Below are 43,507 nucleotides of genomic sequence, written 5' to 3' on the forward strand. Positions count from 1 at the left end.
AAATTTGGGGTGCGCTATTGAACGGTGGACAGCTGGTGCTGGTGAGTCAGGATGTCATTTTGGACGCGCCGAAGCTCAAGGAAGCTGTTCGCAGCCATGGCATTACGACGATGTGGCTGACCGCGCCGCTCTTTAACCAGCTGTCCCAGCAGGACCTGGAGCTGTTCGGGGGAATCCGTGAGCTGCTGGTTGGCGGTGATGTGCTGTCCGTCCCGCATATTAACCGGGTGCTGGAGGCCCATCCGACTCTTCGGATCATCAATGGCTACGGCCCGACGGAAAACACAACCTTTTCCACAACACATGCGATTACTGGCGTGCAAGCCGAATCGGTGCCGATTGGCAGCCCGATCCATAACTCAACGGCGTATGTCGTGGATCGTTCGATGCAGCTCCAGCCTGTCGGAGCATGGGGAGAGCTGATCGTCGGCGGTGACGGGGTGGCACGTGGATACCGCAACCGCCCGGACCTGACGGCAGAAAAGTTCATCGACAGTCCGTTCCGCAGCGGAGAACGGTGCTATCGCACAGGCGACCTGGTGCGCTGGAATGCGGACGGGACGCTGGAATACAAGGGACGGATCGACGCCCAGGTGAAAATCCGTGGGTATCGGATCGAGCTGGGCGAGGTGGAAGCACAGCTGTTGAAGCTGGAGGCGGTGCGAGAAGCGGTCGTAATTGCACGAGAGGATGAGCAGGGGCAAAAGCAGCTCTGCGCTTATGTGGTGACCCATGAGGATGTAACGGCAAGCGAGTTGCGCAGCGCTTTGAGCCAGGAGTTGCCGGGCTACATGGTGCCGTCGTATTTTGTACAGCTGGAGCAATTGCCACTGACGCCCAACGGCAAGGTGGATCGGCGGGCGTTGCCACAGCCGGAGGGAAGTATAAGCTCAGGCACAGAATATGTACCTCCTCAAAATCAATTACAAGTACAACTGGCGAGTATCTGGAAAGATGTGCTGGAGCTTGAGCGCATCGGGATTAAGGATAACTTTTTTGAAGCTGGAGGGCACTCCCTGCGGGCGACACATGTCATATCGCTGATTCATAAGGAATTGCATAAAAATGTGCAGCTAAAGGACCTGTTCCAGCACCCGACGATTGAACAGCTTGCGCAGGTGATTGAAGCGCTGGAGCAAACCGCCTTTGAATCCATACCTGTTACGGAGAATAAGCCATTTTATGCGGTATCCTCGGCACAAAAACGAATGTATATCCTCAATCAGCTTGATGGAGCGGGAATTAGCTATAACATCCCTGGTGCTCTGACACTGACAGGTTCACTTGATCATAAGGCACTGGACAATGCGTTCCGCCAGCTTATTGACCGCCATGAAACATTGCGTACCAGCTTTGAGACCATGAACGGTGAACCTGTCCAGCGAGTACATGACGAGGTTCCTTTTCGCATGGAGTTGATTCATGCCCACGGCGCTGACCCTAAGGAGACGGATGAACTGGTACGCGGCTTTGTCCAGCCGTTCGATCTTGGACAGGCTCCGCTATTCCGAGCCGGTTTGATTGAAACAGAACCAGAGCATTATATTTTACTGCTGGATATGCATCACATCATTTCGGACGGTACGTCTATAAATGTGCTGATTCAGGACTTCATCCGTTTATATACAGGTGACACGCTGCCACCGTTGCGCATTCAGTATAAGGACTATGCCGCCTGGCAACAGGAGCAGCAGCAAAGTGAACGCTACCGGGAGCAGGAAAGCTACTGGCTGAATACCTTCGCGGGAGAGCTGCCCGTGCTGGATATACCGACCGATTATCCACGTCCGGCGGTGAGAAGCTTTGAAGGAGATGTGCTGGAATTTACGCTCGATCAACAGCAGAGCGAAGGTTTAAAAAGCATTGCGGTACAGACGGAATCGACATTATATATGGTGCTATTGGCTGCGTATACGTCTTTGCTTAGCCACTACAGCGGGCAGGAGGATATTATTGTCGGTTCGCCGATTGCGGGGCGGCCCCATGCGGATCTTGGTAGCCTGATCGGGATGTTTGTGAATACACTGGCAATCCGCAATGTTCCGGAAGGTAGTAAGACCTTCCGCGATTATGTATTGGAGGTCAAGGAAAACGCGCTGAAGGCATTTGAACATCAGGATTATCCGTTTGAAGAGCTGGTGGACAAGCTGGGCGTGGATCGAGATTTAAGCCGTAATCCGTTATTTGATACCATGTTTGCTCTGCAAAATTTGGAGCAAAAGGAGCAGCAACTGGAAGGCTTGCAATTGACACCCTATCCGAGTGAACAAAATACCGCAAAATTTGATTTGAGTCTGTTCGCGATGGAGGATGGGAAGCAAATTGCCTGCGGTCTTCAATACGGAACCCGGCTGTACAAACGGGAAACCATCGAACGACTGGCTGTACATTTGCAACAGCTTATCCATGCGGTGATAGAACAGCCGGATATCGCTCTTTCGGCTATTGAAATGGTTTCGTCCCAAGAAAAAGAGCAGATTCTAATGCAATTCAACGATACAGTAGCAGACTATCCGTATCCACGTGATCAAGTCCTGCATGGGCTGTTCGAGGAACAGGCAGCACAATCACCGGATCGGCTGGCCGTCACCTTCGCGGACACACAACTCACCTACCGCGAACTGAAGGAGCGCTCCGACCGTCTGGCACGTATACTCGCTTCCCATGGGATACGGCGCGGTTCCGAGCCAGAGATACAGCGAGTAGGGATTATGGCGGAGCGCTCCATTGAAATGATCGTCGGCATGCTGGCCATTTTAAAAGCCGGGGGAGCTTACGTTCCCATTGATCCCGAATATCCTGAGGAGCGTATCCGTTATTTACTGGAGGATTCCAGTGCTAGGCTGTTACTGTCACAGCGACGTGAGCAGGTTCCTTTTGAACCAGGCATTCCGATCATAGATTTGAGTGATGAACAACGATGGAGTAGTGAATCTGAATGTTACGCTCATGTGGATGAATCTGCTGCTATTCCAATGGAGGGATTATCCTCGGATCTTGCATATGTGATCTATACCTCTGGTACGACAGGCATGCCGAAGGGCGTGATGATCGATCACAGCAATGTCGTGCGTTTGGTGAAAAACAAAAGCTATGCCTCGCTTGACGAGCATACGCGTATGCTGCAAATGGGTGCAGTTGTGTTCGATGCCTCCACGTTTGAAATCTGGGGTACGCTGCTGAATGGGGGTCAACTGTATGTGGTAAGCCATGACACTATCTTGGACGCCGCCAAGCTCAAACAGGCGATTGATAAGTATCGTATTAGTACCATGTTCATGACCACAGCTTTATTCAATCAGCATTCACAGGAAGCTATTGGAGTGTTTGCCTCCCTTAAAGAATTGCTTGTGGGTGGTGATGTGTTGTCCATACCACACGTCAATCGTGTGCTGAAGGAGCACCCGCAGCTTCGTTTGGCCAATATTTATGGGCCGACGGAGAACACTACCTTTTCCACCATATATGACATTACAGAACCGCAAACCCAAGCTATTCCCATTGGGCGTCCGATTGATCATTCAACCACATATGTGGTCAATCGTTCATTGAAGCTGCAGCCAATCGGAGCCTGGGGGGAGTTGATCGTCGGTGGTGACGGTGTGGGACGTGGATATCTGAATCGCCCGGAGCTCACGGCAGAAAAGTTTATAGAAAGTCCGTTCCGGCCCGGGGAGCACTGCTATCGTACAGGCGATTTAGTACGTTGGCGCGCAGATGGCGTGTTGGAGTACAAGGGAAGAATGGATGAGCAGGTCAAAATTCGGGGCTACCGCATTGAGCTGGGTGAAATAGAAACCCGTTTGTCCACGATTGCAGGGGTGAAGGAATCAATTGTTACCGTACGGCAGGACGATAACGGGCAAAAACAGCTGTGTGCGTATTTTGTAACAGACAGCGAATTGAGCGCCAGCGACTTACGTAACATTTTGTCGCAGGATCTGCCTGGCTATATGGTGCCTTCCTACTTTGTGCAGCTTTCCAAACTGCCTTTGACGCTGAATGGTAAAGTAGACCGCAGGGCCCTGCCTGCACCGGAGCAAAACGTCGATACAGGCATGGATTATGTGGCACCCGAGACGGATGTTCAGCAAGCACTGGCTACCGCCTGGGGGGCAATTCTTGGGATTAAGCGAGTGGGCATACAGGATAACTTTTTCCATCTGGGTGGCGACTCCATCAAGGCCATTCAAGTATCGTCCCGATTGTTTCAGGCTGGATACAAGCTGGAAATGAAGGACTTGTTCAAATACCCGACGATTGCGGGACTAAGCAAATTTATTCAGCCTGTTAACCGAATAGCAGAGCAGGGAGAGGTTACAGGTTCTGTTTTGCTTACACCGATTCAGCGCTGGTTTTTTGAACAGTCAACGGCAGAGCCGCACTATTTTAACCAATCTGTCATGCTTTATCGACAAGAAGGCTACGATGAACAGGCACTTCGGCAGGCACTCAACCAGATTACATCGCACCATGATGCATTGCGTATGGTTTTTCGTTCGTCGGAGAACGGGTATACGGCATGGAATCGTGGTATAGAGGAAGGCGAACCATACCATCTGGAAATCTTTGATTATAGGGACAGCAAAGTAAACGAGGGCGATTTGGCGAAGATGGTTGAAGCCAATTGCAATGAAATTCAATCCAGCATTTCCCTAAGCGAAGGGCCGCTCATGAGGCTGGGGCTGTTCCGTTGCCCGGATGGAGATCATCTGCTGGTCGCGATTCACCATTTGGTGGTGGACGGGGTATCCTGGCGCATTTTATTCGAGGATTTGGCAACTGCTTATGATCAGGCCTCCAAGGGGGAACCGGTGATTCAGTTGCCTCATAAAACGGATTCGTTCCAAACGTGGGCCCAGCAGCTGTACGCTTATGCCAATAGCCCAGCCATGGAACGTGAGCGCTCGTACTGGGAGGAGCTTGCACAAGCCGAGCTGGCTCCCTTGCCGCAGGATTACGGGCATCATGAGCACAAAAATCCGTTGATTGGTGACAGTGAGTCGGTTACCGCTGTATGGACTAGTGCGGAGACAGAGCAACTGCTCAAGCAGGCCAATCGTGCCTACCACACGGAGGTTAACGATCTGTTGCTGACAGCGGTAGGGATGGCATTGCAAGCTTGGAGCGGAAATGAGCGTTTCCTGATAAATCTGGAAGGGCATGGACGCGAAGCTATTTTACCTGAGGTAGACATTACCCGAACAATTGGGTGGTTTACAAGCCAATATCCTGTTTTGCTTAATATGCCGCAAGAAATTACTCTTTCGCAACGGATTAAGCATGTGAAGGAAGGACTGCGCGGCATCCCGAAAAAAGGGATTGGCTACGGTGTACTGAAATATGTAGCTGATCACCAGGAGCAGGTAACATCTCCAGCCTTATTTGAGGCAGATCCAGAAATAAGCTTTAACTATTTGGGACAATTCGATCAGGATATGAAAGGAAATGATCTGGAGTCATCCCCTTACAGTGGGGGCATGCCACTAAGCCCGACCATGGCTCGGACGTATACGCTGGATTTTGGCGGCATCATTTCGGGTGGTCAGCTGGGTCTGACGATTAGCTATAGCCGTACCAGCTATCGACCAGAGACGATAGAGCGGTTGGCGAAATTGCTGGAATCGAGCCTGCGTGAAATTTTGACGCATTGCATTCATAAAGAACAGCCGGAGCTGACCCCAAGTGATATTTCCTATAAAGGAATGAGTGTGGAGGGCTTGGACAGCCTGTTATCTGAAATGGGTGCTGCGGGTGAGGTTGACAATGTATATGCACTGACCCCGATGCAAAAAGGGATGCTGTTTCACAGCCAGCTGGATAGTCAAGCAGCCGCGAATGACGCGTATTTTGAGCAGGTTTCTTATGATATGCGAGGTCGGATGGACATTCAGGCTTTTGCAGAAAGTCTGAATATTCTGGTTCGGAGACATGAGGCGCTGCGTACACATTTTTATTTTGGCCGGGATACGGAGCCGTTGCAGGTAGTGTATCGAAGTCGGGATTGCGGCTTTCAATATGAGGATTTACACAAGCTGGATGTGGATACAAGGGATACCTGGGTGAAAAACTTCGAGTTGGAGGATAGAGCACGGGGCTTTGATCTGCGTCGGGATGTCCTGCTGCGTGTAGCGATTTTACGTACCGGAGAAGACAGCTATCATTTTGTATGGAGCTTCCATCATATCGTCATGGACGGCTGGTGTCTGTCCCTTATAAATAAAGAAGTGTTTGAAAGCTATGCAGCACTTCAGGAGGGCAGAGTGCCAGAGCTGGCACCGGCAGTGCCGTACAGCAGCTTTATTGAATGGCTGGAAGCACAGGATGGCAAGGCGGCAGCCGACTACTGGAGCAGCTATTTATCCGGGTATGAGCAGCAAACAGCACTACCAGCTATAAAATCCGGTCGCAAGAGTGAAGGCTACACGGCCAGCGATTGGGCGACGGATTTGGAGCGTGAGCTGACCCTCCGGGTGGAGGAAACGGCTAAGCGATACCAGGTAACCATGAATACGTTATTACAAACCGTATGGGGGATTGTGCTGCAAAAATATAACAACCACAATGATGTTGTATTTGGCAGTGTTGTCTCAGGTCGTCCATCGGATATTATCGGGGTTGAGGATATTATCGGTTTGTTCATTAATACCATTCCCGTTCGCATCCGCTGCGAGGCAGGGGAATCTTTTGCAGAAGTGATGAAGAAAATGCAGGAGCAGGCGCTGGCTTCGCATGCGTATGATACGTATCCATTGTTTGAAATTCAGGCATTGACCGACCAGAAGCAGGATCTGATTAACCATATTATGGTGTTTGAAAATTACCCGGTGGAGGAGCAGGTCGAGGAGCTGGGAAGTGACGGGCGGGATGCATTCCCGATTTCCAACGTGGTGGCTGCAGAGCAGACCAACTACGATCTGAACCTCGTCGTTATGCCGGGAGAATGCATAAAGATTCGTTTTATGTATAACGCGTTAAGCTTTGATCAGACAGACATTGAGCGTCTGCATGGACATTTTGTGAATCTGCTGGAGCAAATTTTGCTGAACCCGAGTGTTTGCGTAGAAGAGCTGGAACTGGTTACAGCGGCGGAAAAACAACAGATTACAGGAGAGTTTAATGACACTGCCTCTGCATATCCACGGAATCAGACGATCCAAAAATTGTTTGAGGAGCAGGCTGAGCGCACGCCGGATCATATTGCCGTAGCTTTGGGTCATCAATCATTGACCTATCGGGAGCTCAATGAAACAGCCAACCGATTAGCGCATACGCTGCGGGATGCAGGGGTGAAGCCCGACGAACCTGTTGGCATTTTGACGGAGCGCTCGCTGGATATGATCACTGGAACACTCGCTATTTTGAAGGCTGGAGGCGCGTATGTGCCGGTAGACCCTCAATATCCGGAGGACCGTATCCGTTATATGCTGGAGGACTCGGGAGCCAAGCTGCTGCTGGCACAGCAGGATTTACTGGATCGTTGCTATTTTGACGGACAGATTGTCAATCTGAATGATGATACGTCCTACAGTACGGATCATTCCAATCTGGGGATGGATGAAGCGGGCCATCATGCCGCTTATGTCATTTATACCTCAGGCTCCACAGGCAAGCCTAAAGGCGTCGTTGTTGAGCATCAAAGTGTCGTGCGCTTGGTCCGCAATACGGATTATGTACCATTTGATGAATCGATCCGCATGCTGCAGACTTGCGCGTTTGTATTCGATGTGTCTACGTTTGAAATTTGGGGCGCGCTGCTGAACGGCGGTCAGCTTGTACTCGTGCATAAGGATGATCTTCTGGACGCGTCCAAGCTCAAGGAGACGATACGGGATCATCGCATCACGATGATGTGGCTGACTACACCGTTATTTAATCAGCTTTCGCAGCAGGACAGTAAGCTTTTCGGCGATGTGAAGTATTTGCTGGTTGGTGGTGATGTTTTGTCTGCGCCCCATATTAACCGGGTCCTGCGTGATAATCCGGACATGAACATCATTAACGGCTATGGGCCAACGGAAAATACAACCTTTTCGACGACGTATCACATTACGGAAGAACAGCTGGATTCTGTGCCGATCGGACGTCCCATCCGCAATTCGACGGCGTATGTTGTGGATAAGTCATTTAACCTGCAGCCGGTCGGAGCCTGGGGTGAGCTGGTTGTCGGCGGAGACGGAGTTGCACGCGGTTATCTGAACCGTCCTGAGCTGACGGCTGAGAGATTTCTTGCTAACCCGTGGGTGGACGGAGATCGCCTGTACTGTACCGGAGACCTTGTTCGCTGGCGTGAAGACGGCATGCTGGAATACGCCGGACGGATTGATCAACAGGTTAAAATTCGCGGTTACCGGATTGAGCTTGGCGAGGTGGAGGCGCGGCTGGCAAATGTACCGTCCGTGCGGGATAGCGTTGTCATCGCTTTACGGGATGGAACAGGCCAGCAGCAATTATGTGCTTACTTCACTGCCGATGAACAGCTGACCATCCGTGAGATTCGAGCTGTGATGTCGGCCAGTCTGCCGAACTATATGATTCCATCCGCATTCGTACAGCTGGATCGGTTACCGCTGACGACAAACGGCAAAATCGACCGCAAAGCTTTACCTGTGCCGGACAAAGCGCTGCACACGGGCATAGAATATGTCGCACCGCGAACCGATGTGGAGCAGTTGCTGGCAGCCATTTGGCAGGAAGTGCTCGAAATCCCGCAAGTGGGTATCCACGATGACTTTTTCACGTTGGGGGGACATTCCTTGAAAGTGCTGGAGCTTGTACGCAAAGTCCACCTTGCCACAGACATCGAGCTTCCAATCCGCAGTGTTCTGGAGTTCCCGACCATAGAAGAGCAGGCGCTCGCATTATTGAAATCGGATTTGCAATCCAAGGCAGATAGTCCAATCATTCGGTTGAATGAACACGGTCCTTTCTCCATCTTCTGCTTTCCGCCTATGCTTGGATACGGGCTGTCGTTCGCGGAGCTTGCGAAACAACTGGATCAGGACGCAGTCGTGTATGGATTGGAGTTCGTAGATGATGCTGCGGATGAGCAGGAAATGTTGGCACGATATGTTGATTTGATCGTCAGCACACAAGCGCAAGGTCCGTATGTGCTGCTTGGTTATTCCATAGGCGGTAATCTGGCGCATAAGGTTGCCGACACACTGGAGCGTCAAGGTCATGCTGTATCCGACATTTTGATGCTCGATTCGGTCAAAAGGACGGAAGCCCTGTCCTTCACAGTCGAAGAAACAGAGCATGAAATTCATGCCATGCTGGAACAGGTTCCCGAATCCTACCGTGAGCTGTTGAATGAAACGTACCAGCGTAAAATGATCGCTTACGCGGTGTATGGTAACCATCTCCTGAATACAGAGACGGTTCGGGCGAATATTCACGGCTTTGTTGCTGTCGGATCGGAAACAGTTAGGGGAACTGGAGACAATCGACTTTTATGGAAAGACGCTACACAAGGAAGCTATGAAGAGCATAGCTTGATTGGCAATCATTATGAACTGCTGGAACCCGGATTTATCGAGGAAAATGTAAAAAGTATCCGTTCCGCAATACAAAACATAACCCGGAACATGGACAAAGACATGGCACATCATAATTCTTGAAAATCTACGGTCGATGGTTTGACTGGAGTTCACTAATTTTTAATCTGTAACCCATGAATCCTGATCGAACATGTAAGAAGCCTGCTGCTTACGTGATTCGCTCAGGATTCGCTCTATCATGTGCACTCCCGCGATGGGAAGTGCGATGATTCCATAGCGCCATGCTGATGGCATATATATGGAGTATAAATATCTGCTCGCTATGCAATCACCGCACGGTTCAAATCATTAAATCAACTTCATACGTAAGGATGGTACTTTAATATGAAGAATAAAGGCATTTGCTACCTATCCACATTTTTAGCAGCGCTGTTTCTCTGGAACCTGCTCATTGCTTCGGCATGGGCAAAAGACAGCCTAACACCTGATTCATTGGAAAAAACAGTGGACGATATCATGAGTACAGAATTGGAAAAATTGCATATTCCGGGGGCTGCGGTCGTCGTGACCCAAGGAAACCAAATCCTTTTTAGTAAGGGCTATGGATATGCAGATCTGGAGCGGAAAGTGGCATTCAATCCAGCGAAGACCATTGTTCGTGTCGGCTCTCTAACCAAATCATTTAGTGCAAGTGCCACGATGCAGTTGGTTGAGCAAAACAAGCTTGATTTGCATGAAGACGTGAACCGCTACCTCCACAGCTATAAAACAACGCAATACCAAAATCAGCCTTTCAATTTGCATCAGCTTTTGACACATACCTCGGGATTGGATGAAGCGCTGTACGACATTAACAGCTCGACTCGGGCAGGCGTTTTACCCACAGAGCAGTATCTCAGCACGTATTTTCAAAATCAGCCTCCCATCCGCAAACCTGGAATTCAGTATGATTACAGCAATGTCGCCTACGGTCTGATCGGTAATATCGTGGAGCAAGTAAGCGGTCAGGGACTGAATGATTACTTCCGTACACATCTGTTCCAGCCGATGAATATGCCCAGCGCGACACTGGAATTGCCGTTAAATCATCCTGCACTGGCCCAATCGTATCAGTGGAAGGATGGAGCGTATTTGAAACAGCCTTTGTCGTATATCAATCTGCCGGGAGCAGGAGCGTTGAACGTCACACCCAACGAGTTTTCACATTATCTGATCACTCATTTAAACCAAGGCAAGTATGAGGGCAAAGTGGTGCTCCAGCCACATACAGTAAAAATGATGCATGCGCAGCAATTTGCAGTCGATGCACGCCTGGATGGCGTGGGCTACGGATTTTTCCGTGGTCATTTGGAGACAGGAGTACCTACGCTGTGGGCTACCGGGGAAATTGATGATTTTATTTCTGAAATGGTATTGATTCCGTCCCAAAAGATCGGTATTTTTGTGATCATTAATTCAGCTGACACGGACACCCTGCTTCATGGAAAAGTCATCAATGCGATAGCCCAAATGCTGCCCTCAGAGCCGCAGGCCGTTTCGCAGTCACTAGCTCACTCTTCCACCCAAGTGAAGCTTTCGCCAGAGATCGAGGGTGTATATCAGGTTGATTCTAACCCTGTTCATGGTTGGGGAAAATGGATTCGGATACTGGGAAGCATTACATACACTGTGCGAATTCAAGATGATCGAACGTTAATTGTTAACGGAAAATACCCAAATGGGAATGAAGCAACAGACAAAGTTTTCCAAGCAGCAGGTGATGGATTGTTTGTGGAAAAGGGGGGCCAGCTTAAAATTTTGCTGTACCAGGAAAACGGTACCTGGAAGATGATTGCTCCAGATAGTAAGACCATGAAGCAGACGGCATTTTTACACCGTACCTGGACTCTGCTTATTAGCTACGCTGCCGCCTCCTTATTTTTCATCACGACCTTGCTGATTTGGATCGTAAGATATGTGATGAGAACTATCCGTAAAACGAATAATCACATTTCGTCCAACCTTGCATTCATTGCGGTACTAAATTCGATTTTTCTCGGGGTGCAGGTCATCTATGGTAACAATCAGATTGTGTATGGCTATTCCGCCTGGTATATCTGGGGAATTTGCACGTTACCGCTCATTTCAGCTCTCATTGCCGTATGGGTATTGATCGTGAATGGTGCAAAGCTGGTTACAGGGGAAAGGAGACTCCGGGCTGCTGGAAAAATCCTATTTGCGGTACTCACATTGTTGCATACTGTATATCTTTTTTACTGGAATTTCCTCCCTTTTGATTATTCATAAACATTCAAAGTATTTTGCATGAATCCAAGATTCATTTTCCAAATAGAGATGGAAACTAATTTACAAAACTTTGCATGTCCGAACATAAATGAATGCTAAAATTTATACTTGGTTCCCCATTAACTGGGGACGCAAACTAATAAACAGGAGGAATAGGAATTGGGAATCATTCGACTTTTTGCATCCCGCAGCTTTAAATACGCAACTGCAATGGTGTTCACTTTGTCGTTGTACGCTGGTGCTGTGAGCAGCCTAAACCCTGCATCGGCGGAAGGTCCGGCTGATTCGGCCCCTTTTATCGCCGCCAAGGTGGTCAATGAGAATGCTGGCAAAAAAGTATTGTTCGATAATACACACGGACAGACAGCTGGCGCTGCAGACTGGGTCATTGACGGAGGTTTTTCAGACTTTGGACAGGCCCTCTCGAATCGTGGCTATGATGTACATGAGCTTCGCAAATCTACGCCGATTACTTACAATGATCTGAAGGATTATGATGTATTTGTGACAGCAGAGCCGAATATTCCTTTCAAACAAAGCGAACAGGCTGCGATGGAGCAGTATGTCAAAGCAGGCAACAGCATTTTCTTCATTGGAGATCACTATAATGCGGACCGCAACAAGAACCGTTGGGACGGATCGGAGAGTATTAACGGCTACCGTCGTGGAGCATGGGAAGATCCAGCCAAGGGAATGAGTGCGGAAGAAAGAAGCTCGGCAGCGATGCAGGGCGTAGTCAGCTCGGATTGGCTGGGTAGCCAGTTTGGCGTGCGTTTTCGCTACAATGCATTAGGCGATATTACCGCTAATCAAGTTGTAGAGCCTGCGCAGGCGTTCGGCATTACAGCTGGGGTGAGCAATGTCGCCATGCATGCAGGATCAACACTGGCGATTATCGACCCGGCGAAAGCCAAGGGGATCGTATATCTCCCTAAAACCAATCAGGCTTGGGGCAACGCGGTAGATCAGGGCGTCTATAACGGAGGCGGCATACCGGAAGGACCCTATGCAGCCGTATCCAAAGTAGGACTCGGTAAAGCTGCCTTTCTGGGGGACTCATCTCCTGTTGAAGATGCGACGCCAAAATATCTGCGCGAAGAGACAGGAACCAAGAAGACGACGTATGACGGCTTTAAGGAGCAAGATGATGCCGTGTTGCTGGTTAATATCGTCGATTGGTTATCCAAGAAGGAGAACTACACCAGTCTGACGGATGTGAAAAGCTTGCAGCTTGATCAGCCGACAGCACTGCTGCCTTTTGAGGAGCCGCAGGCTTCGACGGAGCCACAAGCCGAGCCTTGGTCCGCTCCCGCAGCAGGCTACAAGTGGTGGGATCAGCAGACCTACAAGCCCGGAGCCTATGGCAGCTCTACGGCCAGTACGCAGCCTGTTTACAGCATCGTTCGTCAGGATCAGCTGCCGAATGCAGAGCCTTTTCAAATTCGAATTACTGCGGACCAACTGGCTCCGAATACCACGGTTAGTGGATTCAGCACAGGTATTTATGTAGCGGGCGGCAATCAGGTAGCCCAGATTCAAAACCAGGATGGCACCTGGCCGACCTCGTACGGCTATAGCGGAGCATTCAGCCTAGAGTCCGACAGCAAGGGACATGCCTACAAAGACCTCACCGTACGGATCAAACCTGGAACCAGCGGTTCAGCCAGTCTTAGACTGAGACAAAACGGCAGCAACCTGTTGACCCAATCGGTCGTGCTGGCAGATGTTCCGGCCCAGCCGTTGCCAGATGAAGGGAATACTGTTCCGGCTCGTATCCGTGTTGCAGAAGCACGTAGCCTCCCGGCTGGCAAAGTGGTTACACTGGCAGGTACGGTGACGACCGAGCCGGGTGCATATGGCGGGCAAGCCTTTTATATGCAGGATGAAAGCGGCGGTATTTATGTATATCAAAACCAAAGCGGTTTTCACCAAGGTGATCAGGTGAAAATTACGGCATCCTTGGCGCTGTATAACAGCGAGCTGGAGCTGACCGATCCGGTTGCTATTGAAAAAACAGGTGAAGGACAGCTTCCAGAAGCTGTACAGATCACCGAGCTAAGCGATGCTAACCAAGGGCAGTTGGTTGAGCTTCCACATGCCATTATTCGTAATGTAGTAGACGCGACTCCCGTCGGTTCGTTTGAATTTGATGCGGTGTCCGGTGAGATAAGCCACCATGTGCGTGTGGATGCACGTACAGGTGTAACACGGACCTCTTTTCCATATCAAGAAGGACAGCAAGTGAAGATTAAGGGGATTTCAGCGATTTTCAAAGGGAATTACCAGTTAAAGCCTCGTGGTCTCGATGATTTTACTGCTCAGGCAGGGGCGACATTGCAAGAGGTGAAGCTTTCACTGGATCAAACAGCTCTCAATGTTGGAGATACAGCAGTAGCACATCTCAGTGGTACGCTCACGGATGGCAGCCAAGCCGATTTAAGTTATGCGTCCGTTCAGTATGCCAGCAGTCAGGAGTCTGTTACCCTCGATACGTATGGACAAATTAAGGCAGAAAAAGAGGGGAGCGCCGAAATTACGGCCAGCGTAACCCTTGAAGGTAAAACCATCGTATCCAATCCAGTATCCGTTACAGTCCGGAAAGCCGTTGCAGGCGAAGTGCCGGGCAAACCTGTACTGTCCCATGATAACGGGCAGAATACCGGATTGAAGGACGGCGATTATAATATCACTATGAATCTATGGTGGGGTACGAACGGTGACGAACTCAAGCTGTATGAAAACGGCGAGTTGATCGGGACTCAACCGTTGAAATCCGCCTCCCCCGGGGCACAGAACGCAGTCATCCCGGTAAAGGGCAAGGCAAATGGCACTTATACGTACACCGCTGAGCTGATCAACGCTTCCGGTAAAACGGTGAGCGACCCGTTAACCGTCGAAGTGACCGATGCTTCGCCCGGCATTCCGGTACTGTCTCACAACAACTGGGATGGTGACGGCAATTACACCGTTGCTATGAACATGTGGTGGGGCACGAATGCGACCCAATACCATTTATATGAAAATGGTGAGCTGATCGACACGCAAGAGCTGCCTAACCAAACGCCGCAGGCCCAAAGTGCAGTCACAGAAATCCAAGGCCACAAATCGGGCACTTATGAGTATCGGGCCGAGCTCGTCAATGAATCAGGAGAAACTTCTAGCAAAACGATAATCGTCCAAGTGAAGGACCGTTAAATTGTAAGAGCATCTATTGACTTCTCAAGTGTCGATAGATGCTCTTTCGTATTATTAGGTCAGCCAGAAACTTTGGGTTGACCCATTTAAGATTGGGTTGGTTGAGTCGAGAGATTCTCTATATTGGTAGAGCCAAAGAAGAATAAAACAATCAGAATTGTAATAATAACAAACTCTGCAAAATGCTCTCCATCAAACTCACTTGGCGCAAGCTCACTCACCACAAATAACCCCTTTCGTAATCGGCATATTACTTTTGCATTTTCTTTTGAAAGGCTTGCATCACTTGATCCAGCGTCATATTCCCGTTATCATTTAAAAATTTCACCATATTATCGACATTGGAAGGGTCTGCTGCTAATGTTTTGTATTTTCCCGTTAATCCCACAAGCAGCGTTGCTTGTCTGTATAAAGTAACGGAATCGACATGTAGCTTTCCTGTTAATAACAGGGCTGCTACGATGACCTCCACATTTTTTCCATGCAGTGCGGAGAAGATAGCCGAGTTACTGTTTAACCCATTTTTCTTTTGTCCGTTGGGGTTAGGGGATGATTTGGATTTTTGATTGCGATTTTGGTTTCCATTCTTTCCTAAGGAAGTCATTGAATCTTCCTCCCGCCATATGTTGTCCTTGCCATTGCGGGACAAGGACAACGGAACTGCACGTACTCATTCAAAATGCCGTTATATTCATATGATATGCGAACCAGAAAGCGTTGGTTACTGTAAGAATAACCCTGTCTGGGTGAACCCGACTCCTATCACCCTGTAATTTCTTTTCGCATGTTGGCTCAATATAGAGTAAACTACAATAAAGAAAGCTAAATGCGTTGGTAATCGAATGATGCAAAATGCTGAAATAGGAGTTGTAGATAAAATATGTCGAATGAAGAAGTTTTGTTGACTAAAGAGGGATTGACCAAGCTGGAGGATGAGCTTAAGGAACTGAAGACCGTAAAACGCAAGGAACTCGCCGAACGGCTTAAGCTGGCGATCAGCTACGGCGATTTGAAAGAAAATAGTGAGTATCACTCAGCCAAGGATGACCAAGCGTTTATGGAAACCCGGATTCTCATATTGGAGAAGATGCTGACCAAAGCTCGGGTCGTAGATGAGAGTAGTTTGGATCTTAGAACCGTTAGTATCGGATCGACAGTCATTCTGAATGACATCGAATTTTCAGAGAAGATGGAGTACAAAATTGTAAGTCCTGCTGAGGCGGACGTGCTGGATAATAAAATCTCCTACGAAAGCCCTCTAGGCAAGGAGCTTTTGGGTAAAGAAGTGGGCAGTATCGTTCATGTGAATGCACCCATGGCTGTAATCAAATACGAACTGCTCGAAATTAAGCTGACGTAATCCGTTCCCGATTCCCTTGTATGAGGGGGCCGGGATTTTTACTTTTTAATGAGCACATTTTTAAGCCAATAGCCGTCCCGCCGGAGCGCAGGGTGCGCTCCACATGTGAGACAGGGGTTACATAGTATCTGCTATAACACTGCAAGCTAGTCCGTCATTAGAAAACCAGCGTTCTCCAATGCGGCACAGGCTTCATTAATTTTAGCTTCATCAGGGGCATGCAAGGTATGAAGGTGAATACCTCCGGTCAGCTGGGACAGATAAGTCGCTTGGGTGGAGCTGATTTTGCGGATAAAATCGTCCACTTCCTTGCGGGTTCCTACTCGAATCGGAGCAGTCAGATCACCGTATACGGGATGCTCCACAATAACATCCTGTACACTTACGCCATAGTCGACGATCAGCTTTAGTTCTTCTTCTGTCTGTTCAGGTCGGTGCTTGCACACGATAATACGTGAGGCCGGGGGAGCGGCCTGACCCGCAGGCTCCATATAAATATATCCTTGGCTCGTTGCAAGAATAGGCTCTTGGCCAGCTTTTAACAGGGAAATATCCTGTACGATTACTTGTCTGGAGACGGAAGCCCTGCGTGCCAGCTCGCTCCCGGTCAGCGGGGACTCACTCTTAAGCCACTGCAGTAGCTGTTCGCGGCGTTCCGTGCCCATCCGTTTTAAAGGTTCAGTCAACGGGATAAGCTCCTTTCTTGTCTGCTTGTCAGGTCTGTTAAAATATCCACCAACACATCCAGATCCCCGGCGGTTGTTGTTCTTCCGAAGGAAATACGGATAAATTGCAATGCCTCCCGACCGGATGCTCCAAGCGCCTGTAAAGCAGGTGAAGGCTCGTGATGTCCGGCAGAACAGGCGCTTCCGGTGGATATACAGACACCGCTACGGTTACATTCCAGCATAACATATTGTCCCTCATAACCGTGAAAAAAACATCCCAGTATATGACTGAGTCTCTCAATCTTATTGTTTTCCTGTGCGGCCAAACGCAATGGAATTGATCTTTCCTGAATTTTGGTGAAAAAATACTGTCTCAGTGTGGCATATCGTTCCTGATGCAGCTCCATTTGTTTGGTCATCATTTCCGCTGCCGCAACAAACGCTGCAATGCCGGGAACGTTGACCGTTCCGGGGCGAAAGCCGTTTTCATGCAGTGTATCAGGATACACAGGGCGCCACGGTGTTCCCGGCCTGAGATATACCGCCCCCACACCCTTGGGACCATACACTTTATGGCTTGATATAGAGATGGCGTCCACCCCCAAGGCGGCTACATCAATGGGAATGTTCCCAAAGGTCTGGACTGCGTCGCTGTGCAGCACAATCCCTCGTTTCCGTAGCAGGGGAGACAAGGTGGCAAGATCCTGAATAAGCCCGGTTTCCGAGTTGGCATGCTGTATGGATACAAGCCCGGTGTCTTCTCTGAGATAAGGTAAGAGAATATCACGGGTGATTCGACCTTCCTTGTCCGGCTGTACAATGGTCAGCTCAAAGCCCTGCCGCTCCAGCAAAGCAGCCAAGTTGTACATCGAATGGTGCTCCAGGGCGCTCATGATCCAGTGCTTTTTATGCTGTGGCAGTCCGTTCAGGATGGACTGTACAGCCAGCATGTTAGACTCCGTTCCCCCTGTTGTAAAATAAACTCCTTCCTTTTGACCTCCAATCATGTCTGCGATCCGTTGTCTGCTAAAATCCAGTGCATAAGCCGCTTGACCGCCTGCATCATGAAGGCTGCTGGCATTTCCGAACATTTCCTTATTTAATGTGTTATACATATTCAAAGCTTCGTCACACATCGGTGTAGAAGCGGCGTAGTCCAGATAAATCATGGCGAATCTCCCCCTGCGAAAAATAATTCCATCCAAAAAGCCTTGAGATTATTGTAGGCATGTGTAAATATAAGTGTCAAGACACTTGTAAACATATATGTACACACAGCGCTTGTCTATTACTGGGAAGGCGGGCAGACAAGCCACAGAGATAATGGAGGGATTCAAATGTCTATGCTTGACGTTTTACAAGGAAATCGTGGACTCATGCCAGAGTACTACAAGACACTGACGGTTGCTGATATGGAGCAGCGTGTCGCCCAGCTAAAGCAAAAATGGGGGCAAAAGCTGCTAATTCCGGGCCATCACTATCAGAAGGATGAGGTTATTCAGTTTGCAGATATGACAGGGGATTCCCTTCAGCTTGCCCAAATGGCGGCACAAAATAAGGAAGCAGAATTTATTGTGTTTTGTGGAGTACATTTTATGGCAGAAACAGCGGATATGCTGACTACGGATCGGCAAACGGTCGTGCTGCCGGATATGCGCGCAGGCTGCTCGATGGCAGATATGGCGAATATGGAGCAGACAGAGCGGGCCTGGAAGCATTTGCAGGAGATGGTAGGCGACACAATCATCCCACTGACCTATGTGAATTCCACGGCAGAAATTAAAGCTTTTGTCGGGAGACATGGCGGGGCTACGGTAACCTCTTCGAATGCCAAGCAAGTGCTGGACTGGGCGCTGAAGCAGAAGGAACGCATTTTGTTTTTGCCGGATCAGCACCTGGGCCGCAACACAGCTTATGATCTTGGAGTTCCGCTGAATGAAATGGCGGTGTGGAATCCAATGACCGATCAACTGGAGACGGACCGTGACCCGGCAGCCGTAAAAATTGTTTTATGGAAAGGGCATTGCTCTGTTCATGAAAAATTTACAGTCGAGAATATCCGTCATATCCGTGAGCGTGACGAAAACATCCGGGTCATTGTTCATCCCGAATGCTCTTATGAGGTTGTTCAGCTTGCAGATTGCGCGGGCTCCACGAAATTCATCATCGACACAATCCATGCGGCAGAGCCGGGGACAAAATGGGCCGTTGGTACGGAAATGAATCTCGTGCAGCGTATCCGGCAGCAGTACCCTGAACAGCAAATTGAATCGCTCAATCCCGATATGTGTCCCTGCCTGACGATGAACCGGATTGATCTTCCCCATCTGCTGTGGGCGATGGAGCAGATTGACCGTGGAGAGCCTGTGGGTGTGATTCGTGTTAACGATCAGGTTAGGCAGGATGCTGTGCTGGCCCTGAACCGCATGCTTGCTATCCCTTAAGGTTTGAAATTATTTTAAAGAAGCAGGTAGCTTGACAGCATGCAGACGGTTGCCGCTTTGAATAAATATCATCCCGCCGGATTTGAGCGTTGGACCGAAGGAGCGTGATCCAATGTTGACGGTAAACACGGGTTTCAAGGTCATCAGGTCATAACCATGAAACACGCCATCTGATTGTCCAACATAGACCCCTTTGCCGAATACGTCAGCCTGAATGGTTGGATTATCTCCGTAATCATAATGGATGAATTGCCCGGAGGCCAACTTCATGGCAATCAATCCACCAGTGCTAAAATCCTGGTAGAACATGCGGCCTTCATGAATGGACCATAAAGGAACAAGCTGCTCATAGCCATTTTGCGACCACTTGCGAGCAGGTTTGCTGTCTGGCTTGTAGTTCCAGAAGTCATAGGAAGCCAGTGCCTTTCCCTGAAAAACATAAAGGTCTTTGCCGTCCAGAAAAGCAGAGCCATGAATGCCTCCGGATCGGAAGATACCGTCTTTATTCTCAGGGTCGGTCCAGCGGTATTGACGCTCCCCTTTGGATTCTCCTGTCTTGAGATTATACTGTGCTATCGTAATCTTTCTGTTTACCGGGTCGTCATCCATCATAAACGTGTTGACAACAGAGTAGACGACCCCGTTTTTAATGGTTAGTGGAAAGGAAGTTCTGAAGCTTTCCCAAAGCTTTTTGCCAGTTTTAGCATCATAGGCATTAATCTGTTCAAAGGTCAGGCTGCCCTGTACGTTATAGTTGCGGATAAGGACACCATCAGTTTCCATTAACTGGTTCAGACCGTGGTACGAGTCCTTATCCTCACTGATTTTCCATTTGAGCTTGCCGCTGGCAGCATCAACGGCAGCCGTTTGCTCCGACTGTGTAATGTATACTGTAGAGTCGATTCTATAAATATGATCTGCCTTGGTAAATCCTAATGAAGTGGTCCATGCTTTCTTGCCTGATTCTCTAACGGCATAGATGGAACCACTCTGTGTCATTCCGTAGATGGTGTCGTTGCTATGAATCAAAACAGGGGTAAGCTGATTGCCATATTGCCACAATTTCCGTCCCGAAGTACCTTCCAGGGCAACCAGTCTGTGGTTAGAATCCACTGCGAACACCTTACCGTTTTCCGCAACCGCAACTGCCTGATCTGGAACCTGATTTCTATCGATTGGGATAACGGGAAAAGACCAGGAGGGCTTGATCACAGGCGCTTGGATTGGAGAACTATAAGCCCCGTTGCTCATAGAAACCGTCGCTTGCTCTGCATTTGCTTTTAAGGCAAACCCACCGCCAGTCAAAGGCAGCCCGATGCTGACTATCGCCAATCCTGTTAGCAATGAGCTATGTATCGTTTTCTTCATTCATGCTTGCTCCTTTAATAGTTAAATTGGGTGTAAGGCTTGGGTAAGCCTACCTTTGATTAGACTGTAAAAAGAACCAAAAGTTTCATAATCCATTTCATTTTCAGTTCTTTTTTGAGTAAGAGGGATGCTTAAATTTAGTAGTACGACAACCTGTTTTATCACTTTCTAATGTAATAGTCGCTTGCCTGGTTTCGTGCTATAATCGTAGCAACGAATCGAAGGAGGTGAATCCCTTGTTTGAGCTTCAGGACCTGCTCCCCTACTTATTTACGATCGGCTTGCTGTGTACGGTAACCTACGCATATCTCGCTCATTTGCACGGCAATGTGCCTGAATGCTGGATAGAAGGCGGGGCCGTGCGGTCGCATGCTTCTCCGCTGATGCCGTTAACTGCCCGCGGGCAGGACATGCCTGTCCGGCTGGCACGTCATATCCGGCGGAAGGAAGCGCCGGATGAAGACGCGTCAGATTGTTCCCCCTCGTTGAACGATGGCACAGCCAATCAACGAGGAGGAACATATGAAACGATTCAAGGGATTCACCTTTTGGGGTAAAAAAGAACGGATATTCGGAATTATGGTAGCGCTGGCGGTGGTTATGCTGCTTTCCGGCTGCGGCGCGAATGCTGCGGAGATTAATGCACAGACACCCGGATTTTTTAATCATTATGTGGTGTTCCCGCTATCCTGGCTCATTCAGCAATTAGCGCAATGGTTTGGCGGAAGCTTTGGACTGGCGATCATGTCATTGACGTTAATCGTCCGTCTGGCGTTACTGCCGCTTATGATGCGCCAAACTCGTGCTCAACAGGGGATGAAGCGCAAAATGAGCGCTATGCAGCCCGACTTAGACCGAATTAAGAAGAAGTACGAAAATAAGAAGGATGCTGCCAGCCAGCAGAGTATGCAGCAGGAAATGATGTCACTTTACAAAGAGCATCAATTTAATCCGCTGAATATCGGCTGTCTGCCTATTCTCATTCAGCTACCCATATTGAGCGGTATGTACACAGCCATCCGCTTAACCCCGGAACTGGCGTCTCATTCGTTCCTATGGTTCCGGCTCGGACAGCCTGACTGGATTTTAGCGATCATCGTCGCAGTCGTTTATTTGGCACAGGCCAAGCTATCCCAGCTTCAAATGACGGCTGACCAGCGCAAGCAGTTTGCGATCATGGGATATCTTTCGCCCATTATGATGGCTGTTTTTTCTTTTAACGCGCCTGCTGCCATGCCGTTATACTGGACGGTAAGTGGTACCTTTTTACTGCTCCAGTCGCTATGGTTCCGTAGACGCTATCCAACGGAGGAAGCAGAGGATAAGGTTAAGCTTGGAGAAGCTACGGCAACCTAAAAAAGATGATATTAGTTTAAATATGGGAATTGTGTTTATCGTTTGTAGTATGTAATAACAGGATGCCCTTCGAGCCGTTATAAGGTTTGAGAGGCATCTTTTTTTTATGCTTATTGTGGACATTTAGCTTGCGTTAATTTAGTGATTATGAAATCCTTATTGGATAAGTTAATTCTTAGAAGTTGGGAGAGGCTATATGAAAACTTCAACCTGTGGGTAAAGTAAACACACGAATGAATATCACGGAGGACAAACAAGACATGAAACAAACACCAACAAAGCTTCCCATCTCCTTAGCCCTGCTTACATGTGTAGTATGTGCGCTCGGTTTCGGTTTAATCGCATTATGGGTTAGCGACCATCAAGTACGGTATTTTGACCAGAAAATCATTACGGATATTCAACAGTTGGAGTCGCCTGCCATGACCCGTCTAATGAAATCTTTCACTATGATCGGAAGCGGAATTCCGGTTGTGATTATTATTTTAATCGCTATGTTTGTGCTGCACAGAGTATTGGGACACCGCAGAGAACTGCTATTTTTGGTGATTGCTGTGCTGGGCTCGGCGCTGTTGAATACGGTTTTGAAATGGCTATTTCAGCGTGCCAGACCCGAAATTAACCGTATTATTGAAGCGAATGGGTACAGCTTTCCGAGCGGACATTCCATGACCGCTTTTAGTATGTATGCGGCGTTGACGTTTTTAGTGTGGAAACATGTTCCTTTCAGGCCAGGCCGTATCCTTCTTATTGTGCTCAGCAGCCTGCTGATTATAGCGATCGGGACAAGCCGCATTTATTTGGGTGTACATTATCCGAGTGACGTTGTGGGTGGCTATTTTATGAGTGGCTGTTGGATGGCTGCCTGTATTTGGTTTTATCAGCGTTATGAAGAACGAATAAATGTAGCCTCATCACGGCGGCGTTAAGTTTGTACATGTAATCCTTGGTATGCTGTCAGAACTAATGAGAACAGCCAGGATAACCCCAAGCACTCGCAAAGCCAACCTAAGCCAGTTCATTGATCCAGTGAGGTAAGTATAGTCTACATTAATTAACATGAATAAATTACTCCTTAACATCAAAAAATGAATTACAAAATTACATTATAGAGCGTCCCAACGAATAAAAGCTAAAAATCAAATAAAAAAATGCATGTCTTCTCCATTACTCCATTTGTTTTTCTATAGGAAATTAGGTGGTTTTGCGATGGAAAAATCAGTACTGATCATTGATGATGAAGAGAAAATATCCAGATTACTACAATTGGAATTATCCCACGAAGGTTATGCAGTTGAAATCGCTCAGACGGGCAAAGAGGGGCTGGAAAAAGCTTTGGCACACACATGGGATATCATCATTTTGGATGTGATGCTGCCTGAGCTTAACGGAGTCGAGGTGCTAAAGCAGATTCGAAAAGTGGACCATCATACACCCATAATTATGGTCACTGCACGTAACAAAACTACTGACAAGGTCTCCGGTCTGGATGAAGGTGCGAATGACTACATTACGAAACCTTTTGAAATCGAGGAGCTATTAGCGCGGATGCGGGCCAGTATGAGACATCAATTGGAATCCAAAGCTACCTCTTCTCAAGCAAAGGACAAGCTGCCGTATCTTCGGGTCGATAGCTTGGAACTGGAACCCAAGACACGTTCTGTGGTGCGGGAAGGGAAACGAATCGAACTGACACCCAAAGAATTTGATCTGCTTCATTACCTCATGGAGCACAAAAATCAAGTATTGCAGCGGGATCAAATGATTCAGGACGTGTGGGGGTTTGATTTTGTGGGGGATACGAATGTAGTCGATGTGTATATCAGATATGTTCGTAAAAAAGTGGATCATGGCTACAAAAAAAAGTTGATTAAAACTGTTCGTGGCGTAGGGTATTGCATTAGGGAGGAAGACCATTGAAGCTGCGAACCAAAATTACCCTGCTCAGCTCGATTCTGGTGATGACCATTCTCCTGTTTGTAGACGTTACCGTTCATCTGTTGTTTGTCAAAATCGCCACTCGTAATGAAAGAGAAGTGCTGCAAAATAAGTGGACTGAAATCATGTCCGAAACCGGTTCCAAGATGATTCTAAAAAATGCATGGGGACCTGAGTTGAAGGATGAGCTTTCAGGAGACACCATCCTCAGGGTTTTTGATCAGCAATCCCGCCTTCTGTATGAAGTAAGTCGTCAGTCCCGCTTCAAGCTGGGCGAAATACGTTTTAATCCTTCTCAAAGCTCACAGCTAACAGATGTACAGGGTCATAAAATCTTGGTCATTCATCTTCCAGTACTTTCTCCAGAGGGAAATCAAGAGGGAACGCTGGAGATCGTGGAAAAATGGGATGCGCTCGAAAACAACCTCGATATTTTAAATACGATCCTGGTCACCTCGACTACAGGAGCCATGCTGCTTAGTCTTGTAGGCAGCACGATTTTAGCGAATGCCATATTGCTACCGATTTCGAGCAGTATCCAGACGATGCAGGAAATTGAACGAAGCCTTAAATTCAAAAAAATCCCTGCTCGCGCTCACAATCAAGATGAATTGTCCCAAATGACCGCAACCTTTAATCGAATGATGGACAGATTGGAGGAGAGCTTTCAAAGCCAGCAACAATTCGTCTCAGATGCTTCGCATGAGCTGAATACGACATTAATGATCATTGAGGGTTATGCTAATATGCTGCGACGGTGGGGCACTCGTGACGAGGACATTCATAAGGAATCCATTGAATCGATTTATGAAGAAACTCAGCGGATGCGCACGATGACACAGCAATTACTGACTCTGGCTTCTTCACAGCAGAAAGATCCGGAGCCGTATGAACAGATAGAACTGGTCAATTGCTGTCAACAGGTAGTAGCACATCTGAAGCCTGTACATGATCGTCAAATCACTATTTTTACAGATGAAAAAGAAATTTGGCTTGATGCCAGCCTTGCAAAAATCAAGCAGTTATTAGTTATATTGCTTGATAATGCTTTAAAGTACAGCTCAGATCCCATCGATATCCAGTTGTCTACAGATGAAAAGGATGTGTACATCCGCGTCAAGGATTATGGAATCGGGATACCAGAGCACGAAATCAAGCGAGTCTTTGAACGATTTTATCGGGTAGATAGCTCTCGTCATCGTAAAACAGGAGGAACCGGGCTTGGGCTACCGATTGCCAAGGCTATTACAGACGTGCATCAGGGGACGATACGTATAGAAAGCGTAGAAGGAAAAGGAACGGAGGTGACCGTCTCGCTCCCTAGAATACAACAGGAAGGGCTGTCCCTACAGTAGACATATCTACTCGCGGAACAGCCCTTATTTGCTGATATTTTGTAAGTGGTTACAGATGAATGAGAATGTAATCTATATCTGTCCTAGAGGACACGACGTGCTGTAGTGTAATGGGAGCTCCACCAGCCTGAATTCAGGTCCGTAATCGTTACGCCGCCTTTACCGAATGTGTGTAAAATTTTTCCGTCCCCCATATAAATCGCTACATGATGAATTGGAGCATAGAAAAAGACCAGATCGCCTTTTTGCAGCTGACTACGTGGTACAAAAGTGCCGACAGTCGATTGCTGTCTGGAAGAGCGCGGCAGATTGATGCCGTTTTGCCCAAAAACATATTGAGTAAATGAAGAGCAATCAAAAGAGCTTGTGTTGCCCGCTGGTGCTCCATGCTGATAGCGTACACCCATAAACTGAGAACCTGTGGAAATAATCTGATCAGCTTTATCGACAGAAGCAGCATGAGTGGTTGTTGGTGCAACAACGAAACTCCCGGCGCCGAATGCCAATGTCATTGTAAAGCAAATACCCATCCATAATTTTTTTGAAGTATGTCTCATGTAAATTACCTCCATTATTTCGTATTTTGTATCTATCATGATGTCCTTGAGATGACAATAACACAAATAAAATATCCGAAATTTACCACTAAAGGTTACAATCCTGTTACCCCAACGGTTTCCCCTCATTTATTAGAAAACGATGAGAATTTTCACCTTATTTTGGGTTGACAAAATATGAAGCTTCCCCTTACTCCTGGGCACGTATGACAAAGAATGACCTGGAGACGATTTGCACAAGCAATCACGCAAAATATACATACCTATATACTACGGTTTATATCTTGTACGGGAATAAGCTCAGTCTCCCGTTCATTTCCTAAAAAGCACACCGTATTTCGATCAGGAAGGGGAATTCGTATGGCTTCAAAGCAGGTTAAAACATCCAAAGGCCAACGTCTAACCATTGTTCAGGTCATCTCCAACTATCCCAATGCACAGCCGGTACCCTCCATTAAGGGTGGAACGGAAAAGGTCGTGTATGAACTAACGGAGGAACTGGTAAGACGAGGGCATCACGTATCTTTGTTTGCCGCCCGTGGCAGCAGGAGCAGCGTGCGGCTGATTACCTATCCCAAGGGATTAAAGCACGATCAGATCCCTCAGTACGTACTTCAGCGGATGCCTCCCGGCACGCAAATCATTCATGATCATACCTTTCGTTCTGCTCTAGGACGCAGGAAGCTGCCTTGTCCATCAGTATGTACAGTTCATCTTCCCGTGAAGAGACACGGTAAAAACCCGGTATTTGTCAGTAAACGGGCACGCCAGCTTATGGGCGGGGGCAAAGGATTTTATGTGTATAACGGTATCAACACACATGAATACGAGTTCAGCAGCGAGAAGCGCGGCTATTTGCTGTTCATGGGCAGGATTATACGTAATAAGGGTGTATTGCAAGCTATTCAGGTTGCAGAGCGAACAGGAAAAAGATTGCTTATTGCCGGTCCTATCAGAGCACCTTTATTTTTTCGCCAGGAGATTCAAAAGCGAATTCAGCACAATCCCAAAATCCGCTATGTGGGGGCGGTGGGAGGTAATCAGAAGCAGAAATTGCTTAAGCATGCGGAATGTCTGTTGTTCCCGACACTGTGGGAAGAGCCCTTCGGACTTGTGATGGTAGAGGCGATGGCTTGTGGAACACCCGTACTGGCTTTAAAAAATGGCTCCGTTCCCGAGGTGCTTTCAGGCTTTCCAGAGCTGATTTGCAATTCTGTTGGTCAAATGGCACGAAAGGTAAAGCAAAAAAATTACCCGTCACCAGCCAAGCTTCGCCTGTATGTCACGCAAAGATTTACTAACAAACAGATGACCGACAAATATGTGAAACTATACCGTGAAATAATCCGACGGCAAGGAGATGAGAAAAGTGCATCGAAAGCCTGAGCCTAATCGGAGGTGAAGGGAATGAAGGTAAAAAAGCATATGCTTGGAAAGGGTTGTTCCTGGGTGACTCCATATTATATAGCCACCGGGAGACAGAGAGGTCCGCATGTGATGGTGGTCGCGGGCATACACGGCAAGGAAATCGCAAGCATCCGCGCGGCTGAGAAGCTGGTGGAGCTGTTGAATCAGCAGAAGCTGCTAATCAGCCAAGGCAAGCTTATAGTCGTGCCTATTGCCAACCAAGCAGCTTACCGCAAACGGATTAGGGGGATACCTGATCTGAATCGAACCTTTCCACGCAATAATAAGCAGGCGGCATCCAATCCACTTTCCGCTGCGGTATTCCAATTAACACGAAAGCATCAACCTGAGTGGTATCTCGATCTGCATGAAGCCAACGGATTGTCACAAAAGGATGCCAGGGTGCTTGGTCAAACACTAATTTCCAATAAAGGAAATCCGGTAGTCCCTGCAGTGCGTCGAACTATAAAGCGAATGAACCGTTCCATCAAGGACAAAGGCCGCCATTTCAACCTTCGGTTGCATGAGCTTCCAGGTTCCTCACGTACAGCGGCCGCACGTATCTTAGGCGCACGCGCGGTCACCGTGGAAACAGGCTGGAGTCTGCCCAAGAATGTACGTATAAAGTATCAGTTGGAGATCGTGCAGCATTTCTTAAAAGAAGCCAGGATGATCAAGGCCAACGAGGTATATCTATCTGCCAAGGTTAGAGCTGTAACCTAATTAAAATGTATCATGACAAAATAAAAATCGCTTCTTGAGCAAGGGATTTTCCTTTCCTACACTCAAGAGCGATTTTTTTATATGTCATTCTCGTACACAAATGGATACATATTAGTGGCATCGATATGCGTCAGGCTTCGGATTTAAAGAAGGCGCTCACCAAGCTTTCTCCCAGACGAACCTCGATCAGCTCCAATGGTTTATCGAGATCGGCACGGATCGTGTGATACATATCAACCGGAATACGAAAGACTGAACCGCTTGCCGCCATAAAGCGTTCTCCGTTCAGCATGACCTCCCCCCGGCCGGAAACAATCGTCCACACTTTCAGCCCACTGCCGTGAAGCTGTCCGTTTAAGCGATGGTCTGGCAGCACCGTCAAGCGTATGGCAAGAATATCGTTCAAGCTCCGATGATCATATTCGTCCAGCACCCGGTAGCTGCCCCAGGAGGTTTCACCATGCATAGGGCGTAGCTGAAGAGTCCCCAGCTTCTCCTTGATCCCGTGGGCATGACTTTTGGCGGCAATGAGGATGCCATCGGGGCTGGCAGCAGCAATAATATTCTCCACGCCAATGACATGAAGCGGATAGGGCAGCTCATTGACGATATGCGTACCATGAGCGGGGCCACTGATCTGTCCGCGTCCAGTCACTCGGTTGCCCAGTTGCTCCGTTAATGCTTGCCAACTGCCGATGTCACGCCATTCACCCTCGTAGGGCAGGACGACGGCATGTTCGGCACGCTCCGCAATCTCCTCGTCGAAGCTGCGAACAGGGAGGCAGTCATACATCGCGCATAATGCCTTGTCGTCCAGCGGCAAATGACTACGCTCCATGCAGGCCAGCATATATCGTAGCTTAAAAGCGTAAATGCCGCAATTCCAGAGCGCACCTTGGCTGATAAGCTGTTGCGCCCCCAGGTGATCCGGCTTTTCTGTGAAGCGGGCAACTGACGCATAGGAGATGTTTCCTTTCATGATCCTCTCCTGACCCGGAACGATATATCCGTATTGGTCGGAGGGATGAGTGGGCCTTGTCCCAAGCATGGCCAGATCGGTTCCACGATCAAGCAACAAACAGGAAAGCGCCGCTACACGGTGGAAGAAATCCTCTCCCGCAAACATATCCGCTGGAGCTATACAAACAATTTCGTCCAGCCCCACGCCTTTGGCGTGAAAATGAGCGGCTGCCAGTGCAGCTGCGGTGAAGGTTCCCCGTTTGGCAGGTTCGCCTAGTACGGGCAGACGACCTTCCGTATGGCGGTAGGCTAAATTTACCTGGCTTTGATGAGCCAGCAGCAGGGCAGAGGAATCCAGCCCCGCTACAGTAAGCTGTCGGACCACCCGAGTGAGCATGGATTCCTTTTGCCCGTCAGGGGCAGGCAACAGTCGGAGAAACAGCTTCGAGCGGATATCGTTGGACAATGGCCACAGCCGTTTTCCAGCACCACCGCATAGCAATACGATGTGCACAGGCACTTCCTCCTTCGATACAGATCCATTATGGATCACATCATTTTGCGGAATTTTGTTGATTTTTAACAAGCTGATACACTTTACGTTGATGAAAGGATAGAGAACGATGTTTTTTAGCGTAGGCATCCAATTGTTTTTGCGAGAGGGAAGAAGCCCGACAATGAAGCGCTTTATTAAGTGACTTGCGTAAAATCATCCGAGAGGGCTGCTTGCTGTACAGATCGTTGGCATACGTCTCATATTCGGAAAAACCAAACTGTTTTTTCCGATCTATACTTTGGATAATCGCGTTGTACCAGGGTTTTCCATGACGGGCCTCAATGACCTGCTTGAGCCGGGTGAGTCGCGCTTTTTCAAATAGCATATAGTGAGTAACAAAGGACTTTGGTGAAGGGGCTTTCACGCCCATAAGCTTGCGGTAGGTGCGAAAATACTCAGGCTGGCTCCAGCTCCGATAGTAAAATATCGTTTTGCCATCCTTTCGAAACACATGTGGACGAATCAAAATCGTATCCGCATCAATGACGAGAAAGAAAGAAGCTTTACTGATTTTATCGCCGTTCATTTTGAGCAATTGCTGATACAGCCAGCCTGAGCGGTCCCAGCGTGCTGTACCATAACGGATATGTTTTTTTGTGATGGGTAGCACCGTCTTTTCATCTACAAATGTACAGCCTTTGCTTGCACATAGTCGACGAATTCCAGCGCTTTGCGGTGAAACGATATATATTGTTCCAATTCGGTGCTGCACGTGACGGCGAAGGCTGTTAATTACCAGTGGCAAAGTGGCTATATCTTTATCAATTGCAGGAATCAGAACATCGATGGTAAGGGAACCCTTCTGTGGCCCATCCGATTGCACTGACATGTTATTCACTCCTTATATAAGCAAATGTACGCGTCCGGCGTCTTATCCTATCGTATGCCTGGACAGGCAACTTCGACCGGGCAAGGCCAAACGTCCATTTCTAAGCAGAACAGGGCTGATGTAGCTTTCGGCTAGGGAGTTGTTGCATACGATGGATTGATCTTTTTGTAACAGGTGCGTTCTACCTTGGGATTAGAGAGGAGAGGGTCAAGTGAATTCTTCACAAGCACAGGCTTTGCTCAGCAAGTGGCATAAAACCCAATTGCTTCTCCCGCATCGCGGCATCAAGCCGTTTGTGCCGGATACCCGAAGATATACCAAAGCGAATTTGAAGTCAATGCTGGAGAAGTACGGTATGGTCTATGTAAAGCCCGAGCGAGGTACGTTCGGTAAAGGTGTCATGAGAGTAGAGCAGGAGGAAGGTCAGCGGTTTGCCTATCAACATGAGGAAAAGCGTGTGGAGTTCAAAAATGTAGAGGCACTATATGCCAGCCTGTCGAAGAAAACGGGGAAGAAAAGCTATCTCATTCAAAAGGGAATCCATTTACTGCGTCATCAGAAGCGTTACTTTGATATCCGGGTCATGGTGCAGCGCAATGCAAAAGGGCCATGGGAATCTACCGGAATTATTGGTCGGCTCGGTCATCCCCGCAAAATCGTAACCAACTATCATAGCGGTGGTACGCCGATGGCACTGGAGGAGCTGCTAAAGTCTCATTTATCCCAAAGCAAACAGGCTGAGCTGATAAAGAAACTGAATGCCCTGGGCATTACCATTGCCTCACAGCTGCAAAAAACATATCCGAATTTCCGGCAAATCGGAGTGGACATTGGACTGGATCGCAGCTTTACCCCATGGATTATTGAGGTGAATACGAAGCCTGATCCATACATTTTTAATCAATTAAAAGATAAGTCTATGTACCGCAAAGTAATAAGCTATTGGCGACTGGCCAATGAAAAGAAGAAAGTCACCGTCCCGAGCGAAGATAAGAATAAGGCTAAAAGTAAAGATAAGAATAACAGTAAAGATAAGAATAACAGTAACAGTAACAGTAACAGTAAAGACGCTAAAAAAGCTAAAAAAGCTAAAAAAGCAAAAAGTTCATGAGCGAGGAAACGTTACAGTGACTGAGAAGCTCTGAACCAGAGAAATAAAAGGATGAATGCCTTATAAAATGTACCCTATAAGATAGACACTTTGAAAAAGGTCATCTTATAGGGTGTTTTTTGTTTATAATGAAGAAAAAATGAGCGGTGGTAGGAACGAGATGACGAAGAAATCTTTCACGGATCAACAACAAGCACAGTTAAAATTAAACCCGTATGTCAAGAATGTGAGTGCAAAAGCCATTACGTATACAAATGATTTTAAAAGATTCTTTATTGATGAATACAGCAAAGGAAAAACCCCGAGCGAAATCTTTCTTGATGCGGGTTTTGACATCGAAGCCCTTGGTCCTACACGGATGTTCAAGGCTTCGAATCGTTGGCGTACAGCTTATCAAGAACAGGGACTCATCGGATTAGAAGATGCCAGAAAACATGCGTCAGGCCGTCCTTTAGAGCGTGAATTAAGTTTAGAAGAAAAATATGCTCGCTTAGAGGCAAAACTAAACTTGTTAGAAGCAGAAAATGAACTTCTAAAAAAGCTCGATCAACTCGAAAGGCAGATGAGAAAAAAGAAATCAACATAACGACTACACAAAAATTCGAGTTAATTCATCAAATCATTAGAAAATATCAATTAAAACGTGTTGTACAGTATCTCTGTGAAATCGCTCAGGTCTCACGTTCAGGCTATTATCGCTATTTCAGTGAAGAAGCGATGTTGACACGTCAGCAAGAGAATGAAGCAGATGAAGTGGTGAAAGAATTGATTCTAAGAGCGTACCGTTTTCGAGGAAGAAAGAAGGGGGCACGCCAAATTAAAATGACGCTGGAAAACCAATATAACATTACCTATAATCTCAAGCGTATTCGTCGTATTATGAATAAATTCAATATTCGCTGTCCTATTCGTAGAGCGAATCCAGCACGTCGTATGGCAAAAGCAACTCAAGAGCATCGAACCTGTAAAAACAAGTTAAACCGAGAATTTAAGCAAGGTCTAGCTGGTAAAGTACTGTTAACAGACATCACTTATTTATCCTATGGAAAAGGCAAGCGAGCTTATTTATCCACGATTAAAGACGCCGAAACGAATGAAATTTTAGCCTATGAAGTTTCTTCTTCGCTAAGTTTGAAGATTGCATTAAATACACTTCATGGGTTAAAGAAGCATCGCCATCTAACCAAAGATGCGTTTATTCATTCAGATCAGGGATTTCACTATACCCACCCGCAATTCCAGAAACTTGTGAGGAAACTCGGCTTAGGTCAATCGATGTCTCGTAGGGGAAACTGTTGGGATAATGCGCCACAAGAATCCTTCTTTGGCCATTTTAAAGATGAAACGAATATAAAAGCATGCGAAACATTAGAAGAAGTAAAAAGCGAAATTAAAAGCTACATGATGTATTACAATCATTATCGAGGTCAATGGAATTTAAAGAAGCTGCCGCCTGCAAAATACAGACAGCAGCTTAAAGAAGTTGCCTAACCTTTTTTAAAATGTCCTTTACAAGGGGTACAGTTTATTATTGATTCATCCTTTTTATATGCTCATTTTCCTGGTTTATGCCGCTGCTCGAAGTCTCTGATTGTACAGTCATGATACGAAATGAAAATGGGCCATACAAACGATACAACCTTGACCTATCGAAATGAATGTAATGAAAAAAGAGGAATTGGAAAAGCTATATGAAAACAATGAGAACTGGAGTTTTGGTATATGGAAATATGGGAAATAATATTTAGGTCTGTACTAGCCTTTACCATCATGATGCTCATAGCACGTATTTTAGGCAAATCCACCATTGCGCAAATGACCTATCATGATTTTGTAGCCGCGATTACCTTGGGGGCCATTACTGCGAATATTTCCTTTAATAATACAATAGATATTTGGCTCTTATTAACAGCTCTATTGACCTTTACCGTCATTGCTTACCTTCTGATGTTTTTTTCCATGAAGAACCGCAAGCTGCGAAACTGGTTTTCGGGAAAACCAACCGTGTTGATCCAAGAAGGAAAAATTTTGGAGAGTAATATGAGAAAGCTTAAGATTACGCTGGATACTTTGAATCAAGAGCTAAGGGGGAAAAATATTTTTAATATTCAAGATGTTCAGTATGCCGTACTTGAGTTGAATGGTAGCATTTCCGTACTACCCAAGCCGGAGTGTATGCCTGTAACCAGAAAAGATTTACATTTGGACGTTCGTTCCAAACAGACTTTTCCCATTGAATTAGTTATGGACGGACACATTGTGGAAGCAAATTTAAAGCAGAATGACATTACAACCGAGTGGTTACATTCGCAGATAAAAAAGAAAGGGCTTTCTATTGAAAATGTCAATTATGCCGTAATTAGTTCTGATGGAAAAGTATATTTTGATGAATATGAGGATCAAATTGAACATCCTGTTGATAAAGAATGAATAGATTTGATTTTATTCACATTAAAGGCATATAATAGATATGTTTAAATGAGTAAACATAGACATATAAAATGGTTTTGAGGAGGAATCGGCTATGAAATCATTTAAGTATGCTTTGGAGAAAAAGGAACCCAGAACCGGACCGGGAGGTATTACACGTGGGGCTTCGGTTCATGATTTTCCTGTATCGGAAGGAATAGCAGGGGTTTCCATGCGTCTGGAGCCGGGTGGTATGCGTGAGCTTCACTGGCATGCCAATGCGGCTGAATGGGCTTATGTGATTAGCGGCTCCTGTCGGACAACGGTTATCCATCCGGATGGTTCTTCATATGTCGATATTTTCAATCCCGGTGATGTATGGTATTTTCCGCGTGGTTATGGTCATTCCATTCAAGGTCTTGGTCCTGGAGAGTGTCATTTTATATTGATTTTTGATAATGGAGATTTTTCGGAGGACCACACGTTCAGTATAACGGATTTCATAGCGCAAACTCCTGCGGAGGTTGTCATGCAGAATCTGGGACTTGCAGCCGACGAACTGGCTCTTTTGCCAGATAAGGAAGCCTATTTTGCAAAAGGACCTGTACCTTCTAACGGATCACATGATGCATATCCTCGCATTTCTTCCGATCTGGTCACTAAACATCGGTATCCTCTATTGGCCAAACAGCCCAGGTTGGCACCAGGTGGAGGGACGCAGCGGACCGTTACGGTAGAAGATTTCCCGATTTCTTCGACGATGGCAGGATCTGTAATTGAGCTGGAGCCAGGCGGATTGCGAGAAATGCATTGGCATCCCAATGCGGACGAATGGCAATACTATTTGGATGGGAATGCAGAAATGACTGTATTTCTCGCTGAAGGGAATGCAGTGACAGAGCAGTTTGAAGCCGGAGATGTTGGGTATGTACCGATGGGAGCCGGACATTATATTAAAAATACCGGATCGGAGATATGCCGGATTTTGATTGGTTTTAACAGTGGTCATTACGAAGCCATTGATCTGAGTGAGTGGCTGGCTGGGAACCCTGTTGATGTATTAGCAACGAATCTGCACCTTCCTAGAGCAATAGCGAATAAACTGCCGCACAAATCGGTGTTCATCGCCCCAACATCCAAATCATAAAACAACGAAACAGCCCGCTTTTGGCTCCCGTATGTATGGGGGAGCCAAAAGCGGGCTATTAGTCAGGGTATCGGTACTGTACTATAAATAATTCTATACAGTGAATTTAAAATTGAACAACCTGCAACACTGTGCTATTCTTATACAAAAGTGAAGTTTAACGTAGTGAAAATAGTCTTTTTATTATGTTTTTAAACATCAGATGATATGATCATTAGGAGGAGGGAGCTATGAACTCTGTTATTGAACTTAACAATGTTAGCTGGAAAAGGGACAATCGCACCATACTGGATCAAATCAACTGGCAGGTAGCCGAGGGAGAGCACTGGGCTGTACTTGGATTGAATGGATCAGGTAAAACAACGATGCTGAATATGATCAATGGTTACATATGGCCAACTACAGGCAGTGTCGGTGTGCTGGGTCACGCCTTCGGGGATGTGGATCTGAGGGAGCTGCGCAAATCTATCGGCTGGGTCAGCTCCTCGTTGCAGGAAAGAATCAATGGTAGCCAGCGCACGCAGGATGTGGTTATTAGCGGTAAATTTGCCTCTATTGGACTTTATGATCAAACAACGGATACGGATTATGAGCAGGCCGTACTCCTCATGACCCAACTGGGCTGTGCTCATCTCGTGGACCGATTGTATCAGGGGTGCTCACAGGGGGAAAAGCAAAAAGTGCTTATTGCCCGCGCGCTAATGGCCTCGCCCAAGCTATTGATTTTGGACGAGGCGTGTAACGGTCTGGACTTCTTTTCCCGGGAGGCACTACTAACTAGCATCCGTCAGCTGTCCGAGTCTCCTGGTGCGCCGAATTTGCTGTACGTTACACATCATATCGAAGAAATTCTGCCGATGTACACGCATACGATTTTGATTCGCCGTGGCACTGTTTTTGCCAAAGGCAGAACGACTGATATTCTGAGCAGTGAAACGCTTAGCGATTTTTTTGAAACGCCGGTGCAGGTAGAGTGGAGACAGGAACGTGCATGGCTCTCTATGGAGTAGAGAGTCAATGCGGTTTATTCTTTTTCAATCCTGACTACAATGACATAGGAGAACCATTGTAGAGAGGTGAATGAATGTCAGAGCATCCATTACAATCTTTTGTAAAAACGGCGAAAGATCACTTAAAGGACATGGTGAACGTCAATACGGCCCTTGGAGAACCGGTTAACGTGTCTGACGGCACCATTATCATACCGGTTTGTAAAGTGAGCTATGGCTTTGCGGCAGGTGGAAGCGATTTGGACAGGCACAATCAGGAATCCGCAAGGGTGATGCCGTCATTTGGTGGAGGTATGGGCGGAGGTGTGTCCGTAACACCTCTCGCAATTTTAATTATCGGCAAAATGGGTGTTCAAACGGTCTACCTGGATAACTCTCCTACTGTATACGACAAGATTTTGGATATGGCGCCACAACTTTTGGATAAATTGAACAATCTTATTAAGCAATACCAAACAGGAGATGATAACAGTCAGTGAATCAGGTCTGACCCGTTTGTGTATGCAGAGGGTGCCAACGGGATTATGCAGTCGTCGTTTTGAACAGGAAAGGAGTTGTTTTTCCTTACTACAAGATTCTTAGCCTCTGACTGGCTACGGCAGGGGGGCTGTTCATTGTGCGCCATAACATATCGTCCATCGGGAAGCAGCTGTCGGGCTTTAATATTATCGTTCAGCAACAGCAATAAATATTGGGTGACGACAGATTGATGTTCTTCATTCAATAGTGGGCACATTAATTCAATCCGCTTGTCCATATTTCTGGTCATCCAGTCCGCACTGGATAGCCACAATTGGGGTATGCCGGCATTCTCAAAATAAAAAATTCGAGAATGTTCCAAAAATCGGCCGACAATGCTGCGAACGGTAATATTGTCGCTCAGTCCGGGAATTCCTGGACGCAAGCAGCAGATCCCGCGAACGATCAGATCAATTCGGACGCCTGCCTGGGAAGCTACGTATAGCTCGTCGACCAACTGTTTATTCGACAGCGAATTCATTTTGGCTATAATCCTTGCAGGTTTACCGCTCAAGGCATTTTCCACTTCGCGCTGAATACATCCCAACAACCGTTGTTTCAAATGAGCCGGGGCTACGCTGAGGTAATGCCACTGGCTTGGGGCGGAAAATCCCGTAATCTTGTTGAATAAATTGGACACATCTTCACCGATCTCCGGATCGGAAGAGAAAAGTCCGATATCTGTAAATATTTGCGCCGACACTTCATTGTAATTTCCGGTTGCGACATGAATGTAACGTCTAAGAGAATCCGCTTCCTTGCGTACAACCAAAATCATTTTGGCATGAATTTTCAACCCGGACAGGCCGTAGACGACATGGCATCCTGATTTTTCCAATTCTTTTGCCCACCCAATATTTTTGGCTTCATCGAACCGTGCTTTCAATTCGACGACTACAGTGACCTGCTTTCCTGCTTCGGCAGCTCGATTCAAAGATCGGATAATCTGTGAATTGCCGTTTACGCGATACAAGGTCATTTTGATAGCCATAACGGATGGATCGGCAGCAGCATGTTCGACAAAATCGTTAACAACGTCAAACGATTCATACGGATGAAATAAGAGCACATCTTTTTTTCGCAGCACTGAAAAAAAATCGTCCGTGTTCGTGAACTCCCACGGATATAGAGGATCAAATCTCGAATGCTTGAGATGCTCATAACCCTCAATCGAATTGGCGAATGACATATAGTAGCTTAAGTCAATAGGTCCATTATTCGTAATTAAAAACTGTCTTTCAATTTCCAGTTCTTTTTCTAGTAATTCCAGTGCAAATGGATCAAATCCCTGTTCTATTTCCAAACGAATCGGAGTGCCCCATTTTCTTGCGCGCAATACTTTCTCCACTTCATCAAGGATATCTTCAGCCTCTTCCTCGTTTAAATCAAGGTCTGCATTTCGAGTTAAACGGAATGTATGGAAAGTAACAGGCGTATACGTAGTAAACAAAGTGTGAATATGCTGCTTAATCAAATCTTCGAGCAAAATAAACTGCCAATGATCATGAGCTGGTAGAGAATGAACTTTAATATAGCGAGGCAGATTGGACGGAATTTCAACCAAGGCAATATAAGCGTCCTTTCCCGATGCATCGGAAGGCGGCTTCAAACAGACGGCCAAATATACACTTTTCGATCGAATCAGAGGAAAAGGGCGGCTTTTATCGATAGCTAGAGGGGTTAGCACCGGAAATACTTTTTCAAGATAATAGGTTTCCATTTCTTTCTGCTGAATAGGATTAAGCTCACAATAAGCAGTAAAAATAAGGCCCTCTTCCTTTAACAGTTGAATAATCCGCACATGGGTTGCATACTGATCTGCTACTAATTGCTCAATCATGGCGATTACTTTATCTTGTAACTGTTGCGGGGTAAAGCCAGTGAAATCGATCTCTTGATTGCCCGCTCTAATTTTATCCATAAGTCCTGCGACCCTGACACTGACAAACTCATCCAGATTGGTGGAAACAATCGATATGAACTTTGTTCGCTCCAACAGAGGAGTGCTTTCGTCTTGCGCTTCCTCAAGAACACGTCTGTTAAATTGAAGCCAGCTTATTTCACGATTAATATAGTTCACAGCGCATGCCTCCATCTGCCTATTCTTTTTTTCTAAATAATAAATACCGTATTTTTTGAAACAATTGCCATGTGGCGCTGAGGCGAATCGTGATCGTGTCGGGAATATTCTCATGTTCGTTTTTAGTCATGATTGTCAGGTTCCTCTCGTTTTTAAAATAGGGAAAACTCGCTAAACGAAGTTAGCGAGTTACATGGATATTTTTTTATTCGTGAGATGCTGTCGTCTGCATTGCATCCGCGACCGGGCTCGTTATGGACTCGGTTACTTTCGATGCGTACTGTGTCATGTTGCTGACCAAACGATTGTTAAGAAGCACATTGCCTGCTTGCATTCCAACTGTTTGGCCCACACTGTTCCCTAACAACCCACCAACAACGGAACCAAGGACTGTCCCTACTCCTGGCAGCAACGAAGTTCCAAGGATAGCCCCATACTCAATACCGGCCATGACGCCGAGTGCTCCTGTCAGATTCCCCGACGTATGAACCATATAATCTTTGTTATCCATATGTCCTTTCGTCAAGCTAATGGTATTCTGCAGTTGGGTTATACCTCCGGAGATAAGACCTCCCCATAATGAACCGCCTTGAAGCATGCTGATCTCTCCTTTATTTGATTTTTTATTCCAGGATAGTGGTTCCCCATTATGCCTTTTTTTAATTATTTTACATTTGCCAATTGTTACGGAAGCCAAACCTTTTCTGTATTTTTTTCTTCATTTTTTACTGCTTCTGCGGACTGTTGCTCTCCAGCGCCGTCTTTGACTTGATCCGCAAGCTCAAGCACAATTCCTGCTCCTTTAACGGCAAGTTTGCGTGCGGCTTTTCGGGCTTCGGGGGACACAGCAAGTGCTAAAGCGGCAGCAGTGAAAATAATACCAAGCGGTGATTTAACCACAATACCCTCTCCTTAAAAAAGTTTGTTAATAAAATAATTCCTTAATATGAAATTTTTATACTGGTTTACATCCAGAAAACAAAATGCATATTCTGCTAACTATTGTTAATCATAAGTAAAGCTGATTTTTTGATTATGGAAAAGGGAGGATAGATATGGTATCGCTGCGAAACAAAAACAGGTTTCTTCATGTCCTTCCTGGCAGAATACGGATGGAAATTTACGGCTTGAAGGGAAGCAAAGCTGCCGCAGAGCTTTTAGTCAAAAGCTTGTCCACTTGTAGTGGAATTTACAGAGCGGAACCCTGTACAGTGACGGGCAGAGTGCTGCTTCTTTACGATGTAAAGCTTGTTTCTGAGCAGCACATTTTCCATATACTCCGCGAAATAGAAGATGGGATCTGTTTGGCCAATCTAACAGCCCGCCCGGATACCCACAACGAGGTTACCGGGTCGAAGGAAGCGAAGCGAGAAGCTGCCGCTGCTCAGGCTGGATTGGATATTCCTTGTGATCTGCCGATGATCCCAACGGCGCCTAAGACGAATACGGGCGAGCCAAGGGAAAAAGTCCCCATTGCATTGGCTATTTCCATGAGTGGTTTAGCCGTGCTGGGAATCAAGCAGGTCTTTTTCGGACGTTCAGCCCTGGCAAGAAGTCCGGCGACGTTCTTTTTATCGGCGCTCGTATCTGTCGCAACCGGCTATCCTTTTCTCAAACGAGGAATTCAGACCTATTCGGATAAGAAAAAAATAAACTCAGATCTCATTTTAGGTACAAGCGCTCTTGCTCTTGCGCTTATGGGCGAAAATCTTGTAGCGCTTGCCGGACACAGCATTTTGCAATATGTAAACTGGAAGCGAAGCCACTCTGCATTAAATGGACAGCAAGGGGCTTCTTTGTCACCGGAAATTCAAGCATATAGCGATAAAGCAGGCAAATTAGGGTTTGTTGCAGCCGGAATGACTTGGGCCGTTACCCGGAATCCGTTCCGTGCCATCGCCGTGCTTCTGGCAGCAAATCCGCGGGTGATGACCGTACCTGCTGAGTATGCCTGGAAACAGGCCGAGCTCGTTTCAGAAGAAAGAAAATACGTAGTTCCGGAAAAAGGATCACTATCTCAACTCGCTCGAACGAAAACGATTTTATTTGAAGATTCATCACTCCTGTTTAACCGTTCAGAGGTTGAAGAAATTCAATGTATGGCGGAGAAGGAGCAAGAGGCGGATAAAGTGATCTGTTTGGCGGCTTCATTAATGGAGAAAACAGAACATCCGTGGAAAGAAGAGGTGTTCAGCAAGGCTAAACGAACTTGCCGGACGATCCGCACTGCTTTTCATGTGGAAGAAGAGTCACAGGGTATAAAAGGAAAAGTCAATGATAGACAGATTATTATTGGCAGCTACAAATATATGGAGGAGTACGGTATTGATTGCAGTTCCTATGAGCTTAAATCAAAGAGGCTTGCAAGAAAAGATTACGACGTTCTTTTGGTCGGAAGCCAGGGGAATGGCAAAGCCGAATGTCTTGGGTTAATTGCCAGACATCGGCAATTAACGGTCAACGAATACGGCTCTGCCGCCTTTTCATTCAGCGAAAAAGGCTGGAGGCTTGGACTGTTGAATAACAGTCTGCAACTCAGCGCTGACGAGCTTTTGCAATACGATATGGATACAAGCTGGTCCTCTTTTGAACAAGGCGAAGTGATTGAACGAATCGCAGTGCTCAAGCAGCAAGGCGAAGAGGTTTTATTTGTCGCCGGTCTGGAGCAAAATCCGCTCAATGAGTTCTATAAAGAAGCCGGATTCCAGACGATTTCTATTCATGAGCTACAACCTATTCAGGAAAGCGCTTTGTACGCCGAGAAAACAGAACAAATCGTAAACGAGCATACTTTAATTGCTAAAAAATGGAATATTTTTGGATCTGCTTTTGCTACATTAGGCATGATTAGTGCCCCAGTGGTCAGTTTGATCGGTGATGCTTTATCGCTTGTGTTTATATCCAGAATGAAAAACAGGAGTGAAGCCTTGCCAGCTCCACCGGAAATGGGTTATAAGGACGAGGCTGCGGCCGCTTCCGAAGCCTTTGCCTGGCACCAGCTACCTAGCGAACAGATTATCGCAAAGTTTCAAACAAACCTGCAAAACGGGTTGACGTTAGATCAGGTTCTTTCTATAAGAAACCAATATGGTTCAAATCAGCTTGAGAGTAAAAAACCTACTCCTTGGCTCATTGCATATTTGGGCCAATTCAAGGAATTCACAACTCTGATCCTCCTTGGCACAAGTGTACTCGCCTTTCTTACGGGGGGATTATTCGATGGACTTGCAATGGGGGCAATCCTGCTTGCGAACGCCGCAATTGGCACGATTCAAGAACGTAAAGCGGAAAAAGTTGTGGACAAGCTGAATCAATTTCAACCCCCGGTATGTAAAGTCATCAGACAAGGCCAGCACGTAGAGCTAAACGCTGTGGAATTGGTGCCCGGCGATATCGTTTCCCTGGAAGCAGGGGATCGCATTCCAGCCGATATTCGGTTGATCAACTCATGGAACATGCGAGTCAATGAGTCGACCCTGACTGGGGAATCTGTTCCCGTCGAAAAGAATGAGCCATCTCTCTCAGAAGATTGTGCTTTATCTGAGCGAACCAACATGCTCTTCATGGGAACCGACGTGTGCGGAGGCAAGGGAATGGGTATTGTTGTACAAACCGGGATGAATACTGAGATGGGGCATTTAATGTCGCTTTTAAAGCAGCAGGAAAAAGAAGTAACCCCTTTACAGGAAAAAGTAACGTCAATTAGTAAAAAATTTGTGAAAGGCGCTCTTATCGTTGGAGGGATCGTATTCGCAATTGGTATGTTCCGTGGCATCCCTTTTCCACAAATGATTTCGACTTCGATCACACTGGCGGCTTCTGCCATCCCTGAAGGGCTTCCGGTCACCATCACGATTGCCCTCAGCGCAGGTATCTTCCGTATGGCGAAGAAAAACGCGCTGATCCGAAAGCTCTCCTCATTGGAAACATTAGGAAGAACTACGGTTATTTGCACAGACAAGACAGGCACGTTAACCAAAAATGAAATGACGGTAAAAGCGCTCTCTACTGCGGACCGCGCATGGACTGTAACAGGCGATGGTTACGAACCGACAGGAGCATTGGAGGAGCTTGCTCCAGAGGCTGCTGCAGCAGCGGCAGGGCTCAAAAATGTAGGAAGTTACGAAAGCCCTTCAGCCGATCCTGATTTGACTCGCTTGCTGCAAATCTGCTTGCTATGCAATAACAGCAAGCTTGAGCAGCAGGAAGGACAGTGGATGACCAAAGGGGATCCGACTGAGGGCGCGCTTTTGACGCTTGCAGCCAAAAACGGACTGTGGCTTAACGATATGACCCATTGGCATCGCGGGCATGAAATTCCATTTGATTCTAAAACTGCGAAAATGAGCGTGGTTTGCAAGGATGTTCGGGCGGAGCAGGAATGCTACCTCTTTTCCAAAGGAGCCGTTGAGACGATTCTCCGCCATTGCAATCGATATCAAAAGAACGGAGATATATTGCCTCTATCCGAAGAACAGAAGCAGCACATTATACAGCAAAATGAAAAGTTTTCAGCGGCAGCGTTGCGTGTGCTTGCTTTCGCGTATCGACCTTTGGATGAGAGTATCGATAACGAATCCATTGACGACGAACGTGAATTAATTTATGTCGGCATGACCGGCATGATGGATCCTCCCAAACCGGAAGTAGAACAAAATATTCAGGAAGCTTTTGCACTTGGGCTAAAACCTGTGATGATTACTGGTGACCATCCGATTACCGCCATTGC

The 43,507-nt window shown here is 47.0% G+C and carries 31 protein-coding genes; 19 read left to right on the plus strand and 12 right to left on the minus strand.

The annotated features are described in order from the left end of the window. Positions 1–9,620 (plus strand): non-ribosomal peptide synthetase (locus C1I60_RS18110; RefSeq protein ID WP_252361769.1); only part of this gene is annotated, 9,620 nt, incomplete at its 5' end. A gap of 39 nt (positions 9,621–9,659) precedes the next feature. Here the strand turns inward: C1I60_RS18110 and C1I60_RS26215 are convergent. Continuing rightward, complete coding sequence (locus tag C1I60_RS26215; protein ID WP_289306532.1) at positions 9,660–9,794, minus strand: hypothetical protein; 135 nt, start codon at positions 9,792–9,794, stop codon at positions 9,660–9,662. 90 nt (positions 9,795–9,884) lie between these two features. On the opposite strand from C1I60_RS26215, the gene C1I60_RS18115 reads away from it, so the two are divergent. Both C1I60_RS18115 and C1I60_RS18120 read left to right on the plus strand, forming a co-directional pair. Further along, positions 9,885–11,786 carry a serine hydrolase domain-containing protein gene (locus C1I60_RS18115; RefSeq protein WP_137063000.1) on the plus strand — a complete coding sequence of 634 codons (1,902 nt, stop codon included), beginning with the start codon at positions 9,885–9,887 and terminating at the stop codon, positions 11,784–11,786. Positions 11,787–11,945: 159 nt separating this feature from the next. Beyond that, positions 11,946–14,981, plus strand: a complete 3,036-nt coding sequence (locus tag C1I60_RS18120) for a chitinase N-terminal domain-containing protein (protein ID WP_137063001.1) — start codon at positions 11,946–11,948, stop codon at positions 14,979–14,981. 86 nt (positions 14,982–15,067) lie between these two features. Here the strand turns inward: C1I60_RS18120 and C1I60_RS26220 are convergent, their stop codons facing one another. Then, entirely contained in the window at positions 15,068–15,202 is a 135-nt protein-coding gene (locus C1I60_RS26220) for a hypothetical protein (RefSeq protein WP_263364531.1), read from the minus strand. A 29-nt stretch (positions 15,203–15,231) separates the two neighbouring features. Further along, the gene (locus C1I60_RS18125; protein WP_137063002.1) at positions 15,232–15,585 is read right to left on the minus strand and encodes a hypothetical protein; all 354 of its coding nucleotides are present in this window, start codon (positions 15,583–15,585) and stop codon (positions 15,232–15,234) included. Positions 15,586–15,861: 276 nt separating this feature from the next. Here C1I60_RS18125 and greA point away from each other — a divergent pair, with 276 nt between their 5' ends. Then, positions 15,862–16,341 carry a transcription elongation factor GreA gene (gene greA / locus C1I60_RS18130; RefSeq protein WP_137063003.1) on the plus strand — a complete coding sequence of 160 codons (480 nt, stop codon included), beginning with the start codon at positions 15,862–15,864 and terminating at the stop codon, positions 16,339–16,341. Between the two features lie 146 nt (positions 16,342–16,487). Here the strand turns inward: greA and C1I60_RS18135 are convergent, their stop codons facing one another. Continuing rightward, positions 16,488–17,027 carry a transcription repressor NadR gene (locus tag C1I60_RS18135; RefSeq protein ID WP_137063004.1) on the minus strand — a complete coding sequence of 180 codons (540 nt, stop codon included), beginning with the start codon at positions 17,025–17,027 and terminating at the stop codon, positions 16,488–16,490. After that, positions 17,024–18,178, minus strand: a complete 1,155-nt coding sequence (locus tag C1I60_RS18140) for an IscS subfamily cysteine desulfurase (RefSeq protein WP_137063005.1) — start codon at positions 18,176–18,178, stop codon at positions 17,024–17,026. The genes C1I60_RS18135 and C1I60_RS18140 overlap by 4 nt, the downstream gene beginning before the upstream one ends. A 168-nt stretch (positions 18,179–18,346) precedes the next feature. Between C1I60_RS18140 and nadA the strand changes: the two genes are divergently transcribed. Further along, a complete protein-coding gene (nadA, locus tag C1I60_RS18145) occupies positions 18,347–19,453 on the plus strand; it encodes a quinolinate synthase NadA (RefSeq protein ID WP_137063006.1) in 1,107 nt (368 codons plus the stop codon). Positions 19,454–19,462: 9 nt separating this feature from the next. Here the strand turns inward: nadA and C1I60_RS18150 are convergent, their stop codons facing one another. Next, positions 19,463–20,821 (minus strand): PQQ-binding-like beta-propeller repeat protein, encoded by a 1,359-nt coding sequence (locus C1I60_RS18150; RefSeq protein WP_137063007.1) that lies wholly within the window; start codon positions 20,819–20,821, stop codon positions 19,463–19,465. A 227-nt stretch (positions 20,822–21,048) separates the two neighbouring features. Between C1I60_RS18150 and C1I60_RS18155 the strand changes: the two genes are divergently transcribed. The 5 genes from C1I60_RS18155 (at position 21,049) to C1I60_RS18175 (ending at position 25,470) form a co-directional block, all read left to right on the plus strand. Further along, positions 21,049–21,378, plus strand: a complete 330-nt coding sequence (locus C1I60_RS18155) for a hypothetical protein (RefSeq protein ID WP_252361770.1) — start codon at positions 21,049–21,051, stop codon at positions 21,376–21,378. Then, complete coding sequence (yidC, locus tag C1I60_RS18160) at positions 21,344–22,177, plus strand: membrane protein insertase YidC (protein ID WP_137063008.1); 834 nt, start codon at positions 21,344–21,346, stop codon at positions 22,175–22,177. Before C1I60_RS18155 ends, yidC begins: the two co-directional genes overlap by 35 nt. 260 nt (positions 22,178–22,437) lie before the next feature. Beyond that, positions 22,438–23,106: a phosphatase PAP2 family protein gene (locus C1I60_RS18165; RefSeq protein ID WP_137063009.1), complete on the plus strand. Its 669-nt coding sequence runs from the start codon at positions 22,438–22,440 to the stop codon at positions 23,104–23,106. 280 nt (positions 23,107–23,386) lie between these two features. Then, a complete protein-coding gene (locus C1I60_RS18170) occupies positions 23,387–24,097 on the plus strand; it encodes a response regulator transcription factor (protein WP_137063010.1) in 711 nt (236 codons plus the stop codon). Then, positions 24,094–25,470, plus strand: a complete 1,377-nt coding sequence (locus tag C1I60_RS18175) for a sensor histidine kinase (protein ID WP_137063011.1) — start codon at positions 24,094–24,096, stop codon at positions 25,468–25,470. Before C1I60_RS18170 ends, C1I60_RS18175 begins: the two co-directional genes overlap by 4 nt. 83 nt (positions 25,471–25,553) lie before the next feature. On the opposite strand, the gene C1I60_RS18180 is transcribed toward C1I60_RS18175, so the two are convergent. Then, positions 25,554–26,027, minus strand: a complete 474-nt coding sequence (locus C1I60_RS18180; RefSeq protein ID WP_137063012.1) for a C40 family peptidase — start codon at positions 26,025–26,027, stop codon at positions 25,554–25,556. A gap of 360 nt (positions 26,028–26,387) precedes the next feature. Here C1I60_RS18180 and C1I60_RS18185 point away from each other — a divergent pair, with 360 nt between their 5' ends. Together C1I60_RS18185 and C1I60_RS18190 are read left to right on the plus strand one after the other, a co-directional pair. Then, positions 26,388–27,413 carry a glycosyltransferase family 4 protein gene (locus C1I60_RS18185; RefSeq protein ID WP_137063013.1) on the plus strand — a complete coding sequence of 342 codons (1,026 nt, stop codon included), beginning with the start codon at positions 26,388–26,390 and terminating at the stop codon, positions 27,411–27,413. Between the two features lie 21 nt (positions 27,414–27,434). Beyond that, positions 27,435–28,157 (plus strand): M14 family metallopeptidase, encoded by a 723-nt coding sequence (locus C1I60_RS18190; protein ID WP_137063014.1) that lies wholly within the window; start codon positions 27,435–27,437, stop codon positions 28,155–28,157. Positions 28,158–28,287: 130 nt separating this feature from the next. Here the strand turns inward: C1I60_RS18190 and C1I60_RS18195 are convergent, their stop codons facing one another. Further along, the gene (locus C1I60_RS18195) at positions 28,288–29,631 is read right to left on the minus strand and encodes a sugar phosphate nucleotidyltransferase (RefSeq protein WP_137063015.1); all 1,344 of its coding nucleotides are present in this window, start codon (positions 29,629–29,631) and stop codon (positions 28,288–28,290) included. 40 nt (positions 29,632–29,671) lie between these two features. Beyond that, positions 29,672–30,502: a DUF6492 family protein gene (locus C1I60_RS18200; RefSeq protein ID WP_137063016.1), complete on the minus strand. Its 831-nt coding sequence runs from the start codon at positions 30,500–30,502 to the stop codon at positions 29,672–29,674. A gap of 211 nt (positions 30,503–30,713) precedes the next feature. On the opposite strand from C1I60_RS18200, the gene C1I60_RS18205 reads away from it, so the two are divergent. The 6 genes from C1I60_RS18205 to ytfJ all read left to right on the plus strand — a co-directional run bounded on the left by C1I60_RS18205 (position 30,714) and on the right by ytfJ (position 36,658). Then, positions 30,714–31,613, plus strand: a complete 900-nt coding sequence (locus C1I60_RS18205; RefSeq protein ID WP_137063017.1) for a YheC/YheD family protein — start codon at positions 30,714–30,716, stop codon at positions 31,611–31,613. Between the two features lie 160 nt (positions 31,614–31,773). Further along, positions 31,774–33,104 (plus strand): IS3 family transposase gene (locus C1I60_RS18210; RefSeq protein ID WP_137063018.1). Its coding sequence is split into 2 segments (ribosomal slippage): positions 31,774–32,158 and positions 32,158–33,104, totalling 1,332 coding nucleotides; the frame shifts between segments, so codons are not numbered across the junction. A gap of 231 nt (positions 33,105–33,335) precedes the next feature. After that, complete coding sequence (locus C1I60_RS18215) at positions 33,336–34,043, plus strand: DUF421 domain-containing protein (protein ID WP_137063019.1); 708 nt, start codon at positions 33,336–33,338, stop codon at positions 34,041–34,043. Between the two features lie 94 nt (positions 34,044–34,137). Beyond that, positions 34,138–35,169 (plus strand): cupin domain-containing protein, encoded by a 1,032-nt coding sequence (locus C1I60_RS18220; RefSeq protein WP_137063020.1) that lies wholly within the window; start codon positions 34,138–34,140, stop codon positions 35,167–35,169. Between the two features lie 230 nt (positions 35,170–35,399). After that, positions 35,400–36,179, plus strand: coding sequence for an ABC transporter ATP-binding protein (locus C1I60_RS18225; protein ID WP_137063021.1), 780 nt, complete (start codon positions 35,400–35,402; stop codon positions 36,177–36,179). Between the two features lie 74 nt (positions 36,180–36,253). Next, entirely contained in the window at positions 36,254–36,658 is a 405-nt protein-coding gene (ytfJ, locus tag C1I60_RS18230) for a GerW family sporulation protein (RefSeq protein ID WP_137063022.1), read from the plus strand. Here ytfJ and ppk1 read toward each other — a convergent pair. The 3 genes from ppk1 to C1I60_RS18245 all read right to left on the minus strand — a co-directional run bounded on the left by ppk1 (position 36,652) and on the right by C1I60_RS18245 (position 39,678). Then, positions 36,652–38,793 carry a polyphosphate kinase 1 gene (ppk1, locus tag C1I60_RS18235; RefSeq protein WP_137063023.1) on the minus strand — a complete coding sequence of 714 codons (2,142 nt, stop codon included), beginning with the start codon at positions 38,791–38,793 and terminating at the stop codon, positions 36,652–36,654. The genes ytfJ and ppk1 overlap by 7 nt on opposite strands. 190 nt (positions 38,794–38,983) lie before the next feature. After that, positions 38,984–39,376 (minus strand): glycine zipper domain-containing protein, encoded by a 393-nt coding sequence (locus C1I60_RS18240; RefSeq protein ID WP_013310198.1) that lies wholly within the window; start codon positions 39,374–39,376, stop codon positions 38,984–38,986. An 86-nt stretch (positions 39,377–39,462) separates the two neighbouring features. Then, positions 39,463–39,678 (minus strand): hypothetical protein, encoded by a 216-nt coding sequence (locus C1I60_RS18245; RefSeq protein WP_137063024.1) that lies wholly within the window; start codon positions 39,676–39,678, stop codon positions 39,463–39,465. 155 nt (positions 39,679–39,833) lie between these two features. Here C1I60_RS18245 and C1I60_RS18250 point away from each other — a divergent pair. Next, positions 39,834–43,507 (plus strand): cation-translocating P-type ATPase (locus tag C1I60_RS18250; protein WP_252361772.1); only part of this gene is annotated, 3,674 nt, incomplete at its 3' end.

Source organism: Paenibacillus terrae, assembly GCF_005217525.1.
Lineage (GTDB): Bacteria > Bacillota > Bacilli > Paenibacillales > Paenibacillaceae > Paenibacillus > Paenibacillus terrae_C.

What these genes read in the sequence shown, in the direction of transcription:
- yidC (WP_137063008.1), top strand. Translation starts at nt 21,344, where the DNA reads ATGAAACGATTCAAGGGATTCACCTTTTGGGGTAAAAAAGAACGGATA.
- C1I60_RS18125 (WP_137063002.1), bottom strand. Translation starts at nt 15,585, where the DNA reads ATGACTTCCTTAGGAAAGAATGGAAACCAAAATCGCAATCAAAAATCC.
- C1I60_RS18240 (WP_013310198.1), bottom strand. Translation starts at nt 39,376, where the DNA reads ATGCTTCAAGGCGGTTCATTATGGGGAGGTCTTATCTCCGGAGGTATA.
- C1I60_RS18170 (WP_137063010.1), top strand. Translation starts at nt 23,387, where the DNA reads ATGGAAAAATCAGTACTGATCATTGATGATGAAGAGAAAATATCCAGA.
- C1I60_RS18140 (WP_137063005.1), bottom strand. Translation starts at nt 18,178, where the DNA reads ATGATTTATCTGGACTACGCCGCTTCTACACCGATGTGTGACGAAGCT.
- ytfJ (WP_137063022.1), top strand. Translation starts at nt 36,254, where the DNA reads ATGTCAGAGCATCCATTACAATCTTTTGTAAAAACGGCGAAAGATCAC.
- C1I60_RS18200 (WP_137063016.1), bottom strand. Translation starts at nt 30,502, where the DNA reads ATGTCAGTGCAATCGGATGGGCCACAGAAGGGTTCCCTTACCATCGAT.
- C1I60_RS18185 (WP_137063013.1), top strand. Translation starts at nt 26,388, where the DNA reads ATGGCTTCAAAGCAGGTTAAAACATCCAAAGGCCAACGTCTAACCATT.
- ppk1 (WP_137063023.1), bottom strand. Translation starts at nt 38,793, where the DNA reads ATGGAGGCATGCGCTGTGAACTATATTAATCGTGAAATAAGCTGGCTT.
- C1I60_RS18180 (WP_137063012.1), bottom strand. Translation starts at nt 26,027, where the DNA reads ATGAGACATACTTCAAAAAAATTATGGATGGGTATTTGCTTTACAATG.
- C1I60_RS18165 (WP_137063009.1), top strand. Translation starts at nt 22,438, where the DNA reads ATGAAACAAACACCAACAAAGCTTCCCATCTCCTTAGCCCTGCTTACA.
- C1I60_RS18220 (WP_137063020.1), top strand. Translation starts at nt 34,138, where the DNA reads ATGAAATCATTTAAGTATGCTTTGGAGAAAAAGGAACCCAGAACCGGA.
- C1I60_RS18225 (WP_137063021.1), top strand. Translation starts at nt 35,400, where the DNA reads ATGAACTCTGTTATTGAACTTAACAATGTTAGCTGGAAAAGGGACAAT.
- nadA (WP_137063006.1), top strand. Translation starts at nt 18,347, where the DNA reads ATGTCTATGCTTGACGTTTTACAAGGAAATCGTGGACTCATGCCAGAG.
- greA (WP_137063003.1), top strand. Translation starts at nt 15,862, where the DNA reads ATGTCGAATGAAGAAGTTTTGTTGACTAAAGAGGGATTGACCAAGCTG.
- C1I60_RS18215 (WP_137063019.1), top strand. Translation starts at nt 33,336, where the DNA reads ATGGAAATATGGGAAATAATATTTAGGTCTGTACTAGCCTTTACCATC.
- C1I60_RS18190 (WP_137063014.1), top strand. Translation starts at nt 27,435, where the DNA reads ATGAAGGTAAAAAAGCATATGCTTGGAAAGGGTTGTTCCTGGGTGACT.
- C1I60_RS26215 (WP_289306532.1), bottom strand. Translation starts at nt 9,794, where the DNA reads ATGCCATCAGCATGGCGCTATGGAATCATCGCACTTCCCATCGCGGGA.
- C1I60_RS18115 (WP_137063000.1), top strand. Translation starts at nt 9,885, where the DNA reads ATGAAGAATAAAGGCATTTGCTACCTATCCACATTTTTAGCAGCGCTG.
- C1I60_RS18150 (WP_137063007.1), bottom strand. Translation starts at nt 20,821, where the DNA reads ATGAAGAAAACGATACATAGCTCATTGCTAACAGGATTGGCGATAGTC.